This window comes from Caballeronia sp. GAWG2-1 (assembly GCF_023631405.1).
GTDB lineage: Bacteria > Pseudomonadota > Gammaproteobacteria > Burkholderiales > Burkholderiaceae > Caballeronia.
On record NZ_JALQDD010000016.1, the window covers coordinates 1 to 54,820 of the forward strand.

Sequence of the window (54,820 nt, forward strand, 5' to 3'; positions counted from 1 at the left end):
CCCCCCCCCCCCCCCCCCCCCCCCCCCCCCCCCCCCCCCCCCCCCCCCCCCCCCCCCCCCCCCCCCCCCCCCCCCCCCCCCCCCCCCCCCCCCCCCCCCCCCCCCCCCCCCCCCCCCCCCCCCCCCCCCCCCCCCCCCCCCCCCCCCCCCCCCCCCCCCCCCCCCCCCCCCCCCCCCCCCCCNCCCGCCGGCTCGCCAGTTGCCGCAGATGCACGTGTTGCCTTGCCAGACGCTCGGCGGGACTCACGAGGCGGCGCGCGAGCCAGTCGAGTTCTTGGGCGCGACGCTCCATCGTCCGGCCAAAACTTCGTGCGAGCGCCGCGTGACGCTGATCCAATTCCTGCAGCAACACCACGCGCTGCGGACTGACGAGTTCGGCAGCGGCGGTCGGCGTCGGCGCGCGCATGTCGGCGGCGAAGTCGGCGATCGTGAAGTCGGTCTCATGGCCGACGCCGCTCACCACCGGCACGCTGCTCGCCGCGATCGCGCGCGCGAGCACTTCCTCGTTGAACGCCCATAAATCTTCGATGGACCCGCCGCCCCGGCACACGATCAGCACATCGACTTCGCGCCGCGCGCTCGCCGCTTCGACCATCGCCGCGAGCTTCGCGCCGACGCCCGTTCCTTGCACCGGCGCGGGATAAACGACGACCGGCACATGTGGCGCGCGGCGCGCGAGCGTCGTCAACACGTCGCGCAACGCCGCCGCCTGCAGCGACGTCACGATGCCTATGCCACGCGGATGCGTCGGCAGCGCGCGCTTGCGTTCCGCCGCGAACAAGCCTTCGCTTTCGAGCTGCGCCTTCAGCCGCAGAAATGCCTCGAAAAGCCGCCCCTGCCCCGTGCGCCGCACCGCTTCCACGTTGAGTTGCAGTTCGCCGCGCGGCTCGTACATGGTGACGAGCGCGCGCACCTCGATCTTGTCGCCTTCGCGCGGCGTGAATTCGGCGTATTGCGCGCGGCCGCGAAACATCACGCAGCGCATCTGCGCGCCCGCATCCTTGATCGAGAAGTACCAGTGTCCGCTCGCGGCGCGCGTGAAGTTCGAGACTTCGCCCGATACCCACACGAGCGGAAACGACCGTTCGAGCATCGTGTTGATCGCACGATTGAGCACGGAAACGGGGATGACGGCATCGCTGCCTTGCGGCATCAAAGAATCGGGAGTCATGGGCGAGAAAGCGAAAGATCGGGCCGGAAGAACCATCTGACTGATGGACAAGATCCGCCGGATAAGGTACGCCAGTGTAGCAAGTGTCCACACAGAAAGACTTACCGCTTGCTGATCGCAAGCACCCCGGCGAGCCTTTGAGTATGTTGCAACTCGTTGATTTAAATCGCTTATATTCGTCTTATGTCCGCATTATCCGAAGCAACTCTTTCCTGACGCGGATTCGCTGCTCTTCGGCCGCGAGTTTTTCACAGAGTTATCCACAGGCGCGCGCCCTCGGCCGTTTGGCTAACCGGCTGGCGTCGAGGCCGTCCGCGCGATAGAGTCCGGGGTTCGAGCACCGGCCTGACCCTGCGTAGCAAACATCGCCGGCCATGCATTCCGTTCAACGCTGACCGTATAGAAGGAGTTGCCGTTGCGCGCCAAGCTTCACCCGTTGACCGGCTCAAACGCCATCGTCGCGAAGGCGGACCATGTCTGACTTCAAACCGCCCATCGAAAACTTTTTCGCACGCGAATGGCGCAAGCGCGGTCCCGTTGCGTGGGCGCTCACGCCCTTCGCCTGCATCTTCGGCGCGATTGCCGCGACGCGCCGAGCGTTCTTCGAACTCGGCTGGATCAAGCGCGTCGATGTCGGCGTGCCGGTGGTCGTCGTCGGCAACGTGACGGTCGGTGGCACGGGCAAGACGCCGACGGTCATCGCGCTTGTCGAGGCTCTGCGCGCGGCAGGGCATCAGCCGGGCGTCGTTTCGCGCGGATACGGCGCGAAGATCGCGAAGCCGACGAGCGTCGCGCCGACCTCGGCCGCCGCGCAAGTCGGCGACGAGCCGCTGCTGATCGCGCGCCGCACTCACGCGCCGGTCTTCGTATGCCCGGATCGCGTGGCGGCGGCGCGTGCGCTGGTCGAGGCGCATCCCGAAGTCGATGTCATCGTGTCCGACGACGGCCTGCAGCACTATCGGCTCGCGCGTGTGTTCGAGCTCGTCGTATTCGACGACCGCCTCGGCGGCAACGGCTTCCTGCTGCCCGCCGGCCCGTTGCGCGAACCGATGTCGCGCCATCGCGACGCGACGCTCATCAACAGCCCCTACGACCGCACCTTGCCGCCGTGGCCCAATACCTTTGCGCTCGAACTCGAATCGGGCGATGCCTGGCTGCTCGACGATCCATCGGTGCGCCGTCCGCTCGCGCAGTTCGCAGGCGAGAAAGTGGTCGCCGCCGCGGGCATCGGTTCGCCCGAGCGCTTCTTCGCGACCTTGCGCGCCGCCGGCATCACGCCTGGCACGCGCGCGTTCCCCGATCACTATTCGTATCGCGAGAATCCTTTCGAGGACGTGAAAGCCGACGCCATCCTGATCACCGAGAAGGATGCAGTAAAATTTGGGGCCTGGCGTGATGCGCGCATCTGGGTCGTTCCCGTGCAAGCCGTGCTCAGGCCTCGCCTCATCGCTCTAGTTGTGGAGAAACTCCGTGGACGCACGTCTGCTTGAAATCCTCGTCTGCCCGATCTGCAAGGGTCCGCTCACCTATGACCGCGCGGCGCAGGAACTCGTCTGCAGCGCGGACAAGCTTGCTTATCCCATTCGCGACGGCATTCCCGTGATGCTCGTCGACGAAGCGCGTCAAACGGTGGAAGGCACGCCGGTCGAGCCGTTGAAGCCGGTTGGCGGCGCGTAAGGTCCGATCATGTCCGTGCCGTTCATCGCCGTCGTTCCGGCGCGTCTTGCTTCCACGCGGCTGCCGAACAAACCACTCGCCGATATCGGCGGCAAACCGATGGTCGTGCGCGTCGCCGAACGCGCGCGCGAGTCCGGCGCGAGCCAGGTGATCGTCGCAACCGACTCCGACCGCGTGGTCGAGGCTTCGCGCGATCACGGCATCGAAGTGATGCTCACGCGCTCGGATCACCCCACCGGCACCGACCGTCTCGCCGAAGTGGCGACGCGTCTGAACTGGCCCGACGACGCCATCGTCGTGAACGTTCAGGGCGACGAGCCGCTCATCGACCCGCAACTCGTGCGCGATGTCGCCGCGCATCTCGCGGCGCATCCCGAATGCGCAATCTCCACGGCCGCGCATCCCATTCACGATGCCGCCGACGTGTTCAATCCGAATGTCGTGAAAGTCGTGCTCGATGCGAAGAGCGTCGCGCTCTACTTCTCGCGCGCGCCCATTCCCTGGACGCGCGACGCATGGCAATCGCATTGGCCGGACGTCGCCGCGCTTTCGGCGCTGCCCGCGGTGCCCGAAAACGTGCTGCGGCATATTGGCCTGTACGCGTATCGCGCGAAGTTTCTGCGCGAGTTTCCAAACCTCGCGCAAGCGCCCATCGAAGCCGCCGAGGCGCTCGAACAACTGCGCGCGTTGTGGCATGGCGAGCGCATCGCGGTGCGCGTCACGCATGAAACACCTGCACCGGGCGTCGATACACCCGCCGATCTCGCGCGCGTCCAGGCGCTCTTTTCCAGCGCCGGCTGAAAGCTCGCACAACCCGTGTATACCCCCGCCAAACGCTTGCGCGGCGGGAATCACAGCGATTTCTATCGCCGTTATTACGGCCGCGTTCGTAATGAGCCGTGGCATAATCAAGCGATTGCGCGAGCCTTCCGGTCAGCGCCACGCTCAACGTTGCGCCGCTGTCCGCGGGTGCCGCGCCGACTTTCGAATCGGCTGCGCGCTCTGTCGTCGACGCCGCGCGAGCCTGGCCACCGGATGCAGATTCAGACTCGCCGCGCGGTTTATAGACGATTCGGAGATATCACCATGCGTTTGATCCTGTTGGGCGCACCCGGCGCGGGCAAGGGCACCCAGGCAAACTTCATCAAGGAAAAGTTCGGCATTCCGCAGATCTCGACCGGCGACATGTTGCGCGCGGCCGTGAAGGCGGGCTCGCCGCTCGGCGTCGAGGCCAAGGGCTATATGGACGCGGGCGAGCTCGTGCCGGACACGCTCATCATCAATCTCGTAAAGGAGCGGCTGCTCGCGGACGACTGCAAGAACGGCTATCTGTTCGACGGTTTCCCGCGCACCATTCCGCAAGCGGAAGCCATGAAGAACGCGGCTGTCGTAATCGACTACGTGCTGGAAATCGACGTGCCGTTCGACGAGATCATCACGCGTATGAGCGGGCGTCGCGTCCACGCGGCGTCGGGCCGCACGTATCACGTCAAGTTCAATCCGCCGAAGAACGACATGACGGACGACGTCACCGGCGAGCCGCTGATCCAGCGCGACGACGACAAGGAAGAAACCGTGAAGAAGCGGCTCGACGTGTATGAAGCGCAGACCAAGCCGCTCATCGCGTACTACAACGACTGGGCGAAGCGCGGTGAAACGAACGGGCTGAAGGCGCCGGAATATCGCAAGATTTCCGGGCTCGGCGCGGTCGATGAAATTCGCACGCGCGTGTTCGATGCTTTGAAGTAACTTGCCCGCGTCACGGAAAACCCGCTCTTCGCCGAGCGGGTTTTTTTACGCCTTCAAACTTCCTCGCCAAGCTAAAACGGCGAGCCATAAAATCGAACGGCCTCACGAGGGCCGCGAATGCAGCACTTCCTCATATCAAGGAGAAGAGACATGGAGATACAAGGCAACGTTTTTCTGATCACCGGCGGCGCGTCCGGCCTGGGTGAGGCCACCGCGCGGCTCGTCGCCGGGCTAGGCGGAACGGTCGTCATCGCGGACATGAACGAAGCGGCGGGCGCCGCGCTGGCGAAGGAGTTGTCCGGCGAGTTCGTCAAATGCGATGTCAGTCAGGAGAGCGACGGCCAGCGCGCCATCGAAGCCGCCACGCAACGCGGCACTCTGCGTGGACTGGTGAATTGCGCGGGCATCGCGCCGGCATCGAAGACGGTGGGCCGCGACGGGCCGCATCCGCTCGATCTGTTCAGCAAGGTCATCGCGGTTAATCTCATCGGCACGTTCAACATGATTCGGCTCGCGGCCGAGGTCATGTCGAAGAACGCGCCCAACGAAACGGGCGAACGCGGGGTGATCGTGAATACGGCGTCGGTCGCGGCGTTCGACGGGCAAATGGGTCAGGCGGCCTATGCCGCGTCCAAGAGCGGCGTGGCCGGCATGACGTTGCCCATCGCGCGCGATTTGTCGAGAAACGGTATCCGCGTGATGACCATCGCGCCTGGTCTCTTCGAAACGCCGATGCTGCTTGGCATGCCGCAAGACGTACAGGACGCGCTCGGCGCCATGGTTCCGTTCCCGCCGCGTCTTGGCAAGCCGAACGAATACGCGCTGCTCGTCAAACAGATCTTCGATAACCCGATGCTCAACGGCGAAGTCATCCGTCTCGACGGCGCAATTCGCATGCAGCCGAAGTAAACACAAAAACGGCGGATCGCTCCGCCGTTCTTAGTCGCCGTCGTGCTGCGTGCGCTGCCTCAGTTCATGCAGCTCGGTTTCGACGACGGTTGCATCTTCCGCATCGGGACGATCTTCCAGATAACGCTGCAGATCTTCGAGCGCCGGACGCAGATAATCGAGCCGCGCGTAGGCAAAACCACGGTCGCGCACTTCCTCGATACTTCCCGGCAACACGATGACAAGCCGCTGCTGCACGGCGAGCAAGCGCTGCCAGCGCTCCGTCTGCAAGTAGATGCTTTTCAGATTGCGCAGCATGCGCGCGACGATCTCGCGGCGCGTCGCGGGCTGCAACAACACGCGCAACGCGCTGCCAATGGATTCGCCCACGCGCTGCACGTACGGCTCCAGCATTTCGACCATCTGCGCTTCGGAAAGCGTCTGGCCGGTGGTCGGATCGAGCATGAGATCGTGATCGGGCGTCGAGACACGCAGCAGGAAATGCCCGGGAAACGACACGCCGCGCACGGGCAGACCGAGCTGATCGGCCATTTCCAGATAGATCACCGCAAGCGAAATCGGAATGCCGCGACGCCGTCGCAACACCACGTTCAGATGGCTGTTGTCCGGGTCGTAGTAATCGTTGAGGTTGCTCGAGAAACCCAGTTCGCGGAAGAAATAACGATTGAGCGCCTCGATCTTTTGCTTCATGTCCGCGTCGTCGGGCATGCGGCGGCGCGCCCGCACGACGAGTTCGTCGATCTCCGCGAGCACCGCTTGCATGTCGAGATCGGGATACGCGTCCTGCGCAAGCGACAAAGCCGCTTCCGTGAGCGGAAGACTCTCGTCGTCCGCCACGAGCGAAGTGAAGTAATCGAGGATACGCGTTGTCGTCATCAAAGCGTTCGTCTCTTGAAATAGGCGTATTTGAAGCCCATCGCCGCCAGAATACCGAAATATAACGCGGCGAACACAACAAGGCTCGCGCCCAGCAACGCGATCCGCGTGAACGGCGTTGCGCGCATGGCGATCCAGTCGAAGTTGCCAGCGACCCAGTGCATGGTTCCAGCCAGCACGAGGCATGCCCCGATCATCTGCACGAAGAATAGCAGCCAGCCCGGCGACGGCTTATAGATCTGCCGGCGCCGCAAGCCGATGAACAACAGCAGTGCGTTCGCGAGCGCGCCGAGGCCGATAGAGAGCGTAAGACCCGCGTGCGAGAAGATCGGCACGAAGATGTAGTTGCTCATCTGCGTCATGATGAGCACGCCAATGGCGATCTTCACCGGCGTCTTGATGTCCTGCTTCGCGTAGAAACCCGGCGCCAGGATCTTGATGAGGATCAGCCCGATCAGCCCAATGCCATACGCCGACAACGCGCGTCCGACCATCACGACGGAATGGCTGTCGAACTTGCCGTAGTGAAAGAGCGTCGCGGTGAGCGGTTCGGCGAAGAAGAACAATGCGACCGCGCTCGGCGCCGCGAGCAGAAAGGTGATGCGCAAACCCCAGTCGAGCAGCGCGGAATACTCGTCGTTGTTGGCATCGACGTGGGCTTTCGAGAGACTCGGCAGCAGGATCGTGCCGAGCGCCGCGCCGAGGAGCGCGGTGGGAAACTCCATCAGCCGGTCGGCGTAGTTGATCCATGACACCGCGCCCTGCCCGATATTCGACGCGATATTCGTGTTGATGATGAGGCTCAGTTGTCCGACCGACACCGCGAACGTGGCGGGCACCATCTTCAGCAGCACGCGCTTCACGCCCGGATGCCGCAGCGCCTGCAAGAAGTTGAGTCCGATGCGCGGCGCCATGTCGATCTTCCGCAGCCCCGGAAACTGCACGAGGAACTGCAACGCGCCACCCGCGATCACCGCGTAGGCCAGCGCGTACACCGGCACTTTCAGATGCGGCGCGACGAACACCGCCGCGAAAATGAACGACACGTTCAGGAGCACCGGCGCGAACGCGGGCAACGAAAACTGCTTGTACGTATTGAGCACGCCCGAGGCGAGCGTCGTCAGCGAGATAAAGATGATGTACGGGAACATGATCCGCGTCATCTCAACGGCAAGGACGTACGCCTGGCCATCGTGCTTCAGGCCGGACGCGACCGCGAAGACGACCCAGCTCGCGCCGGCCATGCCGACGAGCGACAGCACGACGAGGCCCCATGTGAGCACGGTGGACATGGCATCGACGAGCGCCTTGGTCGGATCGTGACCTTGACTGTTCTTGAACTCGGCGAGGATAGGAACGAACGCCTGCGCGAACGCGCCTTCCGCGGACAGACGCCGCAGCAGGTTCGGTATGCGGAACGCGACATAGAACGCGTCGGTGTAGAGACTGGCGCCGAAGGCACGGGCGATCAGCGTTTCGCGGATCAGGCCGGTCACGCGCGACAAAAGCGTGAAGCCGCTGACCGTCAGGAGGGCTCGGAATAGATTCATGGGGCGCTTATTATACGGGGCGGCGCGATGCGCTTCGGATCGCGGCGGCGGCATCGGCGTTCGCGCACGTCACTTTGACCCATTGCATCGAATTTGCGGCGCAATGGCGTCAAGAGCGAGGCTTTTCTTGTCACATCTCGTATTTGCTTGCTATAATCGCGGGTTTCGAAGCTCGGCTTTCGCGCACTGCTACAATCCACGCAGTCGCGACGCACTTACAGTTCGCACAGTTCGACGCTTCATGTCATTTCTTGCCTAACAGGCAAGGGAGACGCGTGGAAATGGCATAGAGTCGACAGCAAGATTCACGCTGTCAGGCCAAGTTTCAAGGCTCCCGGGCAATCGTTCCCGGGAATTCCGATCATAGGCAGTGCGTTAAGAATCGCCCTCTCGTGCTCATTTCGGGCGCTCCTGGCAAGACGCCGGAGTCATCGAGACAAGGGTAACGCGCTCCAGACAAGTAACAGCAGAAACAGGATAAGGAACCGTCATGGCAAATACCGCACAAGCTCGCAAGCGCGCCCGTCAGGGTGCCAAAGCCAACTCGCACAACTCGGCGCTGCGCTCGAAGTTCCGCACGGCCATCAAGGCAGTTCGCAAGGCGATCGACGCCGGCGACCAAGCCAAGGCAGCCGAATTGTTCAAGTCGTCGGTCAAGACGATCGACATCATCGCGGACAAGAAGATCGTCCACAAGAACAAGGCTGCTCGTCATAAGAGCCGCCTGGCCGCAGCCATCAAGGGCTTGCAGGCCCCCGCTGCCCAGTAATTCCGGCTTGCTTCCGGAAAACGCGCGCATGCAATGCTTTGCCGCAGTTGACTGGAAGCAGCTTCCTGTTTCCGCTGCGCAGTAAAGAAAAAGCCCGCAAACGCGGGCTTTTTTTCGTCGGTCTACAAGCGCTGATTAACGCTTCTGCTGCGTCTGCGTGCCGTGATGCGGCGGCAGTTCGCACGCCTCGGTCACGACCAGATCGTTGTCCTTCGCGAAGTTCAGCACGAAGTCGAAAGCCATTGGCTCGATGTCGCGCAGGCGCGAGTCGAGAATGACGACCTTGATGTCCCCGATGATGGTCGGCCGCACATAGATGGAATATTGCAGGCGCGCGTTCGGCCCTTTCTTCCCCGGCCCAAAAGCCGACATCACTCCGCACAGGCGCTCGGACCAGTCGCTTGGCCGAAACGTGCGCCCGCTCTTGGTGATGCCTTGTATGAAGTACTCGGTAGGGGATGATTCAGCCATGTAGCATTACCTTTTGACAGCCGGTGATGCACACCGGCGAACGCGCCGACCGGACGCGGAAACCACGAGCCCTGCATTGGCAGGCACTAGCGGCTCTGAACGCGGCAGTCACAGAAAATTTCCGACTTGGCCACGCCCGCACCCTGAAGACGGACTCGACTGCACTGTTGAATCCAGACACGCAAGGGGTAACACGAGCGGCTCTTGCGAGCCTTCGTACACATACGCGTGAAACGGTGCTGAATGTTGCAGAGCGGTTGAAACGAGCGAGCGCAATTATACAGCAGCGACCCTTCTTCCGCAGCGCACCAATGCTTGCAAGCGCCCTGCAAGGCCGTCCAGAAGGCTTCTGGAGAAAGCGATCGGCTCCTCGGTAGCCTCGTCAAACATCGCAAAATCCTTTATGCTCGAACGCGATACCACTCCCGACGGCGGCGCCGTCCGGTCTTTTCGATGCCGCTTCGCGCATCGGCGGGCACCGGGTCGAAGCCGCCGCTTGCGTTTCATGACCGCCAAAAAAATTCGCCACTATCTTCAGTTCAAGGATTTTTCACTCGACGACTACGAGTACGTGCTCGAACGCGCGCGCATTCTGAAGCGCAAATTCAAGAACTACGAGACTTATCATCCGCTGCACGACCGCACGCTCGCGATGATCTTCGAGAAGAATTCGACGCGCACGCGCCTTTCCTTCGAGGCGGGCATCTTCCAGCTAGGCGGCCACGCGGTGTTCCTCAATACGCGCGACACGCAGCTCGGGCGCGGCGAGCCGGTCGAGGACGCGGCGCAGGTCATCTCGCGCATGGTGGACATCATCATGATCCGCACGTTCGGGCAGGAGATCATCGAGCGCTTTGCGGAAAATTCGCGCGTGCCGGTCATCAACGGGCTGACCAACGAGTATCACCCGTGTCAGGTGCTCGCGGACATTTTCACGTACTACGAACAACGCGGGCCGATTCACGGCAAGACGGTCGCGTGGGTCGGCGACGCGAACAACATGCTCTACACGTGGATAGAAGCCGCGCAGATTCTGGGCTTCAAATTGCGCCTCTCGACGCCGCCCGGCTACACGCTCGATCACGCGCTGGTTTCTGAAGACAGCAAGCCGTTCTACGAAGCATTCGAAGACCCGAACGAAGCGTGCGCGGGCGCCGATCTCGTCACCACCGATGTCTGGACCAGCATGGGCTTCGAGGCGGAAAACGAAGCGCGCAAGGCGGCCTTCGCGGACTGGTGCGTCGATAGCGAGATGATGTCGCGCGCCAATCCGGATGCGCTCTTCATGCACTGCTTGCCGGCGCATCGCGGTGAGGAAGTGAGCGCCGAAGTGATCGACGGCCCGCAAAGCGTCGTGTGGGACGAAGCGGAAAACCGTCTGCATGTGCAGAAAGCGTTGATGGAGTTTTTGCTGCTGGGCAAGCTCAATCACTGAGTTGCTGTCGGGAAGGGCGGGGTTCGAATCGAAGTGCCGCCCTTCTTCGCGGCGTTTGTCAGGGTCTGGTCACGCGCGTGGCTGACCTCATCGCGGTCAACGCGACCGCATGCCGCCAAACGTCGGCCCTCGACGCACGAACCCGCGCTCATCGGTTTCACAAGCAAACCGGCTCCATCTCCAGTTCGACATCGAAGCGCGCGAGCACGTCGCGCTTGATCGCTTCGGCGAGTTCGAGCACTTGCGCGCCGGTCGCATCGCCACGATTCACGAGCACGAGCGCCTGCCGGTCATGCACCGCCGCGCCACCGACGCCACGCCCCTTCCACCCGCACTGGTCGATCAGCCAACCCGCGGCCAGCTTCACCGCTCCGTCCGGCTGACGATACGACACGACGCCGGGTTCGCGCACGTGCAATGCATCGAACGCTTCCGCGCTCATCACCGGATTCTTAAAGAAGCTGCCCGCGTTGCCGAGCACGGTCCAGTCCGGCAATTTGGCGCGGCGCACGGCGACGACGGCATCGAAGATGGCTCGTGCATCGTGGCTGGAGGCGCCTTCCAGCGCCCGCGCGACATCCGCGTAGTCTGCGCGCGGCTGCCACGCCTTCGGCAGCCGGAACACCACCGACGTGATCAGAAAGCGCCCGCGCCCTGCCCGCTTGAAGAAACTGTCGCGATAGCCGAACGCGCATTCAGCCCGGTCGAAACGGGCGTGCGCGCCAGTCGCGAGTTCCACCGCGTGCAGCCGTTCGAAGCGCTCGCCCATTTCCAGGCCATACGCGCCGATGTTCTGGATAGGCGCCGCGCCGACCGTTCCGGGAATGAGCGCGAGGTTTTCGAGGCCAGGCATGCCTTGCGCAAGCGTCCACGCGACGAACTCGTGCCAGCTCTCGCCCGCGCCCGCTTCGACGAGCCAGGCGTCGTCGTCTTCGTGGATCACGCGCTTGCCATGAATGCCGACGATCAGCGCGACGCCATCGAATTCGCGCGTCAGCACGACATTGCTGCCGCCGCCGAGCACGAACTGCTGCATGTTGGCGATGCGCGCATCGGCGGCGAGCGAGATCGCGGCATCGACGCTATCGACGTGCATGGCGTGACGCGCTCGCACGTCGAAGCCGAACGTGTTGTGCGCTCGCAGCGAATAGTCGTCGAGCAACGGTGGCGGCGTGAAGGAAGCGTGGGACATGACAGGGAAAAACCGCGTGGCGAACCGGGAGAATCGGCGCAACCTTGGGGAACCGCAGGCGCGTCGGTAGAATGACGTCAGGTCTGTGATTATAGCGATTGCGCGAGCCGCGCCCGCTGCGCGCTCGCCTCATTGAAGGGGAAAACAAGATGCCATCGTTTGACGTCGTCAGCGAAGCAAACATGATCGAAGTGAAGAACGCGATCGAACAATCGAACAAGGAAATCTCGACGCGTTTCGACTTCAAGGGTTCGGATTCTCGCGTCGAACAGAAGGAGCGCGACCTCACGCTCTACGCCGACGACGATTTCAAGCTCGGCCAAGTCAAGGACGTGCTGGTCGGCAAGCTGGCCAAGCGCGGCGTCGACGTGCGTTTTCTCGACTACGGCAAGCAGGAAAAGATCGGCGGCGACAAACTCAAGCAGGTCGTGACCATCAAGAAAGGCGTGTCGGGCGATCTGGCGAAGAAGGTCGTGAAAATCGTGAAGGACAGCAAGATCAAGGTGCAGGCGAGCATTCAGGGCGACGCGGTGCGCATACAAGGCACAAAGCGCGACGACCTGCAAAGCACCATCGCGCTGCTCAAGAAGGAAGTCACGGACACGCCGCTCGACTTCAACAACTTCCGCGACTGAGGTTTTCACCTTTAGCAAGCGGGCCAACGGCGCACTGCAGGACTTTCCCGCAGCGCCATGCAGCGCACGCAAAAACGCCGTTCCGCATGCCTGTGGAACGGCGTTTTGTTTGGTAGGCCGAGCGTTGCGCCGGTCCGCGCTCAGTCCGCCTCGCTCGCCGCTTGCGCCGCTTTTTTCTTGTCGCCGATACGGCTCTCCTGCCCCGCCAGCAACTTCGAAATATTGGCCCGATGCCGCCAGACGAGCAGCGCGCTCATTGCCAGCACGGCGAGCGAGATGCGGCTCGGCCCGAACAGGAACACCTGAAAAAACGGTGCGAAGACCGCCGCGACGAGCGCCGCGAGCGACGAATAGCGAAAGAAGAACGCGATGATCAGCCAGGTCAGCAAGGTAGCCGCCCCGAGCGCCGGATGAATGGCGAGCAGCACGCCGGCCGCCGTCGCGACGCCCTTGCCGCCCTGAAACTTGAAGAAGATCGGGTACAAATGCCCGAGAAAAACCGCGATGGCCGACAGCGCGATCGCGCTCGCGAGCCCGGCCGGATCGAGCCCCCAGCCCGCGCCGAAGTGCATGACGACCCACACGGGCAGCCAGCCTTTGAACGCATCGCCGATCAGCGTGAGGATGGCCGCTTTCTTGTTGCCGGTGCGCAGCACGTTGGTCGCGCCGGGATTGCCCGAGCCGTACGAACGGGGATCGGCGAGTCCCATCGACTTGCTGACGACGACGGCGAATGAAATCGAGCCGATCAGATAGGACACGACGGCGACGATCAGAGGAATCATGTTGGCTCTTTCTTTGACGTGGCGAATGCGGTCAGCATTCTAATCGACGCTCGCGCACTGCACGGGCTTCGCGTTGAGCAAGCCGGTGAGCACCGCCGGATCGAGACTGACGAGATAGCCGCGCCGGCCGCCGTTCAGATAGATGATGTCGAGTTCGAGAATGCTCGATTCGACAAACACGGGCATTGCCTTCTTCGTGCCGAACGGCGACGTGCCGCCCACGAGATAGCCCGAATGCCGGTTCGCCACTTCGGGCTTGCATGGCTCGATGCGCTTCGCGCCCGTCTGCCGCGCGAGGTTCTTGGTCGACACCGTGCGGTCGCCATGCATGAGCACGATGAGCGGCTTCGCGTTCTCGTCTTCCATCACGAGTGTCTTGACGACGCGATGCTCGTCCACGCCGAGTTGCCGCGCGGACTCCTCCGTGCCGCCGTGCTCGACATAATCGTAGGGATGCTCGCCGAACTCGACCTTGTTACGGCGCAGAAACTGCGTCGCCGGGGTTTCGGAGACATGTTTGGTTTTCGACATGGAGGCATTGTAGCGGCGCGGCTTCATGCTCACCATCGGCTGAACGGCCAATGCAGCGGCACGATCGTTCTGGCGAACAAGTCAACCGCGCGGATGATGCTCCCGATGCAGCTTTTGCAAGCGCTCGCGCGCGACATGCGTATAGATCTGCGTGGTCGAGATATCGGAGTGACCTAGCAGAAGCTGCACGACGCGCAAATCCGCGCCGTGATTGAGCAGATGCGTCGCGAACGCGTGACGCAGCGTGTGCGGCGAAAGCGGCGCCTGCACGCCGCCGTTCAGCGCATGACGCTTGATGATGTTCCAGAACTGCTGCCGCGTCATGCCCTCGCCGCGCGAGGTGACGAAGAGCGCATCCGCGGCGCGCGCGCCTAGCAACGCGGGACGCGATTCACGCAGATAACGCATCAGCCACTCATGCGCTTGTTCGCCGAAGGGCACGAGGCGTTCCTTAGAGCCCTTGCCCATCACGCGCACCACGCCTTCGTTCAGGCCGACGGCCACCGTCTTCAAGGTGACGAGTTCGGTGACGCGCAGGCCGCTCGCATACATCAGTTCGAGCATGGTGCGGTCGCGCAGACCGAGTGGCGTTTCGATGTCCGGCGCGCCGAGCAGCGCTTCGACTTGCGCTTCGTTGAGCGTCGATGGAAAGCGCGGCGGCTGCTTCGCCGAGCGCAGCTTCAAGGTTGGATCGACCGTCGCGCGATGCTCGCGCAACGCCCAGCCGTAATATCGGCGGAACACGGACAGACGCCGGTTCGCGGAGGTCGCCTTGTCGCCACGGCGCGCAGCCATGTAGCCGTTCAGGTCGCTTTCACTCGCCGTGTCGATGGACCCGCCGCGCGTCTTCGCGAGCCATTCGGCGAAGAGCTTCAGGTCGCGGCGATACGCTTCGAGCGAATTCTTGGCGAGCCCGTGTTCGAGCCAGAGCGCGTCGCAAAAGAGATCGATCGAGTCCGAACTCGCGATCAGTTCCGGCGTCGGCAGTTCCTCGGCGATTGCGCTCATGCGATCGATACACCCTCATGCGCCAGCAACCAGCGCTTCACGTCACGAAAAAAGCCATCACCGGGCGTATGCGCGAAGCCGCCTATCCCGCTCGATGAAACCACCCGGTGGCACGGTATCACGATCGGCAGCGGATTGGAGCCGCACGCTTGCCCGACCGCGCGCGGCACGCTGCCGACTTCGCGCGCGAGCTGGCCGTAGGTCCACACTTGTCCCGCCGCGATGCCAGAAATGCCCTTCCACACGCGCTCTTGAAACGCCGTGCCGCCGGTGCCGAGCGGCAGATCGAAACGCATGGCGGGTTGCTCGAAATATTGGCGAATCTGTGCGATGGCTTGTTGCACGAGCGGCTTGTCCGACTCGATGCTTTCGACCTCGGCCGAAAGATAGACGATCTCGCGCACGGCGCGCTCGTCGGCGCGAATGCCGACTTTGCCGAAGGGCGCGTCGATCACTGCATCGAAATGCTTCATGCCGGCCTCGCTATTTCGTCTGGCGCCGCGCGCTGCGCGAGCGCCCATTGCACATGCTCGCGAACCAGCGCGGAAGGATCGTCCATGCGCGCCTGCAACGCTTGCACGATACGCTCGCGCTCCACGCTTTCGAGCGACGCGCGCAGTGCATTGCCCATCGCCACCGCGATATTGCGCAGCCATCGCTCGTGTCCGATACGCCGGATCGCGCTGCCCTGCATGCGCGTGTCGAAGTCCTCGGCGCTCCACGCAAACAACTCGACGAGCGTGGAACGATCGAGCCCATGCCGCACATCGAAGTCCACGACCGGCGCGGCTTGCGCGAACTTGTTCCAAGGACACACGAGCTGACAATCGTCGCACCCATACACGCGATTGCCGATCAAAGGCCGCATCTCCTCGGGAATACTGCCTTGAAGTTCTATCGTCAGATACGAGATGCAGCGCCGCGCATCCACGCGATACGGCGCCACGATCGCGCCAGTCGGACATGCGCCGATACAGCGCGTGCACTGCCCGCAATGCGCGCCGTCCGTCTCGGGATGCGGGTCGACGGGCAATGCAATATCGACGTAAATCTCGCCGATGAAGAAGAGCGAACCGGCATCGCGATCGAGCAGCAACGTATGCTTGCCACGCCAGCCGACGCTTGCTTTTTGCGCCAGCGCGACTTCGAGAACCGGCGCGGAGTCCGTGAACGCGCGATGCCCGAACGGCCCGATGGCAGCTTCGATGCGCTCGGCCAGTTGCTGCAGCCGGTTGCGCATGACCTTGTGATAATCGCGGCCGCGTGCGTAGATCGAGACCATCGCCTGCGATGGATCGCTCAAGCGCGACCATTCGACGGCGCGCCAGTCGTTCCTCTGACCATCGGCTGTCGCGACACTTTCAGCGCCCTTGTGCTCGAGCGTCGCGCCAGGCAGATAAGCCATGCGCGCCGTGATGACCCGTCGCGTGCCGGCCACAAGCTCGGCGGGCCTTGCGCGTTTCATCCCATGTTTGGCCATATAATCCATCTCGCCGTGATAGCCTGCTTCAAGCCAACTGGCGAGGCCTTCCTCGGCATCCGTCAGGTCGGTATCGCCGATACCAACCGCACCGAATCCCAACTCGCGCCCCCACGTCTTGATGCGTAGCGCGAGTTCCGCCAGCGCGGCCTCATCGCCTAGTTCGACGTGATGCAAGGCGCGCGACTCATCGGCGGCGTCGCTGGACGCGGTCGTGATTTCAACGGAATGTTCCGGCAATCGGTTCATCACGACATTTTACGAGCAATGCCCGAAAGCCCTGTACGAACGACGCCTGATTTTCCTTCCGCGCTCCTCGAACGCCGCTTCGATCTGCGCGACGAAGCGGCAACGCTCGCCTTCGGGGAACGCTTCGCACGCGCCATCGACGAGACGCGCAAGCAAACCTCGGCCGAACGTTTTTCGGGCTTGCAGGTCCAGTTGATCGGTGACTTGGGCGCGGGCAAGACCACGCTCGTGCGCGCGACCTTGCGCGCGCTCGGTCATGCGGGCCGCGTGAAGAGTCCGACTTACACGCTCGTCGAGCCCTATTCGCTCGACACGCCAGGCGGGCCGCTCGATGTCTATCACTTCGATCTCTACCGCTTCGCCGATCCCGCCGAATGGGCCGATGCCGGCTTTCGCGAGTATTTCGATCGCGGCGCGGTGTGCCTCATCGAATGGCCGCAGCAAGCGGGCGGACTGCTCGGCGTGCCGGACCTCGTGTTCGAACTTGCCTTGCCCGACGAGAGCCGTGAAGTCGAAGAAGGCCGCGTGCTGAATGCGCGGGCGTTTAGCGAAACAGGAAAGACATGTCTCGAAAGATGCTGATCAAGCCGTTTCATTCGATCGAATCAGGTGCGAGCGCGCCGCACAACTGGCGACGGCGTCAGGTGCTGCGCGCGGGCGCATCGACGCTTGCGCTTGCGCTCGTCGCACCGAAGCTCGCGCACGCGAGTTCCGTGCTCGGCGTGCGCGTGTGGCCCGCGCGCGATTACACGCGCGTGACCATCGAATCCGACCAGCCGCTCACGAACAGCAATCAGACGCTGCAAGGCCCGGACAGACTCGTCGTGGATCTGAACGGCATCGATCTGGATCAGTCGCTGCGCGATCTCGTCTCGAAGATCACGCCGAACGATCCGCAGATTCAATCGGTGCGCGTCGGTCAGTACCAGCCGCATGTCGTGCGCATGGTGTTCGACCTCAAGGGTTCGGTGAAGCCGCAGGTCTTCACGCTAGGGCCAATTGGAAGCTACAAGTATCGGCTCGTGTTCGATCTTTACCCGGCCGTCGCGCCTGATCCGCTGATGGAACTGCTCGCGCAGTCCGAGCACAAGCAGGAGGCCTTCGACCGCGCCAATCCGAATCCTTCCGCGCCGCCGCCCGCCACGCTTTCGGGGCCGGCCACGCCGCAGAAATCGCTCTCGCAGGATTCGACCGACGAGTTTTTCCAGAAGTACGCTCAGGGCGATGCCCCGGACAACGCCGCGTCGGTGGCGCCGAAGCCTGCGCCTATGCCTGCGCCATCCGTGCCGAAGCCGTCGCGCGTCGTGCCGCCCGTGATCGCGAAGAAGGATGACGACGACAGCGACCAATACACGTTCTCGCAGCCCAAGCAGGATCGCTCGGGGACGACGCGCCTTCTGACTGTGGCCATCGATCCGGGTCACGGTGGCGAAGATCCCGGCGCCATCGGCGGCGCGGGGACGTATGAGAAGCACATTGCGCTCGATATCGCGAAGAAGCTGCGCGCGAAGATCGACGCGCAACCCAACATGCGCGCCATGATGACGCGTGATGCCGATTTCTTCGTGCCACTCAATGTGCGTGTGCAGAAGGCGCAGCGTGTCGGCGCCGATCTATTCGTGTCGATTCATGCGGACGCGTTTACCGAGTCTTCGGCGCGTGGTTCTTCCGTTTTCGCGTTGTCGGAACATGGTGCGTCGAGCGCGGCAGCGCGGTGGATGGCCGCCAAGGAAAATTCGTCGGATCAGGTCGGTGGCATCAACGTGAAATCGCAAGACGCTAGCGTGAATCGCGCGCTTTTCGACATGTCCACTACGGCGCAGATTCGCGATTCCATGCGGTATGGGAGTTTCGTGCTGAATGAAATCGGGGGCATTAACAAACTGCACAAGGGGTCGGTCGAACAGGCAGGGTTTGCCGTGCTCAAGGCACCCGATATTCCCTCGATTCTCGTCGAAACCGCGTTTATCAGTAACCCGGATGAGGAGACTCGCCTCAACGATGATGCCTATCGGGACAAGATGGCTAGCGCCATTATGAAAGGCATCAGGCGGTATTTTGCTGCTAATCCGCCTTTGGCTAAGAGTCGCATGACTTGAAGACGTTGGTTTGCGGTTCTTTTGCGGTTCTTTTGCGGTTCTTTTGCCGTTCTCGGGCAGTCTCGTTCAGTAGCCGCCTCCCCGGCGGTGGGGTCCCTTTCTTTGCTGCTGCAAAGAAAGGAACCAAAGAAAGCAGCTCAGGAACCGGCTTCTGAAGCACAACTGGTTCCCCGCTGTTTCTCACAAACCCTTTGGGCACTTCCCATTGCTCGCGCTCGTGGTAATCAATTACTAGGCATGCGGCTTTTTTTAGCTGCGCTGGGACCTCTTTTGCGGTCTGATGTTTTTTCGCGCTTCTGATGAGTCGAGCCGTTGCCTTGCGTTTCTGTTCAGTAGCCGCCTCCCCGGCGGTGGGGTTCCTTTCTTTGCTGCTGCAAAGAAAGGAACCAAAGAAAGCAGCTTTGGAACCGGCTTCTGAAGCACAACTGGTTCCCCGCTGTTTCTCACAAACCCTTTGGGCACTTCCCATTTCTCGCGCTCGTGGTAATCAATTACTAGGCATGCGGATTTTTTTTTGACTGCGCTGGGACCTTTTTTGCGGTCTGATATTTTTTCGCGCTTCTGATGAGTTGAGCCGTTGCCTTGCGTTTCCGTTCAGTAGCCGCCTCCCCGGCGGTGGGGTCCCTTTCTTTGCTGCTGCAAAGAAAGGAACCAAAGAAAGCAGCTTTCGAACCGGCTTCTGAAGCACAACTGGTTCCCCGCTATTTACCACAAACCCTTTGTGCACTCCCCCTCCACTCACGCTCTCGGTAAAACTCACAAGACCAAGGCTTTTTTCGGAGTCGCTGTTCGAGTTTCTTCTCTGGCACTTCCAAGGAAGTCGGCCGTTGTATTGCTTTTTTCTTTAGCCGCCTTCACTTTAAGGGTTCATTTTTCGCGGTTTTTTTTATCGCGGGACGGGGAATAGTCTCTGTTTCAAGCGTGCGCCGAATACATTGACCGCCAATCCCGCCATTACCAGCGCCGCACCCGCTACTTCCGCCGGTGTCAGCGCCTCGCCCAGAAACACCGCCGCCGATGCAATACCTATCACCGGCACTAATAACGAGAACGGTGCGACCTGCGCCGCCGGATAGCGCGCAAGCAATTTGCCCCACAAGCTGTAGCCAATGATGGTCGCGATGAACGAGAGATAAACGATCGCGAAAATCGATATCGACGGGATCGCCGCAAGGCTCGCTTCAATGCGCGCCGGGCCCTCGAAAATCAACGACAACGCAAGAAACGGCAGCGGCGGTATCAGGCTCGCCCACACTACGAGCGACAGCAAGTCGACTTTGCCCATGCGCTTCGTGACGACATTGCCAAGCGCCCACATCGACGCCGCGCCAAGCGTGAACAAGAACCCTGTGAGGGTCATCGCGTGGCCGCCCTGCATGCCGATCAGCGCTAGCCCGGCCGCCGCGATCAAGAGTCCAGCTATATTCATCGCGCGTATGCGCTCGCCAAGCATGAAGGCGGCAAAGATCAAGGTGAAGAACGCCTGCGCCTGCAAGACGAGCGAAGCAAGTCCCGCCGGCATGCCGACCGACATGCCATAGAACAACAACGCAAACTGGCCGAACGAAATCGAAAGACCATAAGCAAAAAGCCAGCGCAGCGGAATTCGCGGGCGCTTGACGAAGAAGACCGGCACCGCGGCCAGCGCGAATCGCAAGGCGCCCAGCAAGAACGGCGGCACGCCGTGCAAACCCAGTTTGATGACAACGAAATTCACGCCCCACGCGAGAATCACCACCGACGCAATCAACAAATCCCTTGGCGACATCGCCGCTCCTTCGTGCACTTCGATTGAAAGTCACACGAGTTTAGCGGGGCGCACTCTGCGGTGGCTTGTGAAAAACTGCGCTCACAACGCCTTGCCGTCTTGGCGCATGCAGACAAAAAAACGCCCGCGCCTCCCAAGGGAAGCCCGGGCGCTTCACAGCAATCCAGACCGCTTACTTGCTTTGGCCGGATTCCGCTGCCGCATTGTTGCCGGTTTCGACGTCAGGCGTCTTCTTGCCTGCCGACGGATGCGCGCTGTGCTTGCGCATCTTGTGCTTGGTCGTGCCCGACGACGACGTGCCATCGGTCGACGCGCCAGTGTCGGTCTGGCCCATGGCCGCCGACGAGTTGCCCGACGAGGTCTGGGCCATTGCGCCGGTTGCAGTCGTGGCGCTCAAAAGACCTGCGGCGATGGCGATCAACAGTTTATTCTTGCTCATGGTTTCCTCTCCTATCAATTGACGTTTGCGCAAATTCTGCACGCATGCTGCAAAAAGCGCGGTCCCTTCGTAAAAAACACGTGAAGCACGCGTAACTCCGCACGAAGTCGATGAAGCGTTTTCCACATCCCCGATGAGAGCGCATCGCCGCAGCGGCCGGTAGAATCGGCGGTTCCAGGCGCGCAACCGGCGCGTCAGCTACCGGAACCGCCAATGTCCACGTCGATCCGCGTCCTGCTCAAACCACATCAACACGATGTCGGCGGCCTCACGGTGAGGCGCGTGCTCCCCGCACTGGCGGCACGCACTGTCGGACCCTTCATCTTCTTCGACCACATCGGTCCCGCAACCCTCGTGCCCGGACAGGGACTGGATGTACGGCCGCATCCGCATATCGGGCTCGCAACCGTCACCTATCTCTTCGAAGGCGCCATCATGCATCGCGACAGCGTCGGCTCCGTGCAGAAGATCGTGCCCGGCGACGTCAACTGGATGACCGCCGGGCGCGGCATCGTCCATTCGGAACGTACACCCGACGAGGAACGCGAGCGAGGCCAGACGATGCATGGCATCCAGACCTGGGTCGCGCTGCCGGTGGCAAGCGAGGAAGTCGAGCCTTCGTTCGAGCGTCATGCGGCGTCCGCCTTGCCGCAAATCGAGCGCGACGGCGTGACTTTGCGCGTAATCGCGGGCACCGCGTTCGGCGCCCAAGCGCCCACGCGCACGTTCTCGCCAACGCTTTACGTCGCCGCCGATTTCGCTCGCGGCAGCGCGCTCACGCTCGATACCGAACACGAGGAACGCGGCGTGTATCTCGTCGAAGGCGATCTGTCCATCGACGGCCAAGCGCTGCCCGAACAGCAAATGGCCGTGCTCGAACCGGGCGCGCCGGTGCGTTTCGAGAGCACGAACGGCGCGCGCGTGATGATTCTCGGTGGCGCGCCGCTCGACGGCGCACGCATCATCGAATGGAATTTCGTCGCCAGTTCGCGCGACAAGATCGAGGCCGCGAAACAGGCATGGAGCGAGCAGCGCATGGGGCACGTTCCCGGCGAGACGGAGTTCATTCCGCTGCCGCCCGCGCGCCGCGAGAATCGCGCGCCCGAGGCATGAGACGTGCATCGGCGTGAATCAACGCCGTGGCCGTTGAGAGTTATGCAAGCGTCCCCATCTAATTTCAAGACACATTGCAGGCATTAGGAGAGAACGCATGGAAACGACCCTCGCTACGTTTGAAAACGACGTCATCAACGCGTCGATGCTCGCGCCCGTTCTCGTCGATTTCTGGGCTCCGTGGTGCGGCCCGTGCAAGACGCTCGGTCCGATGTTGGAACGGCTCGAAGCCGAAGCCGCCGGCAACTGGAAGCTCGTCAAGGTGAATGTCGACGAGAATCAAGAACTCGCGCAGCACTTCCAGGTGCGCAGCATTCCGCACGTGATCGCGTTCGCGGAAGGCCGGCCAGTGGACCAGTTCATCGGCGTGTTGCCGGAGGGCCAATTGCGCGAGTTTCTCGACCGGCTCGTGCCTGCTGGCGCCGAGGCCGAGCGCCGCGCCGCGCACGACGCGTGGGCGAGCGGTAACCGCAAGGACGCGATCGATCGCATCAAGGCCACGATCGCGCTCGATCCGAGTTACGAAGATGCGCGCCTCGATTTGATCGAATGGCTGATCGCGGAACGGCGGATCGACGAAGCGAAGGAAGAAGACAAGCTGCTTTCGCCTAAGACGACGCAGGGCATCGACGCGCGCTATAACGCGCTCAAGACCGAACTCGACGCCGCCGATGCAGCCGCCGGACTGCCGCCCGCCGACGATCTCATCGCGGCGGTGAACGCGAAACCGGACGATCTCGAAGCGCGCTTTGCGCTTGCGAACCGTTTGATCGCCGGCCGCGATTACGGTGGTGCGCTGGAACATCTGCTCGAAATCGTCGTGCGCGATCGCGCGTTCATGGACGACGTTGGCCGCAAGACGATGCTATCGGTGTTCGAACTCGCGGCGAATCAGCCGGATGTCGTGGCGTACTGGCGGCGCAGGCTGAGTGCCGCGATGAATTGAGCATGCATGATCGGCTCGTGGATGCAGAAACGGCCAGCTCGTGGAAGCTGGCCGTTTTTTTGTTGGCTGCGGTTCGCCGCGTGACGTCAAGCAGCGCATGTTCGCCGTGTGGCCACGTCGACTCGCATGCATGCGTGCAACTGGCGGGTTTGCCGCGACGCCAGCTCGTCATATTCGTGCGAAAACCGACCTGCCATCGACGCAAGCCACCACCATTCATGCTTCTGTGACTCTATCCGCGCGCCGTTTTTAAGTCCCCGCAAGAATCTGCCGCCCTAAGCCGCCTTCTTCGCCAACGCCCGAAGCACGAACGCCGCCGCTGCGAACCCAAAGCTCGCCGTCACACACACGCTGGACCCGAAACCCGCGCAATTCAGCCCGACCGGGCCCGCGTATCCCGCGCCGGTTTCCAGATGCTCCGCGCCCTCGCTGATATCGCAAGCGGCCGCTTCCGGGTAAATGAGCGGCTCGTCCGAATACACCGCGCTGACCTTGAAACGCGCCTTCGGTCCGCGCGGAAAGCCGTGCATTTTGCGCAACTGGCCGCGCACTTTCGAAAGCAGCGGGTCCTGAATGGTCAGCGCCAGGTCGTCGATGCGAATACGCGTCGGATCGAGCTGCCCGCCCGCGCCGCCCACCGTGATCAGCGGCTGCTTGTTCGCGACACACCACGCAATGAGCGCGGTTTTCGTGCGCACGCTGTCGATGGCATCGACGATGAAGTCGAAACCGCCGCCGAGCATCGCATCGAAATTACCCGGCTCCACGAAGTCCTCGATCTGCCGCACGTCGCAGGCGGGATCGATCAAACGGATGCGCTCGGCCATCGCCGTGACCTTGGCCTTGCCGTAGTTGCCGTCGAGCGCGTGGATCTGCCGGTTGGTGTTGCTTTCGGCGACGTTGTCGAGATCGATCAACGTGAGCTTGCCGATTGCGCTGCGCGCCAGCGCTTCAGCCACCCACGATCCCACGCCGCCTATGCCGATCACCGCGACATGCGCGCCTTCGAACGCCGCGAGCGCAGGCGCGCCATATAGACGCGCGATGCCGCCGAAGCGTCGGTCGCGGTCGGCGATCTCGTCGGCGGAAGGTGACTCGTTGGGAGCGATGGTGGCAGTCATAGGTGGAAGCAGAAACCGAAAAAGCGCGGGAGGGCTTCGCGGAGCATGGGCAAAAACAAGCCAAACGCCGCTGCGGCCCGTCAGGCATAGCTTACAAGCGCCTGTCTAATTGACAAAGTTGGTAGACCATTCATGCAGAAAGCGCGCGAATTGCGTATTCTGCCTTATCGAAACCCAAGGGGTGATAGCCGGACCGGATTCACCACGGCAAGGGCAAGAAAGAACCACCTTGGCTATACTGACGCCGACTGTAGCGTTTGCATAAAAATGACCACCCTCGCAGACCTTCGCAAAAATTATTCTCGCGGCTCACTCGACGCCGCCGACGTCGCGCCGGACCCGGTGCGCCAGTTCGACACCTGGTTCGCCCAGGCGCTCGACGCGAAACTGCCCGAACCCAACGCCATGACCTTGGCCACCGTCGACCAGAACGGCCGGCCCTCCGCGCGCATCGTGCTGATCAAGGGGTTCGACGAACGTGGCTTCGTTTTTTTTACCAATTACGATAGCCGCAAAGGCCGCGAAATCGCCGCCAATCCCGCGGCAAGTCTGCTGTTCCACTGGATCGAGCTCGAACGTCAGGTGCGTGTCGAAGGCGTGATCGTCAAGACGAGCGCCGAGGAAAGCGATGCCTATTTTCAGTCCCGGCCGCTCGGATCGCGCATTGGCGCGTGGGCGTCGGAACAGAGTCAGCCGCTCGAAAGCCGCGAGGCGCTCGAAGCGCGCGAGCGCGAAATGATCGAAAAATTCGGCGACGCACCGCCGCGCCCGCCACATTGGGGCGGCTACCGGCTCGTGCCGGACACCATCGAATTCTGGCAGGGACGTCCGTCGCGGCTGCATGACCGCATCGTCTACGAGCGCGAGCGCGCGGACGGCCCGTGGGATATCAAGAGGCTCGCACCCTAAGACGGGTCCGGTAGCAGGCAGTACGTCGTCATAAAACGCAGCACCACGGCAACGAACATGAAGGCGCGTCGATGCACGGGCATCCAGAACCGGCACGGCGGGCCTTCCCCTTGATTTTCTTTAGCGCGGAGAAGCAAGCATGTTCTGGGAGAAGAAGCTGACGCAATGGGTCGAGGAAGTGCGGGCCAGGGCCAACCTGCCTGCGCGCCTCGTGCTTTGGGATGGACAGCAGCACGACTTCGGGCAGTTCGCCGCGCCGCAAGTCACGTTGCATGTAAAGAGCGCGACGGCGCTGCCTTATCTGCTGGAACCGAGTCTCGACAATCTCGGTGAAGCGTACGTGAAAGGCAAGATCGATATCGAGGGCAAGCTCTCGGACATCATCAACGTCGGTTATTCGCTCGCGAAGAACACCGTCACGAGCGCGGGCAAGCTGGCTCGCGTGCGGCGCTACTTCAATCACTCGAAGGCGTCTGACAAGAAGGCCATTCAGTACCACTACGATGTGTCGAACGAGTTCTATCAGCTCTGGCTCGACAAGAACATGGTGTACTCGTGCGCGTACTTCGAAAACGGCGACGAAGATTTGGCCACCGCGCAGATCAAGAAGATCGATCACATCCTGACCAAGATTCAGGTGCAGCCGGGCCATCGTTTGCTCGACATTGGCTGCGGCTGGGGCGCGCTCGTGATCCGTGCCGCGCAGAAGTTCGGCGCGAAGTGCGTGGGCGTGACGCTCTCGGAAAACCAGTTCAAGCTCGCGACGCAGCGCGTGAAAGATGCGGGCCTCGAAGATCAGATCGAAATCCGTCTGCAAGATTATCGCGACGTGCCGGGGCAATTCGACCGCATCACGAGCGTGGGCATGTTCGAGCACGTCGGACGCAAGAATCTGCCGGGCTACTTTGCAAAGATTCGCGATCTGCTGGTCGATGACGGCGTCGCGATGAATCACGGCATCACGTCATCCGACGCCGACAGCGGCGAGACCGCGCTCGGCGGCGGCGAGTTTATCGACCGCTACGTGTTTCCGGATGGCGAGTTGCCGCATATCGGTCTCGCGCTCGAAAGCATGCAGCGCGGCGGGCTGGAAGCGATCGACATCGAAAGCTTGCGCCGGCATTACGCCCGCACGCTCGACATCTGGGCAGAGAGCTTCGAGGCAAATGCCGAGCAAGCCAAGAAGCTCGTCGATGACGAGAAATTCCGCATCTGGCGCGTGTATCTCGCGGGTTGCGCGTACGCGTTCGAGAACGACGACGTGTCGATCTACCAAGTGGTGTGCCGCAAGGCGGGCCGCAGCGCGAGGACCTTGCCGTGGTCGCGGAAATACATCTACGAGAAGGCGCTCTGAAGCAGGGATCGAAGTTTCCGGAAGAGGACGCTGCGCGTGACGGCGACGCGCAGGGCTCCCTGCTCGACGACACGGCGCCGAGTGAGATTGCGCCAGCCGGTGAGCCAAAGTGCCTGCCGGCGTCGGCGGAACACGGGCAAGCCACAGAACCCGACCTGTTCGAAGAACCCGCGCCGCGCAAGCCCGCGAGCCAGCCGAAGGCACGCGGCGTCCTGCCCGCGCCATTGAACGCCGATCTCGACGCGCTCGCGAAACAACTGCCCGAAGCCATTCATCTCGGCACATCGACGTGGTCGTTTCCGGGCTGGCGCGGAATTGTCTACGGCGACGCGTATTCGAACACGAAGCTCTCGCGCGACGGCCTCACCGCCTACAGCGCGCATCCGTTGTTGCGCTGCGTGTCCATCGACCGCTCGTTCTACGCACCGCTTTCGCTCGCCGACTACGCGCGGTATGCGAGCCAGGTGCCGGAGCACTTTCGCTTCATCGTGAAGGCGCCTGCCGCCGTCACCGACGCCTTTATCCGCGGCCAGCGCGGCGCGCCCGATGCGGAGAACCCCGCGTTTCTGAACGCGCGGATTGCCATCGACGAATTCGTGACGCCGTGCATCGGCGGGCTTGGGACGAAAGCCGGCGCGCTCGTGTTCCAGTTCTCGCCGCTGCCGGATGCGATGATCGTCGAGCCATCGCGCTTCATCGACCGGTTGGCGGCGTTTCTCGGCGCGCTTCCGCCGCTCGAAGGCGAGACGCGTTACGCCGTCGAATTGCGCGACGCCGTCATGCTGACACCTCGCTTCATACGCGCGCTGCGGGACGCGACGGTGCGCTATTGCATCGGCGTGCACGCGCGCATGCCGGACGTGCGTCGCCAGGCGAAGGCGCTCGAGTTGCTGGACGAAGAAACGCTAGGGCCGCTCGTCGTGCGCTGGAGTTTGCACAGCGGCTTTCGCTACGAACAGGCAAAGGCGAAGTACGAGCCGTTCGACCAAATAGTCGATGAAGACCGCGACACGCGCGAGGCGCTGGCCGAACTGGCCGCGCGATATGCGATCGCGGGCCAGCCGGTGGTCATCGCGGCGAACAACAAGGCGGAGGGTTCCGCGCCGCTTACGTGCTTCGAGCTTGCGCGTGGGATTGCGCGGGAATGCGAGCGCGTACAACGCGGCTAGCGGTATACCTATAACATGCGACGGCTGAAATCGACCGGGCTCCCCGGCGTACTGGCTGAACGCTCTATCCACCGCTATCGAGCCGCACTTCAGGCACGGCTCGCATGCCGTCACGTCTTTGCTTCAAGCGCGACTTGAGCGCCAGGATGCCTCGCCTTATGGGATGGACTGAACGCGGCGACTTCCCGGCTCCGACACGGTATGCAGACCGCCCTCAAGCGCGGCCTCCGCCCCGCCCTTCACTTCTTCAACCGATGCGCGAACTTCTTGCGGAACTTCGCGACCTTCGGGCCGACGACCGCCGCGCAATACCCCTGGTTCGGATGCTGCTCGAAGTAGTTCTGGTGATACGCTTCGGCCGGATAGTAGTCGTTGTCGAGCGCGGTGACCTGCGTGACGATCTTGCCGCCGAAGACATCCTCGCGCTGTAGTTCATCGATCACTTCGAGCGCGACCTTTCGTTGCTCGTCCGAATGCGTGAACACCGCCGAGCGATACTGCGTGCCCACGTCATTACCCTGGCGATTGAGTTGCGTCGGATCGTGCGTCGCGAAGAAAATCTCAAGCACTTCGCGGTAGCTGATGATCGCCGGATCGAACACGACCTTCACCACTTCCGCGTGGCCGGTTTCGCCGTCGCAGACCTGTTCGTACGACGGATCGACCACCTTGCCGCCCGCATAGCCGGATTCGACCGACACCACGCCTTCGACCGCCAGAAACACCGCTTCCGTGCACCAGAAGCAACCGCCGCCGAGCGTCGCGGTTTCGGTTCTTGCCTGCTCATTCTGCTGGGTCATGCGCAACTCCTCGTCAAGTGCATGCGGCCATGCCGCGGATCACCCATATGGATGCGCCTCGCCGCTTCTTCAACATTCCCCACGGTTTCTTCGATGTTTCGATGCGCGCGAAGGGCTTGCTCCGAGCTTACCGGCTTTTACAAAGCGGCGTTGGCCACACTGCCGACGCTGGCTTATGGCGGTTCCGGACGGCTGATTCCGCTAGAATCGAGCCAATCTCCAGCTTTTAGACACACGAGAACAGGTCCTTCCGATTCGAATGCACCACGTATCCGGTTCGGCAAGACGAGATTCCATCACCTGATGACAAGCCCTTTCGCCCCGAGGAAACGCGCGTCCGGATCGGCATAAAACAAGACACTTCTAACCGATGACAAGTCCTCTCGCTCCAAGCGAAACTCGTCAGGTCGGCGAAAAAACAAGACGACTTTGCCCGATGACAAGCGCCAAAACCCCGAACTTCGATCCGAAAGAATTCCGCGCCGCGCTCGGCCAGTTTGCGACGGGTGTGACCGTCATCACCACGCGCACCGAATCCGGGCAGTTGATCGGCATCACGGCCAGTTCGTTTAATTCGGTATCGCTCGACCCGCCGCTCGTGCTGTGGAGTCTCGCCACCAAGTCGGCTTCGATGCCGGTGTTTCGCGCCAATAGTCACTACGTGGTGAACGTGCTCGCGGCATCGCAACTGGAGCTTTGCCGGCGCTTCGCCACGGTCAAGGGCGACCGCTTCGCGGGCGTCTCGCACGCGGCGGGCGACACCGGCATGCCAGTGCTCGACGGCGCGATTGCCTGGTTCGAATGCCACAATCGCAGCCGCTACGACGAAGGCGACCACGTGATCTTTGTCGGCGAAGTGGAGCGCTGTGGCGTGCGCGCGAAAGACGACAGCGCGCCTCCGCTGGTGTTTCACGCCGGCGGATTCCACACGTTGGGATCGATCGAATAAGCGCCTCGACGCTTGAGTATCAACGCCTGAGACTCAAGGCGGGCTGCTTGGCCGCGCCGGTTGTTCGATCAGCGCGACGGGCACGCCTGCATCGTCCTTCATGGTTTGCAAGACGATATTCGAGCGAATGTCGATAACGCCCGGCGCCTTATACAGCTTGCTCAGAATGAAATCCGAGTAGTGCTTGAGGTTGTGCGCGAGCACGCGCAACACGTAATGCGTGTCGCCCGTGACGACGAACGCGCCCACCACTTCCGGCCATTCGCGCACGGCGGCCGCGAACTTCTCGTGCCAGTTTTCCTGGTCGTTGCGCATGGAGACGTGCACGAAGGCTTCGAGCTCGATGCCCAGCCGCTCACGGTCCAGACACGCGCGATAGCTCGCAATCACGCCCTCTTCTTCGAGCAGGCGCATGCGGCGCAAACACGCCGAAGGCGAGAGCGCGATACGCTCCGCAAGGTCCAGGTTACTGATCCGTCCATCTTCCTGCAGTACCGCCAGAATTCGGCAATCTGTTGCATCGAGCGTGAATCCGGTCATTTTTTAGTCCCCTAGCCCGTTTCATCGAATTATGTTCTAGCCACAACGTTTTTGGGTAGTTTTTTTGCAATCACATTTCGAGATAGCACGGCTATGATTTGACGCATCCCAGCGCTTTCTGTTAGCCGACATGACGCTTCTCGATGTTTCTCCGCCGATTTCCACCGACACGCCGGTCTGGCCGGGCGATACGCCCGTTGGTATCGAACGCGTCTGGCGCATGGAAGCGGGCTCGCCCGTGAACGTGGCGCGTTTCACGCTTTCGCCGCACACCGGCGCTCATGCCGATGCCCCGCTGCATTACGACGAACACGGCGCGGCTATTGGCGAGGTGCCGCTCGACACGTATCTCGGCGCTTGCCGGGTCGTGAATTGCATTGGCGCGGCGCCGCTCGTTTTGCCAGAACATATCGCCGATTTTCTCGACGATGACAACGCCCCGCCGCGCATCCTCCTGCGTACCTACGCGAGTGCGCCGCTCGACACTTGGGACAGCGCATTTTGTGCCGTCGCGCCCGCGACCATTGATCTATTGGCGGCGCGTGGCGTGAAGCTCATCGGTATCGACACGCCATCGCTCGATCCGCAGGAATCGAAGACGATGGACGCGCATCGCCGGATTCGCGCGCACGGCATGGCGATTCTCGAAGGCCTCGTGCTCGATGCCGTCGCGCCCGGCGACTACGAACTCATCGCGCTGCCGCTCAAATTTTCGACGCTCGATGCGAGCCCGGTGCGCGCCGTCCTGCGCCCGCTTTCCTGATCGCCCGATCTTCCCTGAACAATTGGACTTTTCGATGAAAAACCGTGACGACGCCGCCGCACTCGACCGCGACGACCCGCTGAATGCCCTGCGCGATCAATTCGTGCTTGCGAACGACGTGATCTATCTGGATGGCAACTCGCTCGGCGTGCCGCCCAAAGCGGCTGCCGCGCGCGCGGCCGGCGTGATCGCCGAAGAATGGGGCGAAGGGCTGATCCGCAGTTGGAACACCGCCGGCTGGTACGCGCTGCCGCGACGGCTCGGCAACAAGCTGGCTCCGCTCATCGGCGCGGGCGAGGATGAAGTCGTCGTGAACGACACGATCTCGGCCAATCTCTTCAAGATCCTCTCCGCGGCGCTCAAGCTCGCGAACGAGCGCGATCCGAAACGTCGCGTGATCGTCTCCGAACGTTCGAACTTTCCGAGCGACCTGTATATCGCGCAGGGTTTGATCGAGCAGCTCGATCGCGGCTATGAACTGCGTCTCGTCGATGACGCGTCCGAACTGCCTGCCGCCATCGACGAACACACCGCCATCGCGATGATCACGCACGTGAACTACCGCACCGGCTACATGCACGACATGGCCGCGCTCACCGAGACGATTCATCGCGCGGGCGCAATCGCGGTTTGGGACCTGGCGCATTCGGCAGGCGCGGTGCCGGTCGATCTGAACGGCGTCGGCGCGGACTATGCCGTCGGCTGCACGTATAAGTATCTGAACGGCGGACCGGGTTCGCCTGCGTTCGTGTGGGTGCCCAAGCGCCATCAGGACACATTCTCGCAGCCGCTCTCGGGCTGGTGGGGGCACAAGAAACCGTTCGCGATGGACCCGGTGTATCGCCCGGACGATGGTATCGGTCGGTATCTGTGCGGCACCCAGCCTATCGTCTCGATGTCGCTCGTCGAGTGCGGGCTCGATGTATTCCTGCAAACGGATATGCAGACCTTGCGGCGCAAGTCGCTTGCGCTTGGCGATCTGTTCATCGAGCTGGTGGAAGCGCGTTGCGGCGAGTTTCCGCTGACGCTCGCGACGCCGCGCGAACATGCGCGACGCGGCTCGCAAGTGAGCTTCGAGCATCCGAACGGCTATGAGGTGATGCAGGCGCTGATCGCGCGTGGCGTGATCGGCGATTATCGCGAGCCGCGTATTTTGCGCTTCGGCTTCACGCCGCTTTACACGCGTTTCGTCGATGTCTGGGACGCGGTTGAAACCCTGCGCGATGTGCTCGCGACCGAAAGCTGGCGTGCGCCGGAGTTTGGCGAACGCGCTTCGGTGACTTGAGAGGTGGCGGCCATGAATGAGGTTAAAGGCGGCGGATGTCCGTTCGGCCACGGTGCAGCCGATGCGGCACGGGCGGTGCAACCGGCAGAATCAGGCTGGCACGAAGCCAAGCTCGATTTCTCCGATTCGATGAGCTACGGCGACTATCTCGGCCTCGATTCGATTCTGACCGCGCAGCATCCGCGCTCGCCGGATCACAACGAGATGCTGTTCATCGTGCAGCACCAGACGAGCGAACTCTGGATGAAGCTCGCGCTCTACGAACTGCATGCTGCCCTCGAAGCGGTTCATACCGACGCCCTGCCATCCGCCTTCAAGATGCTCGCGCGCGTGTCGCGCATCTTCGAGCAACTGGTGCAGGCGTGGAACGTCCTCGCGACCATGACGCCTTCCGAATACACCGCGATGCGGCCGTATCTCGGTGCGTCATCCGGGTTTCAGTCGCATCAGTATCGGCAGATCGAGTTCATGCTCGGCAACAAGAATGAGCAGATGCTGAAGCCGCATGCGCATCGGCCGGAGATTCTCGCGCAGGTGCGACAGACGCTCGAAGCGCCTTCGTTCTACGACGAAGTGATCCGACTGCTCGCGCGACGTGGCTTCCAGATCGCGTCCGAAAGGCTGCAGCGCGACTGGACCCAGCCCACGACGCACGACGCGTCGGTCGAAGCGGCGTGGCTCGCGGTATATCGCGATCCGTCAGGCTACTGGGAGCTTTATGAGATGGCGGAGGAACTCGTCGATCTGGAAGACGCCTTCCGGCAATGGCGCTTCCGGCATGTGACGACGGTGGAGCGCATCATCGGCTCCAAGCAAGGAACGGGCGGCACGGCGGGCGCTTCGTATCTGCGCAAGATGCTGGACGTGGTGCTGTTTCCGGAGCTTTGGCATGTGCGCACGATGCTTTGAGATTGCGTGCGGTCGATGAGCTCAAGCTGCGGCGACTGCGCAATCGCGCGACCCTCGCCGCCCGGCGACGATTCGAGCACGGCTGCTTCACGATGCCGTGAGTAGCCCAATCGAGCGGTCCTTCAGGCGAGCCGTCCCGCCAACGCCCTTAGCTTCGGCGCAATCGACTCGCGGAAATAACCCTCATCCATCGACGACGCCGGCCCGCTGCTGCTCAACACCAGCCAGCGCCCATTGCGCACGTCGCGAAACGGCGCGGCAATCGCGTTGACGTCGTCGTGCCATTCACGGAATGAATAGCAGCAGCCGTCGCGCGCGAAATCTTCGATCGCGCGCTGCGCCGAAGCCACTCGTTCGGCGCCTTCCCGTTCCCGCAATTCTTTTAGCAAGGCCGCGCGCTCATCGGCGTCGAGCACGGCGAGATAGGCGCGTCCCATGGAACTCGTGAGCATCGACAGACGCGATCCGGGCGCGAGGCCGAGCGTGAGCGCGGTTTCGCTACGAATGGTTTCCAGATAGATCATGTCGAGGCCATCGCGACAGCCGAGCGATACCGCCGCGCCAATCTCACGCGCCAGCGCCCGCATATGTGGCCGGGCGAGTTCCAGTGTGTCCGCGCCCGCCAATAGCGAGAAGCCGAGCGAGAGCACGCCCGTGTCGAGCGCGTACTTGCCGGCGGCATCGTCGAAACGCAGGTAACCGAGCGTGGTCAGCGTGTAGGCCAGACGATTTACCGTCGCCTTGGGCAATCCCGTGCGCGCGACGAAATCGCGATTGCCAAGAAGCGTCTCACCAGGGCGAAATGCGCGCAACATATCGAGACCGCGTGCGAGGGCGACGACGAACTTGCGATCGTCGGATGCGTTGGCCGACAGGTGGGAGTGGCGGTCGGACTCGTGGTTTGAAGCGCGTTTGGACGCGTGTCCGGGATTACGCTCACCCACACGCCCGAATTCGTGGATGGATTCACGGCCGGACTCGCGGCTCGATTCACGGCCTGAAGCGCGGACAGATTCGCGGCTAGAAGCGCCTTTGGAGTCGCCGGCTAATGCGTCTTCGGTTCTGCCATAAGGTGCACGTTCGGCTTTCCGGCGAGATCCGCCGTCGGTTTCACGCCCAGAACCACGTTTGAAAGCAGCAGACATCGGGTGCTAAACTCGAAGGTAATTTGCAAAACATTGTTCCGCTAAGCGGAACGTAAGTCAAGCGCCGGAGCGAGGCGCTTTTCAATCGACACTGCATGGGAGGAGACGCATATGGCCGACGCCGCTCGCTTCAACTGGGAAGACCCGCTCTTGCTGGATCAGCAACTCAACGAAGAAGAACGCATGGTCCGCGACGCCGCGCGCGCCTACGCGCAGGACAAGCTGCTGCCGCGCGTGACGCAGGCGTTTCGCGAGGAAACGACCGATCCGTCGATCTTTCGCGAAATGGGCGAGCTCGGTCTGCTCGGCCCGACCATCCCCGAACAATACGGCGGACCGGGCCTCAATTACGTGAGCTACGGCCTGATCGCGCGCGAAGTGGAACGCGTGGATTCCGGCTATCGCTCGATGATGTCGGTGCAATCGTCGCTCGTAATGGTGCCGATTCACGCTTTCGGCAGCGACGCGCAAAAGGAAAAGTATCTGCCGAAGCTCGCACGCGGCGAGTGGATCGGCTGCTTCGGGCTCACCGAGCCGAACGCCGGTTCCGATCCCGCCAGCATGACGACGCGCGCGAAGAAAGTGCAGAACGGCTATTCGCTTTCAGGCTCGAAGATGTGGATCTCGAACTCGCCTATCGCGGATGTGTTCGTCGTCTGGGCGAAGCTGGAGGAAAACGGACGCGATGAGATTCGCGGCTTCATCCTCGAAAAGGGCTGGAAAGGACTGTCCGCGCCAGCCATTCACGGCAAGGTTGGATTGCGCGCGTCGATCACCGGCGAGATCGTGATGGACGAAGTGTTCGTGCCGGAAGAAAACCTGTTTCCGGAAGTTCGCGGTCTCAAAGGGCCGTTCACCTGTCTGAACTCGGCGCGCTACGGCATCTCGTGGGGCGCGCTCGGCGCCGCCGAAGCCTGCTGGCATATGGCGCGGCAATACACGCTGGATCGCAAGCAGTTCGGTCGTCCGCTTGCGGCAAACCAGTTGATCCAAAAGAAACTTGCCGATATGCAGACGGAAATCACGCTAGGCCTGCAAGGCGTGCTGCGACTCGGGCGCATGAAGGACGAAGGCACGGCAGCGGTCGAGATCACCTCGATCATGAAGCGCAATTCGTGCGGCAAGGCGCTCGACATCGCCCGGCTCGCGCGCGACATGCTGGGCGGCAACGGCATTTCGGACGAGTTCGGCGTGGCGCGTCACCTCGTCAATCTCGAAGTGGTGAATACCTACGAAGGCACCCACGATATCCACGCGCTTATTCTCGGACGCGCGCAAACCGGGATTCAGGCTTTTTTCTGAAAGGCGTATGGTGCGACTCGGACTGATCGATCCTCTTTGTAACTTTCGATCAGTTTGCTGAAACTTTTACGGGTCAGATCGGCTCCCACCGTCAGTGATGTCGAGAGTTTGACAAGGCTGCGGCAATTTCCTTTGATTAGCATCGAGTGGAATGAAACCTGCAAGGAGTCTGTGTTGCAGGTTCCAGCCTGCTCGTCAGCAATCGCATCTCTGGCTGCGAATCAGGTAGCCTCACCGATTGGAGCCTTTAATGTCAGAAATCAATAAGGAGCGATTCATGTCGGACATCAAAACCGTTCTCGCTGACGCCGAAGATCTTCTCAAGCAAGCCGCCAGCGCCACGGGCGAACGCGCTTCCGAACTGCGCGAGAGCGCGCTCGCTCGACTGAAGCAAGCGAAGGAGAAAGCCGCCGATGCACAAGTCGTCGTGATCGAACGAGGCAGAAAAGCCGCGCGCGCCACGGACGATTACGTCCACGAACACCCGTGGGCATCCATTGGTATTGCGGCTGGCCTCGGCACGGTGATCGGGCTTCTCATCAACCGCAAATAAGCAGCACTTCCTCACGCTCCTCGACAATGGCCCGGTGATTGCTACGTTCGTAACAGTCACGGTCCATCATCAAGAAAGGACCGAGCCGCCAACGCCCGCTCGGGGCGCGCGGATCGACTCTCGCGCCGGAACGCCGCCTCGTGCGGCGACCGGGACAATATCAAAGCGGCACCCAACGCGCTTCTCGCACCCAAGCCATGACGACCGAACGGCCACCGCAGCAATCGTCCCCCGGACCGTTGCGACGAATCATCAGTTCTGCCTTCGCCATCTTCGAGACGCGCCTTGAACTCATCGGTATCGAGCTTCAGGAAGAGAAGGAGCGGCTTATCGGCGTACTGTTTCTCGGTCTCGCCGCCATGATGCTGGCAATGATGGCGCTGATCTCCCTCACCGTGCTCATCGCCATATTCTTCTGGGACACGTATCGCTGGCAGGCGCTTGGCGGCATCACGCTCGTTTATGCGCTGATTGCCATCGCATGCGGACTGCGTGCGCGCAGCACGCTGCTCGACGCGCCGAACATGTTTGACGACACGCTCGCCGAATTCCGCAAGGACCGCGACACGTTCCACTGAACTCACACGGGCAGTCCGACCATGAGCAAAAAAGACGATACCTTCAAGCCGCCCAAGCGTGACAACGCCAAGGCGCTGCGCACGCCGCACATGCGCGCGCTGCGCAAGGAACTGCTGATCGCGCGCGCCGATGTCGAACGCATGGAGCTTCAGCAGGCCACACACGATCTGCGCACGTCGATCACGCACTTCAGTTTCCTGCGCTTTCTGATGCCTGGCGGCGGCACCCGGCGCACGCCGAAGCGCGGTGCATCGGGTGGCGGCATCGGCGGCATTCTGGCTTCGGTCAGCTCGATGCTTGGCGGCAAGGGCAGCAATCTCAGCCTGCTCTTCAAGCAGTATCCGATCATCGGCTCGGTGGCGTCGCTCGTGCTGACCAAGCCTGTGCGGACCGCCGTGGTGCGTGGTGCCAAGCCCGCGCTCAAGTGGGGCGGTCTGGGTTTGGTTGCCTGGGAAGGCTGGCGCATCTGGCAACAGATGAAAGCCCCGCATACCGAAGCCACTACCGAAGCCATCGACCCGACGGTCTTCTGAACGTTTAATTTTTCCCTCCCCAACAAGCGGTGGACTGCGCGGTATCCAGTGCAGTCGCCGCTGATCCCGTCGTGCGGTTCGACCGCACGCCCGTCGCGTCGACGATGAATACGCCGCAAGAATCGTCCTGCATCGGACCATATGCGACTGGCGTCGCCTCGATGCTGTATCCGCCATTCGTCGCCGATTCCGGCAGCACCGCAAGCCGATAAACCGGCGCACCGCTCGATGGCGCCTGATCCATGCCGGCGGAAAGCGTCACTGCATCCGTCGCCGACTGCGCGAGCCGCGTACTTTCGATGTATTGCACGGCGCGCATCGACGCCGCCGCCGCATCGAGCCGATGCGCCTTCGCCACGTGCTGCCGATACGCAGGCACCGCGAACGTCGCGATGATCGCCACGATGCAGAGCGCGATGATCAATTCCAGCAGCGTAAAGCCCTTGTCCTTCATGGTTCGTCCTCAAAACGGCTTCGCCACGACGCGCCGCCAATGTCGGGTCGCGCCATCGATTCTTGATTGCAGCCACGCCTCGGTCTCGGGCGATGCGCCGAAACCACGCGCCGTCACGAGATACGACGTCACCGCCACCGCCTGGTCCGTATGCGACCAAGCCTCGATCAGACATTGCGGCGCGCGGCGCGCATACGGCCAGTCGCCAAACGGCTCGATGGCGACGGCCGACGCTCCTTCGAACGACGCCTTGCTGCGCCAGCCCACGGGCTCCTGCGCGCCCGAACTCGTCACGACGGGCGCATCGGCAATCATGCGAACGCAGCGGACCAACGCGCTGTCGGCCGCATGAAACGCCTGCATCCGCTCGCGCGCCGACACGGCCGTGCGGGTCGCGACGAGCGAGGCTTGCAGCCAGGCGCTGGCGGTCACGAGCATCATCGCGGCGAGCAAGAGGACAATAGGCAGCACCGTGCCGCGCGAATGCGCGCGCCGCCTCACGACGCGCCTCGCGCGTTGCGTATGCCAACCGTGCGCCAGAAGGCCATGCGCGTGCGTCCGTCATCGCTGACGGCTGGTGCGCCATCGCAATCGACATAGTTCGCCCGACGTTTCGCCTGAATCGCCGCGCCACGCACGAGCACGCAGACCTCGGCGGCGTAGACATCCGGCCAGCGTTCGCGCGCGATGGCCGACGCGTCGAGCGCAGCCGGTGCACCCGCGATCCAGTAGACGACGCGCATCCGTTCGACGCCCTCCACCAGCGGTTGCGCCTGACGACCCCCGCCCTCGCAATAAAGCTCCGGCTCGCCGCTCGACGTGCTGGGCTTCGCGTAATAGCGGTTGAAGACGAACGCATCCGAAACCGTCTGGCCGATGCAGTCGGTAGGCGTGCCGCTCGTCGATGGCCACGTCGAAACCGTGTCGGCCGCGTAGCGGACCTGCAGACCGTCCGAGTGACTCGCGAGCGACTCGCACGACGCCGACGTCTCCGCGCCGGTCACGCGCCCCTGCGAACAGCCGAAGAGCGGCGCGTCGGTCGCGCCCGCGGCCGAAAATCCGGCCATCTGCACTTGTTGAGCGACGAGATCGAGCGCGCCGACGCCGGCATCGTGAATGTGCGCGGCATCGGCGGCACGTTCGAAGCCCGCACGCTGAGCGCGATAAACCGACAGCGACGCGGCCAGGATCAACAGCCCGAGCGCAAGCGCAATCGAAAGTTCGAGCAGCGTGTGGCCGCGTGAATGAATGAGCCGCGTGTTCATCGTGCAAAGGCTATCGCGATGCATGACGTGTGCGGTCGCGCCTGCGGTTCGGGACAAGGCTCCGCGCCTTCCGCGACATGCCAGCTGACGGTTGCGACCTGCACGCCGTTGCCGCGATCCGAGATGGCGATGTCTCCATCGGGCAGCAACGCAGCCGCCCTCGCCCGCCACCTCGACAACATGGCCGAGCTATCCGCGCTGCCACGCGTTGCCTCGCCGATGGAGTCGGCAATCAGTGCCGCGCGTTCGCTCAACAGCGCCGTTCGTTCGGCTTTTGCCAGCGCGCTTTGCATGGCGACGAGTCCGAGCGCCGTGACCGCCGCGATCGACAGGGCGATCATCACCTCGATCAGCGAATCGCCGCGCGGGCGAACGGATCGAGTGCGCCCGCCGCGCCTGATGCTCGGCATGACCGATCGCGCGTTCATGCCGATGCTCCGCAAGCGCCTTGAGTCATGCGCGCACGCCCGCCCGCAGCCAATCGAATGCAGCGCCGCGACGACGCATTCGCGTTGGCATCCGCGCTGCGCGGGCCGAAATCGAAGCTACGGAAGCCGCCGATCACTTGGCCCATCGGCGGCGTGAACGAAAGATCCGTCGATGCGCCCGCAATGGCGACCGATGTCATCGCCGGCTGCAAGCGCAAGAGCGTCAGCGCGCCGTCTTTATCGACGAAGAGGCCCCAGCCGCACGACCAGTCCGCGATACCCGCGTCGCAAGCCTTGCCCGCCGCGAGGCAATGCCGGCTCGCATCGACGCGGCATAGCGTGACGCGCGCACCGCGTTTGAGCGATTCGGCCCGCGCGAGCGAAAGCGTCGAGAAAAGCGAGCGCGCGCGGGCATCGATCTGATCGCGTGCCTGCCAGGAGAGAAACGAAGGCGTGGCGAAAGTCGCGAGGATCGCCATCACGGCAAGCACCACGCAAAGTTCGACGAGTGTGAAACCGGAATTCGAGAAGCGGCTCATCTGCATGCCTTATCGACGAGTTGAACGAATGCTCAATCTAGCGATAAGGAACGCGCGCCGCCATTAGCCGAATGGACGAGTGTTCACGCGCGTTCGCACGGGGCACACTGCCCGAGGGCAAAAGATCGACTGGGGGAAAGATGCTCGGTACAGACGCGCAATCAGCGCTTGCGGGAAGTGGTCTTTTTGGGCGCGGCGCGGCGGAATTCCTCGAGCACGTCCTCGAACTCGGACACGTCTTCGAAACGCTTGTAGACCGACGCAAACCGTACATAAGCGATGGTGTCGAGCTGCCGCAACTCGTTCATCACGAGTTCGCCGAGACGTTCGCTCTGCACTTCGCGCTCGCCGCTGCCAAGCAATTGATATTCGATACGCGCGACGGCTGCCTCGATGGCGTCCGCCGCAACCGGCCGCTTGCGCAGCGCCAGCTTCATGCTCGCGACGATTTTGCGGCGATCGAACTCGGTGCGGCTGCCGTCTTTCTTCACGACCGACGGCAGCGCCAGTTCGACGCGCTCATACGTGGTGAAACGCTTGTCGCAGGATGGACAGCGTCGCCGCCGCCGGATGGCTGCGCCGTCCTCCGACACGCGAGAATCCACGACCTGGGTGTCTTCGTGTCGGCAGAAGGGGCAGCGCATCGGGGCTTGGTTCCTGGCTCGGTTCGAATATCAGCGATAGACCGGGAAACGCTTGGTCAGCTCGGTCACTTGAGCGCGCACGCGCTCGAGGTTCGCCTGGTCTTCCGGTGCGTCGAGCACGTCCGCAATCAAATTGCCAACCTGCTCCGCTTCCTTCACGCCGAAACCGCGCGTGGTCATGGCGGGCGAACCGAGACGCACGCCGCTCGTGACGAACGGCTTTTCCGGATCGTTCGGAATGGCGTTCTTGTTGACCGTGATGTGCGCGGCGCCGAGCGCGGCTTCGGCCGCCTTGCCGGTGATCTTCTTCGCGCGCAGATCGACCAGCATGACGTGGCTTTCCGTGCGGCCCGAGACGATACGCAGACCGCGCTTGACGAGCGTTTCGGCCAGCACGCGCGCGTTATCGACCACTTGCTGCTGGTACGTCTTGAACTCCGGCGTCAGCGCTTCCTTGAACGCGACGGCCTTCGCCGCGATCACGTGCATGAGCGGACCGCCCTGAATGCCCGGGAAAATGGCCGAGTTGATCTGCTTCTCGAATTCGGCCTTCATGAGGATCACGCCGCCGCGCGGGCCGCGCAGGCTCTTGTGCGTGGTCGTGGTCACGAAGTCCGCGTGCGGAACGGGATTCGGATAGACGCCTGCCGCGACGAGACCCGCGTAATGCGCCATGTCGACCATGAAGTAAGCGCCGACACTTTTCGCGATCTGCGACAGGCGCTCGAAGTCGATACGCAGCGCGAACGCCGACGCGCCCGCGACGATCAGCTTCGGCTTGTGCTCCTTGGCGAGCGCTTCGGTCTTTTCGTAGTCGATGTCTTCGGCTTCGTTCAGGCCGTAGCTCACGACGTTGAACCACTTGCCCGACATGTTGACGGGCGAACCGTGCGTCAGGTGGCCGCCTTCGGCGAGGCTCATGCCCATGATCGTGTCGCCCGGCTTCAGCACGGCGAAGAACACGCCCTGGTTGGCCTGCGAACCGGAGTTCGGCTGCACGTTCGCGGCTTCGGCGCCGAACAGTTGCTTGACGCGGTCGATTGCCAGTTGCTCGACGATATCCACGTATTCGCAACCGCCGTAGTAGCGCTTGCCAGGATAGCCTTCGGCGTATTTGTTGGTGAGTTGCGAGCCTTGCGCGGCCATGACGGCCGGGCTCGTGTAGTTTTCCGAGGCGATCAACTCGATGTGATCTTCCTGACGGCGATTTTCCTGCTCGATCGCTTTGAGCAGTTCGGGATCGACCTTGGCGAGGGTACTTTCGGCTCTGTCAAACATACGTTTTCCGTGAGATCAAAACAGGTTGACCGGATCGCGCGTGACGATGCGTTCGAAGCACGAACGCAAAACGCAAGGAAGACGCAGGACGCCAGACGGGTCCACACGCGACGGATGAGGGAAGAATCCGGGTTCGCGGAACGGACAGCCACCGGCAACGCAGCGACGGCGCGCGGATCTCAGCTGCCCAGGCGAACGGCAAAACGACACTCCGCGCTTCCTAGTGGGTCGTTCCACCTTGAATCCGAAGATTCTATCGCCAGTCACGCGGGGTTTGAGCGTTGTAGTGTAATGGTGCGGCCGGGTTTAGGCAACTTGGCGAGCGTCTGCGAAACGCTTAAAACGCACGATCGTTCGGGTTTGCAGTTGCTTGCCGCATCGCATCATTGGAAGTACTCTGTGCGCCGTTGCCGGTCGTGTGTCCGCGCGCGCTCCGGAACAGCCCAACCCCCACTTTCCGGAGCCCGCTCATGATCGTATTCGTCACCGGCGCCTCTGCCGGCTTCGGCGCAGCCATTGCCCGCACTTTCGTCAAGGGCGGCCATCGCGTCGTCGCGGCCGCGCGCCGTAAAGACCGGCTCGCCGCGCTATCGAAGGAACTCGGCGACTCGCTCTTGCCAGTCGAACTCGACGTGCGCGACAGCAACGCCATCAAGAGCGCCATCGCCTCGCTGCCCGAATCGTTCGCCCAGATCGACGTGCTGGTCAATAACGCGGGCCTCGCGCTCGGTCTCGAACCGGCACAACGCGCGAATCTCGACGACTGGAAGAACATGATCGACACCAACTGCATGGGACTCGTCGATGTCACGCATGCCGTCCTCCCCGGCATGGTTGCGCGCAATCGCGGTCACGTGTTCAACCTGGGTTCGGTCGCAGCGTCGTACCCGTATCCGGGCGGCAACGTGTACGGCGCGACCAAGGCGTTCGTGCGGCAGTTCAGCCTAAACCTGCGCGCCGACCTTGCCGGAACCGCGTTGCGCGTGACGGATATCGAGCCGGGCCTGTGCGGCGGCACCGAGTTCTCCAACGTGCGCTTCAAGGGCGACGACGACAAGGCCAGCGCCGTCTACAAGGACGTGCAGCCGCTCACCGCCGAGGATATCGCCGACGCCATCTACTGGATTGCGACGCGCCCCGCGCACGTGAATATCAACGCGATCGAACTCATGCCCGTGGCCCAAACCTTCGGACCGTTGCAAATACACCGCGGCTCGTAAGAGGAATCGACTGTATTTGGTGGCCCAACTTCCGCTTCCGGTAAAATGCCGCGGATGTTTATTTGTCAAAAAGCGAGCCGGAGCGGGTCCAAAAGCCTCCGCGCGAGCGGGGCGGCGCAAAGGTGAGTGATTCGTTGAATTTCGAATGGCCGATTCGGGTGTACTACGAGGACACCGACGCGGGCGGCATTGTCTTCTACGCGAACTACCTGAAGTTCTTCGAGCGTGCGCGCACCGAATGGCTGCGCGCGTGCGGTATCGACCAGCAGCGGCTGGCCGAATCGGCCGGCATCGTGTTCGTCGTGAGAAGAACATCCGTCGATTATTCGGCTCCCGCGCGCCTGGACGACTCCATTCGCATCGTGAGCCGTATCGCGCGGCTCGGGCGCGCATCGGTGGATTTTCATCAGGAAGCGTGGCGTGACGCGGTTCTTCTTGCAAGCGGCGATATTCGCGTCGCTTCGGTGGATCGCGCAACGATCCGCCCTGCCGGTATTCCCGAACGAGTTCTCGAAGGATTGAGGCGCGGGCCTCATGCCGGGCAGGTCGTGCTTGCCGCGGACGAGCATCGCGCGCACCCGGTTTGAACGCTTCACGAGCAAGAGCCGGCCACGAGGCGGCTTTCGTTTTATTAATGTCGCGGTCACGAAAGCCTGACGCGCCTTTGACCGGAAGCCCCTTTTCCGGACGTAAATAGCAGCTAATAGCGGGTGGAAGCAGCGGACTTTTATGAACAACACACAAGACTTGTCGATCGTATCTCTCGTCATTCATGCGAGCCTGCTCGCGCAGGCCGTCATGGCCCTGCTGCTTCTGCTCTCGCTGCTGTCGTGGACTTTCATCTTCCGCAAGTGGTTCGCCATTCGGCGCGCGCGCGCGCAAACCGAGCGTTTCGAACGCGATTTCTGGTCCGGCGGCGACCTGCAGGCGCTGTATCAAAGCGCGGCGAACAACCGTCACACCATCGGCGCGCTCGAGCGTATCTTCGAATCGGGCATGCGCGAGTTCTTGAAGGGCAAGGAGCGCCGCATCACCGATCCGGGCGCGATTCTCGACGGTTCGCGCCGCGCCATGCGGGCTGCCTTTCAGCGTGAAATGGACGTGCTCGAAGCGAATCTCGCGTTTCTCGCATCGGTCGGCTCGGTCAGTCCGTATATCGGTTTGTTCGGCACGGTCTGGGGCATCATGAATTCGTTCCGCGGCCTCGCAAACGTACAGCAGGCGACGCTCGCCAACGTGGCGCCCGGCATTGCCGAAGCGCTCGTCGCGACCGCGATCGGCCTCTTCGCCGCGATTCCCGCCGTGGTCGCTTACAACCGCTACGCTCACGATATCGACCGCCTGGCGATCCGCTTCGAGACCTTCATCGAAGAGTTCTCGAACATCTTGCAGCGTCAGGCGCACTAAGGAGTCACGATGGCAGGCTCGTCCCGTTCCAGCATGCGCGGCAGTTCGCGCCGCGCCATGGCCGACATCAATGTCGTGCCGTATATCGACGTGATGCTCGTGTTGCTCGTCATCTTCATGGTGACGGCGCCGCTCGTGTCGCCTTCGATCATCAACTTGCCGACCGTCGGCAACGCGCAGCCGCAGGAACAGCAGCCGCCGCTCGTCATCAATATTAAAGCCGACGGCAGCATGAACGTGCGCTACAAGGAAGAAGGCGGCGCGACGCAAGAGCAGAGAATGACCAAGGACGACCTGAACACGTTCGTGCTCAATCGTCAGGAGTCGCATCCGGATCAACCCGTCGTCATCGCGGCGGACAAGACCGTGAAGTATGAAGTCGTCATGAACGTGATGTCCGATATGAAGGCGCGCGGCGTGAAGCGCGTCGGATTGCTCGTCAAATCGCAATGACCCTTTTGCAGAACCGGCAGACGCGCGGCTCATCAGCGCGACCCATCCGCCCGCCGCGCGAACGCGGTACGGGCCGCGCTTTCGCGCTCGCCGCCGTCATGCACTTGCTGCTTGGCTGGCTGCTATATCACGGCATCAACTGGCAGAACAACACCCCCGCCGGAGCCGAGGCGGAACTGTGGACCGAGATTCCCGACACGCCTGCTCCCACGCCGCGCGTCGCGCCCCCGCCGCCCGTGGCCGTGAAGCCGCAGCCTGCGCCGCCGCCCGCGAAGGACGAGGACGCCGACATCGCGCTGCAGGAAAAGAAGCGTAAGCAGGAAGCCGCCGCACGCGATGCACAATTGGCCGAGCAGCGCCGCCAGCAGGAATTGGCGCAGCAGGAAGCCGAAGCGAAGCGCCAGCAGCAAGTCGCCGCTCAAGCCGCCGCGGCAGCCGCCGCGCAGAAGGCCATGCAGGACAAGCAGAAGCAGATCGAACAGCAACGTCAGGCCGACCTGCAAAAGCAACAGCAGGCGAAGCTGCAACAGGACAAGGCGCGTCAGCAGCAACAAGCCGAAGCGCAAAAGGCCGAGCAGCTTCAGGAACAGAAGGAAGCCAAGGCGAAAACCGATGCCGAAGCCAAGGCAAAAGCCGATGCGCAAGCCAAGGCCAAGGCCGCGGCGCAGGCAAAAGCCAAGGCGGATGCGGAAGCGAAGGCGAAGGTCGATGCCGAACGCAAGTCGCGCCTCGCGCAGCTGCAAGGGCAGCTCGGCGGCGGCACGAATTCGAGCGGCGAAGGGCTGGCCAAGGGTGGCACCGGCAAGGGCGCGGGCGGCAACGCGGCGTCGGCGGGTTATGCCGAGAAGGTGCAGCGTCGCGTGCGGCCGAATATCATCTGGTCGGGCGAAACGTCCGGGCTGGAAACGGTCGTGTCGGTGCGCTGCGCGCCTTCGGGCACGCTGCTTTCGGCGACCATTACGCGGTCGAGCGGCAACGAGCAGTGGGACGCTGCCGCGTTGCGCGCGGTGCAGCGCTCCGATCCCATGCCGAAGGACATTAACGACCAGGCGCCGGGGTCATTTACGATCACGCTGCGCCCGGCTGGCAGTTGATTGCGCGGGATCACTGCAAAGCGCAAGACCGTTGCCGCACGGGAACGAATCGTGCAATCGGGGGTCTGTTTGTGCAGTCTCGGGTCACTTGAAAACGCATTTTTCTGGAACGAATACAGCATGAGTTTGATGAAGAAGCTTGGCTTGAAAACGCTGGTCGCATCCTGTCTGATCGCCGCCGGTACCGCCGCACATGCCCAGTTGAACGTGCTCGTGACTGGCGTCGGTTCTACCCAGTTTCCGATCGCCACGGCCAACTTCGCCAATGAGGGCAGCTCACCGCAACAGGTCAGCGCGATCATTCGTCAGGACCTGCAGAGAAGCGGCAAATTCACGAACATCGACGCGGGAGGCACGCCGGTTTCCGAGACCGATTCGGTCGATCTCGGCGCATGGAAAGCCAAGGGCGCGGACGCGTTCGTATCGGGTAGCGTGAACAAGCTGCCGAACGGCCAGTACGAAGTGCGCTTCCGTCTCTACGACACGGTCAAGCAGCAGAATCTCGGCGGTTTGTCGCTCGTTTCCGCCGAAAGCGGCCTGCGCATGAGCGCACACAAGATCGCGGACTACATCTACGCCAAGTTGCTCGGTGGCCGCGGCGTGTTCGCAACCCGTCTGTCCTACGTCATTCAGACGGGCGGACGCTACCAATTGCAGATTTCGGACTCGGACGGTCAGGACGCGAAGATCGCCCTTTCCAGCCCGGAGCCAATCATTTCGCCGGCATGGTCGCCGGACGGCACGAAGGTCGCCTATGTGTCGTTCGAAAAGAAGAAGCCGGTGGTCTACATCCACGATCTGCCGACCGGGCGGCGCGTGGTCGTATCGAATCAGAAGGGCAACAACAGTGCGCCGGCGTGGTCGCCTGACGGCAGCAAGCTGGCCGTGGCCTTGTCGCGCACCGGCAATACGCAGGTTTTCGAAGTCAACGCGGACGGCTCTGGCCTGCGTCGTCTGACGCAAGGCAGTTCCATCGATACCGAGCCGGCCTTCTCGCCCGATGGCAACTCCATTTACTTTACGAGCGATCGCGGCGGCCAACCGCAGATCTACAAGATGCCGGCGGCGGGTGAAAACGCCGGCGCGGCCCAGCGGGTCACGTTTACGGGCAGCTACAACACAAGCCCGCGCGTGAGTCCGGACGGCAAGCAACTCGCGTACATTTCGCGCACCGGTGGCGGCTTCAAGCTGTATTTGCAGGACCTCGGGTCCGGCACGGCGACGGGGCTGACCGACACGACGCATGACGAATCGCCGAGCTTCGCGGCGAATGGTCAGTACATCCTCTACGCCACCCAAGTGAACGGACGTGGCGTGTTGGCAGCCGTATCGACCGATGGTCGTACGCGGCAAGTCTTGTCCGTACAGGGCGGTGTGGTGCGCGAGCCGTCCTGGGGTCCGTTCATGCAGTAAGTTCAGCAAACACGTTCAAATACAACGTTCAGCTACAACACAAGGAGAGGTACCATGATGTCGAAACTTCGTATCGGCCTGGCAGTTGCGATGGTCGGCGCATTGGCAGCTTGTCACTCGGGCGTGAAGCTCGATGAAGGCGCGAACAAGGGCTCGGTCGGCACGCAGCCGAACCCGACGGACGTCAAGCAGGTCAACATCGACCCGCTGAACGACCCGAACAGCCCGCTCGCCAAGCGCAGCATCTTCTTCGACTTCGACAGCTACGCCGTGAAGGACGACTATCAGCCGCTGCTGCAACAACACTCGACGTACCTGAAGAGCCATCCGGAACGTCACGTCCTGATTCAAGGCAACACCGACGAGCGCGGCACGAGCGAGTACAACCTGGCGCTTGGTCAGAAGCGTGCGGAAGCCGTGCGTCGCGCCATGTCGTTGATGGGCGTTGCCGATTCGCAAATGGAAGCCGTGAGCCTCGGCAAGGAAAAGCCGATGGCGACGGGTCACGACGATTCGTCGTACGCACAGAACCGCCGTGCGGATCTCGCCTACCAGCAATAACAGTAGCAATAGCAGTAGTCCACGTAACGTAACTTAGTCACGGGTGAGTTGCCCTATGTTGTATCGCTTTTCCTTGCTGCGCCTTGCCGCAGCCGCGTGCGTCGCAGGTTCGACGATGCTTGCCGTGCCCGCGCACGCTGGCGTCTTCGACGACAACGAAGCGCGCAAGGCCGTACTCGATCTGCGCACGAAGACGGACAGTCTAGGCAACCAGTTGTCCGCCGCGCAGCGCACGATCCTCGATCAGTCGAATCGTATCGATCAGCTTAATCAGCAGGTCGCGACGCTTCGAGGGCAGAACGAGGATCTGGGCAATCAGGTTGCCACGCTGCAGAAGCAGCAGAAAGACTATTACGCCGACCTCGATACGCGCTTGAAGAAGTTCGAGCCGCAGCAGCAGACTATCGACGGCGTATCGGGCGCCGTGCAACCTGGCGAGACGGAAGCGTTCAACGCGGCATCGACCGAGTTCCGCAACGGTGACTACAAGAATGCCGCGACTTCGTTCAAGGCATTCGTCTCGAAGTATCCGCAGAGCCCGTATCAGCCGACCGCGCAGTATTGGCTCGGCAACGCGCTGTATGCGCAGCGCGACTACAAGGGATCAACTGCGGTCTGGCAGAATCTGGTGAAGACGTACCCAACGCATCCGCGAGCGCCTGAGGCGTTGCTCGCAATCGCGAATAACCAGATCGAACAGGGTCAGAAAGCGGCTGCTAAACAGACGCTGCAGCAGATCATCTCGCAGTATTCCGGCACTGAAGTCGCACAGTCGGCGCAGAGCAAGATGTCGCAGGTGAAGTGACAAGAAGCATCGAAGCATCGAGCGAAGCTTTCGGGTTTCGCGCCTCTCGAGACGAATGCCCGCGGGCCGTTGCGCCGCGGGCGTTTTTCTTTGTTTCGTCGATGCGCGCGCAGCCCGCGCTGCCTTGACAGAATCCGAAACGGCCGATTATAATTTCGCCTCTTTGGGTCGTTAGCTCAGCTGGTAGAGCAGCGGACTTTTAATCCGTTGGTCACAGGTTCGAATCCCGTACGGCCTACCAAAGAAATCGAAGGGCCGCGCTTAGCGCGGCCCTTTCCTTTTTCTTCGCTGGCTTCGCACCAGCACCAGTCTTCATCGTTCGAGCAATTCGACCCTTGGCGTCAACTCAAGCGCCGCTACTGATTCAAAGTTCGCGTTGGCCTCGCTCACAGCGCGATCCGCGTCTGCACGGCGCCGCTTGTACTTCAGGTGCTTGCCAAGTCCGGCGCCGAACACGATCAGTCCGGCGAGCGCGAATGGCCACTCGATGTAAGCCATCGTCAGCAATAGCAGGCCCCACGCCGCATGAGGCCAGAGCTTTGGCTGGGCTGGCACCGAACGCATGGCCACATCGAGTCGCGCGAGCGCCGCATCCAATCCGTCGACCGCGCCGTGCCGCTCTTGCAACCGCGCTTCGATCTCGTACACCGCGCGCATCGACTTTTCCTTCGACGGAAGCGACAACGATCCGATATCGCCCAGCAAACCGATCGCTTCGTTAACCTGCGCAAACGAAGGTCTCAGCGCGAGAAAAGTCGGTTCGTGTTCCGGCAGCCGCATCGCGCGATGAATGTCCAACCTGCTCACGCACACGCCGTGCGAGAAGAAATACCGCTGGATGGCAAGTGTTGTCCGGCCCTTGAGCTTCTGTAAAAGCTCCTCGTTGGCTTGCTCTCGTTTGCTCATGCTTCTGAATGCTCCTCGACGCTCGTTTAACCGTGGGCATTCTTTCCGCTCGCCGCGCGAAACGTCACTAGAACAATCCTAAACAGCGCTCGACCGTTCGAGACATCCTCTGTCCCAATGCTGCCTATAATCAAACCTCTCCGCTTCCAACCCAACGCACCGTCATGACCTCGAGCCTCGACGAAGCCATTCTCCGCGTGCTGCCAACCGAACGCGACGCGCTCGCGTGGCTCTCCACACCCGAAATTCGCCGTCGTCTCGAAGAGCGCGGGCATCGCGTTGGATACACGAAAAAAGTGCAGCGGCATCTCACCGCGCTCGAAGCCGAATCGCGCGTCATGTCGATGCAAAACGGCCGTGAACTGCTCTGGCAACGCAAACCGTGGCTGCATGGTCTGCAGGAAGGCGTCGGCTTGATGAGCGCATCGGAAGCGGTGGCGTTTCACATCCTGCAGCGCTTTGCCGGCAACAAGCTACCGAACGCGGTCACGCGCGACATCGACCCGCTCTTCAAGGCAGCCGAAGCGCGGCTCTCGCAGGAGAAGGCGGACAGCCGCATCTACCGCGCGTGGGCGGACAAGATCGATTCCGTCGATGGCGCCTTCACGCTGATTCGTCCAAAGCTGCGTCCGGACATCTTTCAGGCCGTGGCGACAGCGACTTTCTTCGAGCGCGAACTGCTCGTGCAGTACCGCGCCGCGTACAAAGGCGAGCAAGGCGACGCGCCAAAAACCAGGACGCTCTGGCCGCTCGCGCTCGTCGAATCCGCTGGCGTGATGTACATGGTCGCGCAGGACCCGGGCCGTGCGCCGCGCCCGGAAAAAGGCGAAAAGGAATGGGTGCGCGCGCTGTACAGGCTGGACCGCATTCGTTCGGTGTCCGAGTCGGGCGAGTCCTTCACGTATCCCGAAGACTTCAAGCTGCGCAAGTACATCGAGACGCAGCAGGTCTTCGACTTTCTGCCCGAGCCGCCCGTACGCCTCGAACTCGCGTTCGAAGGCAGTTCGGGCAACCAGCTACGCGAGTCGCCGATGTCGAAAGATCAGCATATCGACATGCTGCCCGACGGCCGCATGAAGGTGACCGGCACGGTGACGCCGAGCCTCAAGCTGCGCTGGTGGCTGCGCGCGCTCGGCGCGGGTGTCGAGATTCTCGCGCCGCAAACGCTGCGCGACGAATTCGCGGACGACTTCCGCAAGCTCGCGGCTCGGTACGCGCGTGCGAGTGAAACCGCCTAGCGCATGAAGTGCACGTTGACCTTCGGTCCGAACACTTCGCGCACCATGTCCACGAGATGATCGTGATGGCTCAAAAAAATCACCTGCGTGTGCATCGCGATTGCGCTCAAGACGCGCAGGCCGGCGCGCGCGCGGCCGTCGTCGAAATTGATGAAGAGATCGTCGGCCACGAACGGTAGCGGCGACGCCTTCTCGGCATGCTCCTCCAACGCAGCCAGACGCAGCGCGAGATAAAGCTGATCGCGCGTGCCTTCGCTCATGCCGGTGATTTCGACGTGTTCGCCGCTCTCGCGAATGGCGGCGAGCGCCATCGGCTGGCGGTCGTAATCCACGGCGAGCCGCGAGAACGCGCCGAGCGTGAGCTCCGAGAAAATCGTGCTTGCGCGCGTGAGCATCGGGCCTTGACGGCGTTCGCGGTATCGGTCGATCGCCCACTTCAGGAGCGTCGATGCCGTCTCCACCTTGACGAAGCGCTCGGCGGCATCGGCCATGACGGATAGCGCTTCCTGCCGCTTCGCTTCGGCGCGCGCGGCGTTGCCTTCGCCGGAGATCGCGTTGAGTTCGCGGCGCGCGGCATCGAGCTCCGTCGCCAGTTCGCTCGATGCCTTCACGGAATCGCCGAGCGCCGCACCGATCAGCGACAGTTCGCCGTGCAGACCGGACAGGTCCGCGCCCTCCACTTCCACGATCAGAACGTCGAGCGCGAGGCCGTCGCCACCCTGGATCAGCGCATCGCGCGCGGCATCGATCGCGGCGAGCAACGCGCGCTTCTTCTGCGACTTGCCGATGAGCGGCGCGAGCAACTCCGCGCTGTCCACGCGGGCCCGCTCGTAAAGCGGACGCAGCGCCGACTTCGCTTCCTCGACGCCCGCCTCGGCCCGGCTCACCTGCTCGCTCGCCGATGCCAGTTCCTTCTTCAGACGCTCGGCATCGGCACGCGCCGCGCACGCGGTATCGAGGCGCGCCGAGAGTTCGGCCGCGATTGCGCCGGGCTCACGCACATGGTTCGTGCCATCGAGTTCAAGCGCGAGCTGCCTTGCATCGGACTCGAACGAGGCGAGCGCCGCGCGCATGGCGTCGATCTGTCCGTGGCGAATGGCGTCGATCTGCACGAGCTGTTCGCCGATCTTGTGGACGATACCAATGGCCAATTCGGCCGCCGCCTGCGAGTCCGCCGCAGCCGCCACGCCCGCTTTCGCCGCGGCTTGCGACCATTCGGCTTGCCATCGCTCGAAGGCAAGCGCAGCGGCCTTAGCCGTGTTCTGCCGCGTGACCAGTTCCGCTTGTGCTTCGTCGAGTTGCCCGACGATATGACGCCGCTCGATCACCGCTTCGTCGATAGCGCCGATATGCGCTTCGGCGGCATCGCAAAGTGCGTCGAAGTCGGCGGTGGCTTCCGCCAACGGCAAATGCCGCGCGAGGTCTTCATGGCGCGTGGCCGCTTCGGCGCTTTCGCGCTCGAACTCTTCCGCGCGCCGGGCAAGCGTGCGCGCCGCCTCGATTACGTGCTCGCGACGCGTGAGCCATGAAGGGACGTCGTCGAGCGCCATCTCCGCGATCTGACTTTGTGATGCGAGCGCGTGCCACGCCGCATCGACGTCCGCGAGCGCTTTTGCGGCTTCGTCCGCGCTGTGTTGCCTTCGTGCGAGGGTTTCCTGATCGACCGCCATGCGACGCTGCAACGCGCTGAACTGCGTGGCTTGTCCGATGGAATCGAGTCTGCGGTCCGCAAGGTCATCGGCGGTGTGCATCGCCGTCTCGAAAAGCGGCGCGCCCGAATCGAGCGGCGTCGCGCCACTCTTGAGCGCGTGCCACGCGGTATCGCGCGTCTTGCGAGCACCGCGAACCTGATCGCCCGTGACGACATCATGCGTCTGCGTGAAATCGGCGAGTTCGGCTTGCGTGGCGTGCAGCGCGTCGTGCGCTTCGTTCATGCGATCGGCGGCGCGCATCAGCCGAAGCGCGAACTCCTGCCGCTCGCTGCGCAAGATGGCGATACGCTCGATCGACGGCAAATTCATCGCTTGCAGTTCGGCAATTGGCCGCGACCATTGGCCAAGCGATGCAAGGCCCGCTTCGAGCGCTTGCGCGGCTTCGCGGCGCGCGTCGCCGAGACGGTCTTGCGCCGCGCCCGTTTCGCGATACTTCTGCGCCTGCCGCAGCGCGCGACGCAACTCCTGCGAGACCTCGCCCTCGGCGATGCCGCCAAGTCGCACCTTCAATGTCCCGATCTGGGCGAGCGTTTCATCGACCGAGCGCGCCGCATTGCGCGCCGCCGTCTCCAACGTGCCGCGTTCGCGCATCAGGCTCGTGACCGTCTGCAACGCAAGCTGTCCGGGCAGCGCCTGACGCGCGCCCGCTTCGTTTTGCGGCCAGCCGAGTTCCGCGCAATCCTGCGCGACTTGGCGCAAGCGCGCGGCGACATCGTGTTCGAGTCGCGCGATGTCGGTCGCGTGATGCGCGCACCGATGACGCGTGGTGTCGAGCGCGCGTATCCGGGTTTCCAGCGCGAGCAACGCGTGGTCGATACGGATTTCGTTCAGCTCCGCCTGACGTTGCGCCGTCGCCTTCGCGTGCAGCTCGTGCGCGGTTTGCGCCGATGCAAGCCGTGTCAGCGCGCTTTGCAAGACAGCTTCGGCGTCGGCGGGAAGATCGGTGACTTCGCCGAGTTCCGCAAGCTCGGCCGCCTTCTCGCGCCACACGTTCAAATACGGCGCGACGCGGCGAATCCGCTCCAGCTTGCCGCGTTTCGCTTCGAGTTCCGCGCGACGCGTTTCGAGCGCGCGGCCGCGCTCCTCGGCTTCATCGACCGCCGTATATGTCTTGCGCCATTGCGTCGTGCGCACGCTTGCCATCTTTAGTTCGCTCGTGGCTTCCTCGAATTGCTTGAGGCCGATGTAATACGCGCGGTCGCCTGACTTGCGCTTGGCCCAGAGCGCGTCCGCCTCCTCGGCCAGGCGTTGCCGCACGGCGCCAAGACTCGCAATGCCCGCAGCCGATTGAAACAGCACCTGCCCGACATCGCTCGATGCATCGAGAATGCTTCGTCCGCCCGCAATCAATCCTTCGTGGCCGAGACAGTACATCTGCTCGAAGAAGCTCTTGTCCGCCGTGCCGATGAAGGGCGCGAGCGCATCGGCGGCGAGCGCGTCGCCATTGGCTTTGGCAAGCGACGCCTTGCGGCTCTTGGTGCGATGAAACGCGAGCGTCTCGTCGTTCAGTTGCAGCGTTGCGCCGAGTTGCAGATCGCTCTGCGGATGCACGAACGCGAGCGGCGAGCGCTGCGGAATGCCGAACAGCAATTCGGCAATCGCCGTCTTGATGGTCGACTTGCCCGCCTCGTTCGGTCCGACGATGAAGTGAAAATCCTGGGGCGCCGCCGGAAATTCGATGACGCGATCCGTGAACTTGCCAAAGCGAATCAGTTCTAGCTTGCCGATGCGCATGAGCCTATTCCGCATCCGCGAGTTGGGCGATCAGACCAGAGCGCACTTCGGCGACGATCCGCGCGAGATCGTCGTTTCGCACGTATTCGAGTTCGGGCACCGACTTTTGTAATTCACTCGGCGCCTGCGACGCCAGACCGATCAAACGCTCTTTCAACATGCTTAGAAATTCCGGGTCGGACTCGGCTTCGACCAACAAGGCGTGCAGGTCGGCGAGCGCATCGGCGCCGCCGGCGAACGGTTCGCCCGCCGCGCTCGAATGCACGATCGGCTGCGTCGCGATCTTCACTTTTTCCAGCCACAGACGGTCGTGGCTGATCGCCGCGATCTGCGCCAACACTTCGGCGCGCAGTTGCGCTTCGAGACCGAATAGCGCGCCATGCGCTTCGGTCGCGCCGGTGATGGTCACCCGCACCGCGAGCGGCACGGGTTGCGCGGCGGATTCGACGAGCGCATCGAGCGCGCGTCCGACCGCGAGCGCGACGTCATCGAGCGTGACGGCTTCGCTGGCATCGACGATAACGGACTCCCAGCGCAAGACATCGATGAAAAGCCGCTCGACGCTCACCTCTTCCGTCTCCGAAACGTGGACGATCACCGCGCCGCGCCGGCCCGTTTCGCGGATGTTGCGGCCCTGAAGGTTGCCAGGAAACACGATCGTGGAGGCCTCTTGCCAGATGGCGAAATCGTGCACGTGGCCAAGCGCCCAGTAGTGATATTGCCGCGCGTGCAACTCGGCGATCGAGCACGGCGCGTAACTCGCGTGCGCCGCGCTGCCTTCGAGCGCGGTATGCAACACGCCGATGTTGAAGTAGCCCTCGACCGGCTGCGGATACGCGGTGACGAGATTCGTCGTGACCGCTTTTTCCTTGAAGCTGTGGCCGTGCAGCGCCACCTTCAGGGCGT

Annotated in this window: 58 protein-coding genes, 1 tRNA gene, 1 pseudogene and 1 riboswitch (1 of these 61 cut by a window edge); of the genes and pseudogenes, 33 read left to right on the top strand and 27 right to left on the bottom strand. The window is 62.6% G+C overall.

Annotation, left to right across the window (positions count from 1 at the left end; genetic code table 11):
- Window positions 1–172: 172 nt before the first annotated feature.
- Window positions 173–1,171, bottom strand: a pseudogene (gene xseA / locus NCR98_RS10870) (exodeoxyribonuclease VII large subunit); the annotation flags it as partial.
- 473 nt (window positions 1,172–1,644) lie between these two features.
- Here xseA and lpxK point away from each other — a divergent pair.
- From lpxK to NCR98_RS10895, 5 genes are all read left to right on the top strand, one after another.
- Entirely contained in the window at window positions 1,645–2,661 is a 1,017-nt protein-coding gene (gene lpxK, locus NCR98_RS10875; RefSeq protein WP_244826148.1) for a tetraacyldisaccharide 4'-kinase, read from the top strand.
- Entirely contained in the window at window positions 2,642–2,848 is a 207-nt protein-coding gene (locus NCR98_RS10880; RefSeq protein ID WP_244826149.1) for a Trm112 family protein, read from the top strand. Before lpxK ends, NCR98_RS10880 begins: the two co-directional genes overlap by 20 nt.
- Before the next feature lie 9 nt (window positions 2,849–2,857).
- On the top strand, window positions 2,858–3,649 hold the full coding sequence (gene kdsB, locus NCR98_RS10885) for a 3-deoxy-manno-octulosonate cytidylyltransferase (RefSeq protein ID WP_250526198.1): 792 nt from the start codon (window positions 2,858–2,860) through the stop codon (window positions 3,647–3,649).
- Between the two features lie 285 nt (window positions 3,650–3,934).
- Window positions 3,935–4,597, top strand: a complete 663-nt coding sequence (adk, locus tag NCR98_RS10890; RefSeq protein ID WP_244826151.1) for an adenylate kinase — start codon at window positions 3,935–3,937, stop codon at window positions 4,595–4,597.
- A 150-nt stretch (window positions 4,598–4,747) separates the two neighbouring features.
- On the top strand, window positions 4,748–5,506 hold the full coding sequence (locus NCR98_RS10895; protein ID WP_250509450.1) for a 3-hydroxyacyl-CoA dehydrogenase: 759 nt from the start codon (window positions 4,748–4,750) through the stop codon (window positions 5,504–5,506).
- A gap of 30 nt (window positions 5,507–5,536) precedes the next feature.
- Here the strand turns inward: NCR98_RS10895 and NCR98_RS10900 are convergent, their stop codons facing one another.
- Together NCR98_RS10900 and murJ are read right to left on the bottom strand one after the other, a co-directional pair.
- Window positions 5,537–6,382 (bottom strand): SirB1 family protein, encoded by an 846-nt coding sequence (locus NCR98_RS10900; RefSeq protein WP_250526199.1) that lies wholly within the window; start codon window positions 6,380–6,382, stop codon window positions 5,537–5,539.
- Window positions 6,382–7,986 carry a murein biosynthesis integral membrane protein MurJ gene (gene murJ, locus NCR98_RS10905; RefSeq protein WP_250526200.1) on the bottom strand — a complete coding sequence of 535 codons (1,605 nt, stop codon included), beginning with the start codon at window positions 7,984–7,986 and terminating at the stop codon, window positions 6,382–6,384. Before murJ ends, NCR98_RS10900 begins: the two co-directional genes overlap by 1 nt.
- A gap of 436 nt (window positions 7,987–8,422) precedes the next feature.
- Here murJ and rpsT point away from each other — a divergent pair, with 436 nt between their 5' ends.
- Complete coding sequence (rpsT, locus tag NCR98_RS10910) at window positions 8,423–8,701, top strand: 30S ribosomal protein S20 (protein WP_244826155.1); 279 nt, start codon at window positions 8,423–8,425, stop codon at window positions 8,699–8,701.
- A gap of 135 nt (window positions 8,702–8,836) precedes the next feature.
- On the opposite strand, the gene NCR98_RS10915 is transcribed toward rpsT, so the two are convergent.
- Window positions 8,837–9,172, bottom strand: a complete 336-nt coding sequence (locus tag NCR98_RS10915) for a DUF3579 domain-containing protein (protein ID WP_244826156.1) — start codon at window positions 9,170–9,172, stop codon at window positions 8,837–8,839.
- A 505-nt stretch (window positions 9,173–9,677) separates the two neighbouring features.
- On the opposite strand from NCR98_RS10915, the gene argF reads away from it, so the two are divergent.
- Window positions 9,678–10,607, top strand: coding sequence for an ornithine carbamoyltransferase (gene argF / locus NCR98_RS10920; RefSeq protein WP_250465558.1), 930 nt, complete (start codon window positions 9,678–9,680; stop codon window positions 10,605–10,607).
- Window positions 10,608–10,764: 157 nt separating this feature from the next.
- On the opposite strand, the gene murB is transcribed toward argF, so the two are convergent.
- Window positions 10,765–11,799, bottom strand: a complete 1,035-nt coding sequence (gene murB / locus NCR98_RS10925; protein WP_250526201.1) for a UDP-N-acetylmuramate dehydrogenase — start codon at window positions 11,797–11,799, stop codon at window positions 10,765–10,767.
- Window positions 11,800–11,948: 149 nt separating this feature from the next.
- Here murB and NCR98_RS10930 point away from each other — a divergent pair, with 149 nt between their 5' ends.
- Window positions 11,949–12,434 carry a YajQ family cyclic di-GMP-binding protein gene (locus NCR98_RS10930; protein WP_244826159.1) on the top strand — a complete coding sequence of 162 codons (486 nt, stop codon included), beginning with the start codon at window positions 11,949–11,951 and terminating at the stop codon, window positions 12,432–12,434.
- Between the two features lie 140 nt (window positions 12,435–12,574).
- On the opposite strand, the gene plsY is transcribed toward NCR98_RS10930, so the two are convergent.
- From plsY to queG, 5 genes are all read right to left on the bottom strand, one after another.
- Window positions 12,575–13,219, bottom strand: a complete 645-nt coding sequence (gene plsY / locus NCR98_RS10935; protein WP_250526202.1) for a glycerol-3-phosphate 1-O-acyltransferase PlsY — start codon at window positions 13,217–13,219, stop codon at window positions 12,575–12,577.
- Window positions 13,220–13,258: 39 nt separating this feature from the next.
- Complete coding sequence (gene ybaK / locus NCR98_RS10940; protein WP_244826161.1) at window positions 13,259–13,750, bottom strand: Cys-tRNA(Pro) deacylase; 492 nt, start codon at window positions 13,748–13,750, stop codon at window positions 13,259–13,261.
- 81 nt (window positions 13,751–13,831) lie between these two features.
- Complete coding sequence (gene xerD, locus NCR98_RS10945) at window positions 13,832–14,758, bottom strand: site-specific tyrosine recombinase XerD (protein WP_244826162.1); 927 nt, start codon at window positions 14,756–14,758, stop codon at window positions 13,832–13,834.
- A complete protein-coding gene (locus NCR98_RS10950) occupies window positions 14,755–15,231 on the bottom strand; it encodes a methylated-DNA--[protein]-cysteine S-methyltransferase (RefSeq protein WP_250465565.1) in 477 nt (158 codons plus the stop codon). The genes xerD and NCR98_RS10950 overlap by 4 nt, the downstream gene beginning before the upstream one ends.
- A complete protein-coding gene (queG, locus tag NCR98_RS10955) occupies window positions 15,228–16,487 on the bottom strand; it encodes a tRNA epoxyqueuosine(34) reductase QueG (protein ID WP_250526203.1) in 1,260 nt (419 codons plus the stop codon). The genes NCR98_RS10950 and queG overlap by 4 nt, the downstream gene beginning before the upstream one ends.
- A gap of 18 nt (window positions 16,488–16,505) precedes the next feature.
- On the opposite strand from queG, the gene tsaE reads away from it, so the two are divergent.
- Window positions 16,506–17,069, top strand: a complete 564-nt coding sequence (tsaE, locus tag NCR98_RS10960; RefSeq protein WP_244826165.1) for a tRNA (adenosine(37)-N6)-threonylcarbamoyltransferase complex ATPase subunit type 1 TsaE — start codon at window positions 16,506–16,508, stop codon at window positions 17,067–17,069.
- Window positions 17,051–18,586, top strand: a complete 1,536-nt coding sequence (locus tag NCR98_RS10965) for an N-acetylmuramoyl-L-alanine amidase (protein WP_250465569.1) — start codon at window positions 17,051–17,053, stop codon at window positions 18,584–18,586. The genes tsaE and NCR98_RS10965 overlap by 19 nt, the downstream gene beginning before the upstream one ends.
- Here NCR98_RS10965 and NCR98_RS10970 read toward each other — a convergent pair.
- The 3 genes from NCR98_RS10970 to NCR98_RS10980 all read right to left on the bottom strand — a co-directional run bounded on the left by NCR98_RS10970 (window position 18,567) and on the right by NCR98_RS10980 (window position 20,793).
- Window positions 18,567–19,055 carry a hypothetical protein gene (locus NCR98_RS10970; RefSeq protein ID WP_250526204.1) on the bottom strand — a complete coding sequence of 163 codons (489 nt, stop codon included), beginning with the start codon at window positions 19,053–19,055 and terminating at the stop codon, window positions 18,567–18,569. The two genes, NCR98_RS10965 and NCR98_RS10970, sit on opposite strands and share 20 nt — an antisense overlap.
- A gap of 417 nt (window positions 19,056–19,472) precedes the next feature.
- Window positions 19,473–20,354, bottom strand: coding sequence for an EamA family transporter (locus tag NCR98_RS10975; protein WP_250492687.1), 882 nt, complete (start codon window positions 20,352–20,354; stop codon window positions 19,473–19,475).
- Window positions 20,355–20,526: 172 nt separating this feature from the next.
- Window positions 20,527–20,793, bottom strand: coding sequence for a hypothetical protein (locus NCR98_RS10980; protein WP_250526205.1), 267 nt, complete (start codon window positions 20,791–20,793; stop codon window positions 20,527–20,529).
- A gap of 213 nt (window positions 20,794–21,006) precedes the next feature.
- On the opposite strand from NCR98_RS10980, the gene NCR98_RS10985 reads away from it, so the two are divergent.
- Both NCR98_RS10985 and trxA read left to right on the top strand, forming a co-directional pair.
- Window positions 21,007–21,906, top strand: coding sequence for a pirin family protein (locus tag NCR98_RS10985; protein ID WP_250526206.1), 900 nt, complete (start codon window positions 21,007–21,009; stop codon window positions 21,904–21,906).
- Window positions 21,907–22,003: 97 nt separating this feature from the next.
- Window positions 22,004–22,852 (top strand): thioredoxin, encoded by an 849-nt coding sequence (gene trxA, locus NCR98_RS10990; RefSeq protein WP_244826170.1) that lies wholly within the window; start codon window positions 22,004–22,006, stop codon window positions 22,850–22,852.
- A 275-nt stretch (window positions 22,853–23,127) separates the two neighbouring features.
- Here trxA and NCR98_RS10995 read toward each other — a convergent pair whose 3' ends face one another.
- The gene (locus NCR98_RS10995) at window positions 23,128–23,973 is read right to left on the bottom strand and encodes a tRNA threonylcarbamoyladenosine dehydratase (protein WP_250526207.1); all 846 of its coding nucleotides are present in this window, start codon (window positions 23,971–23,973) and stop codon (window positions 23,128–23,130) included.
- A gap of 267 nt (window positions 23,974–24,240) precedes the next feature.
- Between NCR98_RS10995 and pdxH the strand changes: the two genes are divergently transcribed.
- The 3 genes from pdxH (at window position 24,241) to NCR98_RS11010 (ending at window position 27,405) form a co-directional block, all read left to right on the top strand.
- Window positions 24,241–24,882, top strand: a complete 642-nt coding sequence (gene pdxH / locus NCR98_RS11000) for a pyridoxamine 5'-phosphate oxidase (RefSeq protein ID WP_250526208.1) — start codon at window positions 24,241–24,243, stop codon at window positions 24,880–24,882.
- A gap of 139 nt (window positions 24,883–25,021) precedes the next feature.
- Entirely contained in the window at window positions 25,022–26,236 is a 1,215-nt protein-coding gene (locus NCR98_RS11005; protein WP_250526209.1) for a class I SAM-dependent methyltransferase, read from the top strand.
- A 155-nt stretch (window positions 26,237–26,391) separates the two neighbouring features.
- On the top strand, window positions 26,392–27,405 hold the full coding sequence (locus tag NCR98_RS11010) for a DUF72 domain-containing protein (protein WP_250526229.1): 1,014 nt from the start codon (window positions 26,392–26,394) through the stop codon (window positions 27,403–27,405).
- A gap of 239 nt (window positions 27,406–27,644) precedes the next feature.
- Here NCR98_RS11010 and msrA read toward each other — a convergent pair whose 3' ends face one another.
- A complete protein-coding gene (gene msrA, locus NCR98_RS11015; protein ID WP_244826174.1) occupies window positions 27,645–28,205 on the bottom strand; it encodes a peptide-methionine (S)-S-oxide reductase MsrA in 561 nt (186 codons plus the stop codon).
- Between the two features lie 436 nt (window positions 28,206–28,641).
- Between msrA and NCR98_RS11020 the strand changes: the two genes are divergently transcribed.
- A complete protein-coding gene (locus NCR98_RS11020) occupies window positions 28,642–29,154 on the top strand; it encodes a flavin reductase family protein (RefSeq protein WP_250465581.1) in 513 nt (170 codons plus the stop codon).
- Between the two features lie 33 nt (window positions 29,155–29,187).
- On the opposite strand, the gene NCR98_RS11025 is transcribed toward NCR98_RS11020, so the two are convergent.
- Window positions 29,188–29,694 (bottom strand): Lrp/AsnC family transcriptional regulator, encoded by a 507-nt coding sequence (locus NCR98_RS11025; RefSeq protein WP_244826176.1) that lies wholly within the window; start codon window positions 29,692–29,694, stop codon window positions 29,188–29,190.
- A 130-nt stretch (window positions 29,695–29,824) separates the two neighbouring features.
- Here NCR98_RS11025 and kynB point away from each other — a divergent pair, with 130 nt between their 5' ends.
- From kynB to kynA, 3 genes are read left to right on the top strand one after another with little or no spacing between them, the layout of a single operon-like run.
- Window positions 29,825–30,457, top strand: coding sequence for an arylformamidase (gene kynB / locus NCR98_RS11030; RefSeq protein ID WP_250526210.1), 633 nt, complete (start codon window positions 29,825–29,827; stop codon window positions 30,455–30,457).
- A 34-nt stretch (window positions 30,458–30,491) separates the two neighbouring features.
- Window positions 30,492–31,742, top strand: a complete 1,251-nt coding sequence (kynU, locus tag NCR98_RS11035) for a kynureninase (RefSeq protein ID WP_250526211.1) — start codon at window positions 30,492–30,494, stop codon at window positions 31,740–31,742.
- 12 nt (window positions 31,743–31,754) lie between these two features.
- Entirely contained in the window at window positions 31,755–32,651 is an 897-nt protein-coding gene (gene kynA, locus NCR98_RS11040) for a tryptophan 2,3-dioxygenase (RefSeq protein ID WP_250526212.1), read from the top strand.
- Between the two features lie 122 nt (window positions 32,652–32,773).
- On the opposite strand, the gene NCR98_RS11045 is transcribed toward kynA, so the two are convergent.
- The gene (locus NCR98_RS11045; protein WP_250526230.1) at window positions 32,774–33,526 is read right to left on the bottom strand and encodes an IclR family transcriptional regulator; all 753 of its coding nucleotides are present in this window, start codon (window positions 33,524–33,526) and stop codon (window positions 32,774–32,776) included.
- A 381-nt stretch (window positions 33,527–33,907) separates the two neighbouring features.
- Here NCR98_RS11045 and NCR98_RS11050 point away from each other — a divergent pair, with 381 nt between their 5' ends.
- The 4 genes from NCR98_RS11050 (at window position 33,908) to NCR98_RS11065 (ending at window position 36,763) form a co-directional block, all read left to right on the top strand.
- Window positions 33,908–35,098 carry an acyl-CoA dehydrogenase gene (locus NCR98_RS11050; protein ID WP_250526213.1) on the top strand — a complete coding sequence of 397 codons (1,191 nt, stop codon included), beginning with the start codon at window positions 33,908–33,910 and terminating at the stop codon, window positions 35,096–35,098.
- A 250-nt stretch (window positions 35,099–35,348) separates the two neighbouring features.
- Window positions 35,349–35,651: an ElaB/YgaM/YqjD family protein gene (locus NCR98_RS11055; protein ID WP_244826181.1), complete on the top strand. Its 303-nt coding sequence runs from the start codon at window positions 35,349–35,351 to the stop codon at window positions 35,649–35,651.
- Between the two features lie 197 nt (window positions 35,652–35,848).
- Entirely contained in the window at window positions 35,849–36,229 is a 381-nt protein-coding gene (locus tag NCR98_RS11060) for a phage holin family protein (RefSeq protein WP_244826182.1), read from the top strand.
- A gap of 21 nt (window positions 36,230–36,250) precedes the next feature.
- On the top strand, window positions 36,251–36,763 hold the full coding sequence (locus tag NCR98_RS11065) for a DUF3318 domain-containing protein (protein ID WP_250526214.1): 513 nt from the start codon (window positions 36,251–36,253) through the stop codon (window positions 36,761–36,763).
- Window positions 36,764–36,767: 4 nt separating this feature from the next.
- Here NCR98_RS11065 and NCR98_RS11070 read toward each other — a convergent pair whose 3' ends face one another.
- The 7 genes from NCR98_RS11070 to glyA all read right to left on the bottom strand — a co-directional run bounded on the left by NCR98_RS11070 (window position 36,768) and on the right by glyA (window position 41,371).
- Window positions 36,768–37,217, bottom strand: coding sequence for a type IV pilin protein (locus tag NCR98_RS11070; RefSeq protein WP_250465589.1), 450 nt, complete (start codon window positions 37,215–37,217; stop codon window positions 36,768–36,770).
- Between the two features lie 9 nt (window positions 37,218–37,226).
- Complete coding sequence (locus tag NCR98_RS11075; RefSeq protein WP_250526215.1) at window positions 37,227–37,718, bottom strand: pilus assembly PilX family protein; 492 nt, start codon at window positions 37,716–37,718, stop codon at window positions 37,227–37,229.
- The gene (locus NCR98_RS11080) at window positions 37,715–38,482 is read right to left on the bottom strand and encodes a PilW family protein (RefSeq protein WP_250526231.1); all 768 of its coding nucleotides are present in this window, start codon (window positions 38,480–38,482) and stop codon (window positions 37,715–37,717) included. Before NCR98_RS11080 ends, NCR98_RS11075 begins: the two co-directional genes overlap by 4 nt.
- On the bottom strand, window positions 38,479–38,910 hold the full coding sequence (locus tag NCR98_RS11085; RefSeq protein ID WP_250526216.1) for a type IV pilus modification PilV family protein: 432 nt from the start codon (window positions 38,908–38,910) through the stop codon (window positions 38,479–38,481). Before NCR98_RS11085 ends, NCR98_RS11080 begins: the two co-directional genes overlap by 4 nt.
- A complete protein-coding gene (locus tag NCR98_RS11090) occupies window positions 38,907–39,455 on the bottom strand; it encodes a GspH/FimT family pseudopilin (protein WP_244826187.1) in 549 nt (182 codons plus the stop codon). The genes NCR98_RS11085 and NCR98_RS11090 overlap by 4 nt, the downstream gene beginning before the upstream one ends.
- A 155-nt stretch (window positions 39,456–39,610) precedes the next feature.
- A complete protein-coding gene (nrdR, locus tag NCR98_RS11095; protein WP_250465595.1) occupies window positions 39,611–40,093 on the bottom strand; it encodes a transcriptional regulator NrdR in 483 nt (160 codons plus the stop codon).
- Between the two features lie 30 nt (window positions 40,094–40,123).
- Complete coding sequence (gene glyA, locus NCR98_RS11100) at window positions 40,124–41,371, bottom strand: serine hydroxymethyltransferase (protein WP_250465596.1); 1,248 nt, start codon at window positions 41,369–41,371, stop codon at window positions 40,124–40,126.
- A 178-nt stretch (window positions 41,372–41,549) separates the two neighbouring features.
- Window positions 41,550–41,648, bottom strand: a riboswitch (ZMP/ZTP riboswitch).
- 193 nt (window positions 41,649–41,841) lie between these two features.
- On the opposite strand from glyA, the gene NCR98_RS11105 reads away from it, so the two are divergent.
- From NCR98_RS11105 to NCR98_RS11145, 9 genes are all read left to right on the top strand, one after another.
- A complete protein-coding gene (locus NCR98_RS11105; RefSeq protein ID WP_250465598.1) occupies window positions 41,842–42,591 on the top strand; it encodes an SDR family NAD(P)-dependent oxidoreductase in 750 nt (249 codons plus the stop codon).
- 122 nt (window positions 42,592–42,713) lie between these two features.
- Window positions 42,714–43,178 (top strand): tol-pal system-associated acyl-CoA thioesterase, encoded by a 465-nt coding sequence (ybgC, locus tag NCR98_RS11110; protein ID WP_250526217.1) that lies wholly within the window; start codon window positions 42,714–42,716, stop codon window positions 43,176–43,178.
- 142 nt (window positions 43,179–43,320) lie between these two features.
- Window positions 43,321–43,998 (top strand): protein TolQ, encoded by a 678-nt coding sequence (gene tolQ / locus NCR98_RS11115; RefSeq protein WP_016346195.1) that lies wholly within the window; start codon window positions 43,321–43,323, stop codon window positions 43,996–43,998.
- A 9-nt stretch (window positions 43,999–44,007) separates the two neighbouring features.
- Window positions 44,008–44,451, top strand: a complete 444-nt coding sequence (gene tolR, locus NCR98_RS11120; protein ID WP_244826192.1) for a protein TolR — start codon at window positions 44,008–44,010, stop codon at window positions 44,449–44,451.
- The gene (tolA, locus tag NCR98_RS11125) at window positions 44,448–45,545 is read left to right on the top strand and encodes a cell envelope integrity protein TolA (RefSeq protein WP_244826193.1); all 1,098 of its coding nucleotides are present in this window, start codon (window positions 44,448–44,450) and stop codon (window positions 45,543–45,545) included. Before tolR ends, tolA begins: the two co-directional genes overlap by 4 nt.
- 120 nt (window positions 45,546–45,665) lie before the next feature.
- Complete coding sequence (gene tolB / locus NCR98_RS11130) at window positions 45,666–46,958, top strand: Tol-Pal system beta propeller repeat protein TolB (RefSeq protein WP_244826194.1); 1,293 nt, start codon at window positions 45,666–45,668, stop codon at window positions 46,956–46,958.
- 54 nt (window positions 46,959–47,012) lie between these two features.
- Complete coding sequence (pal, locus tag NCR98_RS11135; protein WP_244826195.1) at window positions 47,013–47,519, top strand: peptidoglycan-associated lipoprotein Pal; 507 nt, start codon at window positions 47,013–47,015, stop codon at window positions 47,517–47,519.
- Window positions 47,520–47,574: 55 nt separating this feature from the next.
- Window positions 47,575–48,324 (top strand): tol-pal system protein YbgF, encoded by a 750-nt coding sequence (gene ybgF, locus NCR98_RS11140; RefSeq protein WP_244826196.1) that lies wholly within the window; start codon window positions 47,575–47,577, stop codon window positions 48,322–48,324.
- A 165-nt stretch (window positions 48,325–48,489) separates the two neighbouring features.
- Window positions 48,490–48,565: transfer RNA gene (locus tag NCR98_RS11145), tRNA-Lys, on the top strand.
- Between the two features lie 71 nt (window positions 48,566–48,636).
- Here NCR98_RS11145 and NCR98_RS11150 read toward each other — a convergent pair.
- Window positions 48,637–49,230, bottom strand: a complete 594-nt coding sequence (locus NCR98_RS11150; RefSeq protein WP_250526218.1) for a hypothetical protein — start codon at window positions 49,228–49,230, stop codon at window positions 48,637–48,639.
- Window positions 49,231–49,394: 164 nt separating this feature from the next.
- Between NCR98_RS11150 and NCR98_RS11155 the strand changes: the two genes are divergently transcribed.
- Window positions 49,395–50,468: a helix-turn-helix transcriptional regulator gene (locus NCR98_RS11155; RefSeq protein WP_244826198.1), complete on the top strand. Its 1,074-nt coding sequence runs from the start codon at window positions 49,395–49,397 to the stop codon at window positions 50,466–50,468.
- Here NCR98_RS11155 and NCR98_RS11160 read toward each other — a convergent pair.
- Both NCR98_RS11160 and NCR98_RS11165 read right to left on the bottom strand, forming a co-directional pair.
- A complete protein-coding gene (locus tag NCR98_RS11160) occupies window positions 50,465–53,914 on the bottom strand; it encodes an ATP-binding protein (RefSeq protein WP_250526219.1) in 3,450 nt (1,149 codons plus the stop codon). The genes NCR98_RS11155 and NCR98_RS11160 overlap by 4 nt on opposite strands.
- Before the next feature lie 4 nt (window positions 53,915–53,918).
- Window positions 53,919–54,820, bottom strand: partial view of a metallophosphoesterase family protein gene (locus NCR98_RS11165; protein WP_250526220.1) — the 3' portion only. The gene runs 367 nt beyond the window's last position; the window shows 902 of its 1,269 coding nt (coding positions 368–1,269); the start codon falls outside the window, past its right edge; the stop codon is at window positions 53,919–53,921.

Coding starts and splice junctions, on each gene's coding strand:
- NCR98_RS11020 (WP_250465581.1), top strand. CDS start 28,642: ATGACAAGCGCCAAAACCCCGAACTTCGATCCGAAAGAATTCCGCGCC.
- adk (WP_244826151.1), top strand. CDS start 3,935: ATGCGTTTGATCCTGTTGGGCGCACCCGGCGCGGGCAAGGGCACCCAG.
- ybaK (WP_244826161.1), bottom strand. CDS start 13,750: ATGTCGAAAACCAAACATGTCTCCGAAACCCCGGCGACGCAGTTTCTG.
- nrdR (WP_250465595.1), bottom strand. CDS start 40,093: ATGCGCTGCCCCTTCTGCCGACACGAAGACACCCAGGTCGTGGATTCT.
- rpsT (WP_244826155.1), top strand. CDS start 8,423: ATGGCAAATACCGCACAAGCTCGCAAGCGCGCCCGTCAGGGTGCCAAA.
- NCR98_RS11155 (WP_244826198.1), top strand. CDS start 49,395: ATGACCTCGAGCCTCGACGAAGCCATTCTCCGCGTGCTGCCAACCGAA.
- tolR (WP_244826192.1), top strand. CDS start 44,008: ATGGCAGGCTCGTCCCGTTCCAGCATGCGCGGCAGTTCGCGCCGCGCC.
- NCR98_RS10965 (WP_250465569.1), top strand. CDS start 17,051: ATGTCTCGAAAGATGCTGATCAAGCCGTTTCATTCGATCGAATCAGGT.
- tsaE (WP_244826165.1), top strand. CDS start 16,506: ATGCCCGAAAGCCCTGTACGAACGACGCCTGATTTTCCTTCCGCGCTC.
- murB (WP_250526201.1), bottom strand. CDS start 11,799: ATGTCCCACGCTTCCTTCACGCCGCCACCGTTGCTCGACGACTATTCG.
- NCR98_RS11105 (WP_250465598.1), top strand. CDS start 41,842: ATGATCGTATTCGTCACCGGCGCCTCTGCCGGCTTCGGCGCAGCCATT.
- NCR98_RS11160 (WP_250526219.1), bottom strand. CDS start 53,914: ATGCGCATCGGCAAGCTAGAACTGATTCGCTTTGGCAAGTTCACGGAT.
- NCR98_RS10995 (WP_250526207.1), bottom strand. CDS start 23,973: ATGACTGCCACCATCGCTCCCAACGAGTCACCTTCCGCCGACGAGATC.
- trxA (WP_244826170.1), top strand. CDS start 22,004: ATGGAAACGACCCTCGCTACGTTTGAAAACGACGTCATCAACGCGTCG.
- argF (WP_250465558.1), top strand. CDS start 9,678: ATGACCGCCAAAAAAATTCGCCACTATCTTCAGTTCAAGGATTTTTCA.
- NCR98_RS11085 (WP_250526216.1), bottom strand. CDS start 38,910: ATGAACGCGCGATCGGTCATGCCGAGCATCAGGCGCGGCGGGCGCACT.
- NCR98_RS11025 (WP_244826176.1), bottom strand. CDS start 29,694: ATGACCGGATTCACGCTCGATGCAACAGATTGCCGAATTCTGGCGGTA.
- NCR98_RS10950 (WP_250465565.1), bottom strand. CDS start 15,231: ATGAAGCATTTCGATGCAGTGATCGACGCGCCCTTCGGCAAAGTCGGC.
- NCR98_RS10975 (WP_250492687.1), bottom strand. CDS start 20,354: ATGTCGCCAAGGGATTTGTTGATTGCGTCGGTGGTGATTCTCGCGTGG.
- glyA (WP_250465596.1), bottom strand. CDS start 41,371: ATGTTTGACAGAGCCGAAAGTACCCTCGCCAAGGTCGATCCCGAACTG.
- ybgF (WP_244826196.1), top strand. CDS start 47,575: ATGTTGTATCGCTTTTCCTTGCTGCGCCTTGCCGCAGCCGCGTGCGTC.
- lpxK (WP_244826148.1), top strand. CDS start 1,645: ATGTCTGACTTCAAACCGCCCATCGAAAACTTTTTCGCACGCGAATGG.
- tolA (WP_244826193.1), top strand. CDS start 44,448: ATGACCCTTTTGCAGAACCGGCAGACGCGCGGCTCATCAGCGCGACCC.
- NCR98_RS11005 (WP_250526209.1), top strand. CDS start 25,022: ATGTTCTGGGAGAAGAAGCTGACGCAATGGGTCGAGGAAGTGCGGGCC.
- NCR98_RS10930 (WP_244826159.1), top strand. CDS start 11,949: ATGCCATCGTTTGACGTCGTCAGCGAAGCAAACATGATCGAAGTGAAG.
- msrA (WP_244826174.1), bottom strand. CDS start 28,205: ATGACCCAGCAGAATGAGCAGGCAAGAACCGAAACCGCGACGCTCGGC.
- murJ (WP_250526200.1), bottom strand. CDS start 7,986: ATGCCGCCGCCGCGATCCGAAGCGCATCGCGCCGCCCCGTATAATAAG.
- NCR98_RS11065 (WP_250526214.1), top strand. CDS start 36,251: ATGAGCAAAAAAGACGATACCTTCAAGCCGCCCAAGCGTGACAACGCC.
- plsY (WP_250526202.1), bottom strand. CDS start 13,219: ATGATTCCTCTGATCGTCGCCGTCGTGTCCTATCTGATCGGCTCGATT.
- kdsB (WP_250526198.1), top strand. CDS start 2,858: ATGTCCGTGCCGTTCATCGCCGTCGTTCCGGCGCGTCTTGCTTCCACG.
- NCR98_RS11070 (WP_250465589.1), bottom strand. CDS start 37,217: ATGAAGGACAAGGGCTTTACGCTGCTGGAATTGATCATCGCGCTCTGC.
- queG (WP_250526203.1), bottom strand. CDS start 16,487: ATGAACCGATTGCCGGAACATTCCGTTGAAATCACGACCGCGTCCAGC.
- NCR98_RS10895 (WP_250509450.1), top strand. CDS start 4,748: ATGGAGATACAAGGCAACGTTTTTCTGATCACCGGCGGCGCGTCCGGC.
- NCR98_RS10985 (WP_250526206.1), top strand. CDS start 21,007: ATGTCCACGTCGATCCGCGTCCTGCTCAAACCACATCAACACGATGTC.
- pdxH (WP_250526208.1), top strand. CDS start 24,241: ATGACCACCCTCGCAGACCTTCGCAAAAATTATTCTCGCGGCTCACTC.
- NCR98_RS11055 (WP_244826181.1), top strand. CDS start 35,349: ATGTCAGAAATCAATAAGGAGCGATTCATGTCGGACATCAAAACCGTT.
- tolQ (WP_016346195.1), top strand. CDS start 43,321: ATGAACAACACACAAGACTTGTCGATCGTATCTCTCGTCATTCATGCG.
- NCR98_RS10970 (WP_250526204.1), bottom strand. CDS start 19,055: ATGGGAAGTGCCCAAAGGGTTTGTGAGAAACAGCGGGGAACCAGTTGT.
- NCR98_RS10980 (WP_250526205.1), bottom strand. CDS start 20,793: ATGAGCAAGAATAAACTGTTGATCGCCATCGCCGCAGGTCTTTTGAGC.
- kynB (WP_250526210.1), top strand. CDS start 29,825: ATGACGCTTCTCGATGTTTCTCCGCCGATTTCCACCGACACGCCGGTC.
- xerD (WP_244826162.1), bottom strand. CDS start 14,758: ATGAGCGCAATCGCCGAGGAACTGCCGACGCCGGAACTGATCGCGAGT.
- NCR98_RS10915 (WP_244826156.1), bottom strand. CDS start 9,172: ATGGCTGAATCATCCCCTACCGAGTACTTCATACAAGGCATCACCAAG.
- NCR98_RS11060 (WP_244826182.1), top strand. CDS start 35,849: ATGACGACCGAACGGCCACCGCAGCAATCGTCCCCCGGACCGTTGCGA.
- kynA (WP_250526212.1), top strand. CDS start 31,755: ATGAATGAGGTTAAAGGCGGCGGATGTCCGTTCGGCCACGGTGCAGCC.
- NCR98_RS11080 (WP_250526231.1), bottom strand. CDS start 38,482: ATGAACACGCGGCTCATTCATTCACGCGGCCACACGCTGCTCGAACTT.
- NCR98_RS11090 (WP_244826187.1), bottom strand. CDS start 39,455: ATGCAGATGAGCCGCTTCTCGAATTCCGGTTTCACACTCGTCGAACTT.
- pal (WP_244826195.1), top strand. CDS start 47,013: ATGATGTCGAAACTTCGTATCGGCCTGGCAGTTGCGATGGTCGGCGCA.
- NCR98_RS11150 (WP_250526218.1), bottom strand. CDS start 49,230: ATGAGCAAACGAGAGCAAGCCAACGAGGAGCTTTTACAGAAGCTCAAG.
- tolB (WP_244826194.1), top strand. CDS start 45,666: ATGAGTTTGATGAAGAAGCTTGGCTTGAAAACGCTGGTCGCATCCTGT.
- NCR98_RS10900 (WP_250526199.1), bottom strand. CDS start 6,382: ATGACGACAACGCGTATCCTCGATTACTTCACTTCGCTCGTGGCGGAC.
- kynU (WP_250526211.1), top strand. CDS start 30,492: ATGAAAAACCGTGACGACGCCGCCGCACTCGACCGCGACGACCCGCTG.
- NCR98_RS11050 (WP_250526213.1), top strand. CDS start 33,908: ATGGCCGACGCCGCTCGCTTCAACTGGGAAGACCCGCTCTTGCTGGAT.